The sequence below is a fragment of the Mesorhizobium sp. M0904 genome, assembly GCF_040319475.1.
In the GTDB taxonomy this organism is placed as follows: domain Bacteria; phylum Pseudomonadota; class Alphaproteobacteria; order Rhizobiales; family Rhizobiaceae; genus Mesorhizobium.
Genome location: NZ_JAMYOC010000019.1, coordinates 1 through 54,899, shown reverse-complemented (window position 1 = coordinate 54,899; position 54,899 = coordinate 1). Strand labels below are relative to the sequence as shown.

Annotated in this window: 56 protein-coding genes and 1 pseudogene (1 of these 57 running past the window's edge); 29 read left to right on the top strand and 28 right to left on the bottom strand. The window is 63.4% G+C overall.

Annotated features, from left to right (window positions below; all coding sequences use genetic code 11):
• The 3 genes from NKH80_RS20380 to NKH80_RS20370 form a co-directional block, all read left to right on the top strand.
• Nucleotides 1-848 carry the 3' portion of a Gfo/Idh/MocA family protein gene (locus NKH80_RS20380; protein ID WP_352506632.1) on the top strand. 301 nt of this gene lie to the left of the window's left edge, so only the last 848 of its 1,149 coding nucleotides appear in the window; the start codon falls outside the window, past its left edge; its stop codon occupies nucleotides 846-848.
• 130 nt (nucleotides 849-978) lie between these two features.
• On the top strand, nucleotides 979-2,025 hold the full coding sequence (gene mgrA, locus NKH80_RS20375) for an L-glyceraldehyde 3-phosphate reductase (RefSeq protein ID WP_352506631.1): 1,047 nt from the start codon (nucleotides 979-981) through the stop codon (nucleotides 2,023-2,025).
• 117 nt (nucleotides 2,026-2,142) lie between these two features.
• On the top strand, nucleotides 2,143-2,835 hold the full coding sequence (locus tag NKH80_RS20370) for a substrate-binding domain-containing protein (RefSeq protein ID WP_352506630.1): 693 nt from the start codon (nucleotides 2,143-2,145) through the stop codon (nucleotides 2,833-2,835).
• A 55-nt stretch (nucleotides 2,836-2,890) separates the two neighbouring features.
• Here the strand turns inward: NKH80_RS20370 and NKH80_RS20365 are convergent, their stop codons facing one another.
• Nucleotides 2,891-3,220, bottom strand: coding sequence for a DUF2934 domain-containing protein (locus NKH80_RS20365; protein ID WP_352506629.1), 330 nt, complete (start codon nucleotides 3,218-3,220; stop codon nucleotides 2,891-2,893).
• 189 nt (nucleotides 3,221-3,409) lie between these two features.
• Between NKH80_RS20365 and NKH80_RS20360 the strand changes: the two genes are divergently transcribed.
• Complete coding sequence (locus NKH80_RS20360) at nucleotides 3,410-3,760, top strand: hypothetical protein (RefSeq protein ID WP_352687935.1); 351 nt, start codon at nucleotides 3,410-3,412, stop codon at nucleotides 3,758-3,760.
• A gap of 67 nt (nucleotides 3,761-3,827) precedes the next feature.
• Here the strand turns inward: NKH80_RS20360 and NKH80_RS20355 are convergent, their stop codons facing one another.
• Together NKH80_RS20355 and NKH80_RS20350 are read right to left on the bottom strand one after the other, a co-directional pair.
• A complete protein-coding gene (locus tag NKH80_RS20355) occupies nucleotides 3,828-4,319 on the bottom strand; it encodes a trypsin-like serine protease (RefSeq protein ID WP_352506627.1) in 492 nt (163 codons plus the stop codon).
• Nucleotides 4,289-4,915 carry a S1 family peptidase gene (locus tag NKH80_RS20350; RefSeq protein WP_352506626.1) on the bottom strand — a complete coding sequence of 209 codons (627 nt, stop codon included), beginning with the start codon at nucleotides 4,913-4,915 and terminating at the stop codon, nucleotides 4,289-4,291. The genes NKH80_RS20355 and NKH80_RS20350 overlap by 31 nt, the downstream gene beginning before the upstream one ends.
• A 391-nt stretch (nucleotides 4,916-5,306) precedes the next feature.
• On the opposite strand from NKH80_RS20350, the gene NKH80_RS20345 reads away from it, so the two are divergent.
• Nucleotides 5,307-6,389 carry a trypsin-like serine peptidase gene (locus NKH80_RS20345; protein ID WP_352506625.1) on the top strand — a complete coding sequence of 361 codons (1,083 nt, stop codon included), beginning with the start codon at nucleotides 5,307-5,309 and terminating at the stop codon, nucleotides 6,387-6,389.
• Between the two features lie 83 nt (nucleotides 6,390-6,472).
• On the opposite strand, the gene NKH80_RS20340 is transcribed toward NKH80_RS20345, so the two are convergent.
• The 3 genes from NKH80_RS20340 to NKH80_RS20330 form a co-directional block, all read right to left on the bottom strand.
• Nucleotides 6,473-7,177, bottom strand: coding sequence for a DUF4760 domain-containing protein (locus tag NKH80_RS20340; RefSeq protein ID WP_352993146.1), 705 nt, complete (start codon nucleotides 7,175-7,177; stop codon nucleotides 6,473-6,475).
• Nucleotides 7,174-7,554: a hypothetical protein gene (locus NKH80_RS20335; protein ID WP_352506623.1), complete on the bottom strand. Its 381-nt coding sequence runs from the start codon at nucleotides 7,552-7,554 to the stop codon at nucleotides 7,174-7,176. The genes NKH80_RS20340 and NKH80_RS20335 overlap by 4 nt, the downstream gene beginning before the upstream one ends.
• Nucleotides 7,555-7,656: 102 nt before the next feature.
• Nucleotides 7,657-9,858, bottom strand: a complete 2,202-nt coding sequence (locus NKH80_RS20330; RefSeq protein ID WP_352506622.1) for a caspase family protein — start codon at nucleotides 9,856-9,858, stop codon at nucleotides 7,657-7,659.
• Nucleotides 9,859-10,068: 210 nt separating this feature from the next.
• Between NKH80_RS20330 and NKH80_RS20325 the strand changes: the two genes are divergently transcribed.
• Nucleotides 10,069-10,473 (top strand): Fur family transcriptional regulator, encoded by a 405-nt coding sequence (locus NKH80_RS20325; RefSeq protein ID WP_023675234.1) that lies wholly within the window; start codon nucleotides 10,069-10,071, stop codon nucleotides 10,471-10,473.
• A gap of 109 nt (nucleotides 10,474-10,582) precedes the next feature.
• On the opposite strand, the gene polA is transcribed toward NKH80_RS20325, so the two are convergent.
• Nucleotides 10,583-13,531, bottom strand: a complete 2,949-nt coding sequence (gene polA, locus NKH80_RS20320) for a DNA polymerase I (RefSeq protein ID WP_352993210.1) — start codon at nucleotides 13,529-13,531, stop codon at nucleotides 10,583-10,585.
• A gap of 443 nt (nucleotides 13,532-13,974) precedes the next feature.
• Between polA and NKH80_RS20315 the strand changes: the two genes are divergently transcribed.
• The 5 genes from NKH80_RS20315 to NKH80_RS20295 all read left to right on the top strand — a co-directional run bounded on the left by NKH80_RS20315 (nucleotide 13,975) and on the right by NKH80_RS20295 (nucleotide 20,034).
• Entirely contained in the window at nucleotides 13,975-15,360 is a 1,386-nt protein-coding gene (locus tag NKH80_RS20315; protein WP_352993144.1) for a M20/M25/M40 family metallo-hydrolase, read from the top strand.
• A 104-nt stretch (nucleotides 15,361-15,464) separates the two neighbouring features.
• A complete protein-coding gene (locus NKH80_RS20310; protein ID WP_023675237.1) occupies nucleotides 15,465-16,085 on the top strand; it encodes a ribonuclease D in 621 nt (206 codons plus the stop codon).
• 204 nt (nucleotides 16,086-16,289) lie between these two features.
• Entirely contained in the window at nucleotides 16,290-16,541 is a 252-nt protein-coding gene (locus NKH80_RS20305) for a hypothetical protein (protein ID WP_352993142.1), read from the top strand.
• Between the two features lie 426 nt (nucleotides 16,542-16,967).
• A complete protein-coding gene (locus NKH80_RS20300) occupies nucleotides 16,968-19,220 on the top strand; it encodes a transglycosylase domain-containing protein (protein ID WP_352476390.1) in 2,253 nt (750 codons plus the stop codon).
• Between the two features lie 61 nt (nucleotides 19,221-19,281).
• On the top strand, nucleotides 19,282-20,034 hold the full coding sequence (locus NKH80_RS20295; protein ID WP_254816795.1) for an SDR family NAD(P)-dependent oxidoreductase: 753 nt from the start codon (nucleotides 19,282-19,284) through the stop codon (nucleotides 20,032-20,034).
• 179 nt (nucleotides 20,035-20,213) lie between these two features.
• On the opposite strand, the gene NKH80_RS20290 is transcribed toward NKH80_RS20295, so the two are convergent.
• Nucleotides 20,214-20,663, bottom strand: a complete 450-nt coding sequence (locus NKH80_RS20290; RefSeq protein ID WP_352649543.1) for a baeRF12 domain-containing protein — start codon at nucleotides 20,661-20,663, stop codon at nucleotides 20,214-20,216.
• A gap of 437 nt (nucleotides 20,664-21,100) precedes the next feature.
• Between NKH80_RS20290 and cysG the strand changes: the two genes are divergently transcribed.
• The 6 genes from cysG (at nucleotide 21,101) to NKH80_RS20260 (ending at nucleotide 26,840) form a co-directional block, all read left to right on the top strand.
• Nucleotides 21,101-22,552, top strand: coding sequence for a siroheme synthase CysG (gene cysG / locus NKH80_RS20285; protein WP_352993140.1), 1,452 nt, complete (start codon nucleotides 21,101-21,103; stop codon nucleotides 22,550-22,552).
• Nucleotides 22,549-22,854, top strand: coding sequence for a DUF2849 domain-containing protein (locus NKH80_RS20280; protein WP_352649545.1), 306 nt, complete (start codon nucleotides 22,549-22,551; stop codon nucleotides 22,852-22,854). Before cysG ends, NKH80_RS20280 begins: the two co-directional genes overlap by 4 nt.
• 73 nt (nucleotides 22,855-22,927) lie before the next feature.
• Nucleotides 22,928-24,598, top strand: a complete 1,671-nt coding sequence (locus NKH80_RS20275) for a nitrite/sulfite reductase (protein WP_352993138.1) — start codon at nucleotides 22,928-22,930, stop codon at nucleotides 24,596-24,598.
• Nucleotides 24,573-25,337 carry a phosphoadenylyl-sulfate reductase gene (locus NKH80_RS20270; protein ID WP_352993136.1) on the top strand — a complete coding sequence of 255 codons (765 nt, stop codon included), beginning with the start codon at nucleotides 24,573-24,575 and terminating at the stop codon, nucleotides 25,335-25,337. Before NKH80_RS20275 ends, NKH80_RS20270 begins: the two co-directional genes overlap by 26 nt.
• Before the next feature lie 209 nt (nucleotides 25,338-25,546).
• Nucleotides 25,547-26,083, top strand: a complete 537-nt coding sequence (locus NKH80_RS20265; RefSeq protein WP_352993134.1) for a DUF934 domain-containing protein — start codon at nucleotides 25,547-25,549, stop codon at nucleotides 26,081-26,083.
• Between the two features lie 136 nt (nucleotides 26,084-26,219).
• Nucleotides 26,220-26,840 (top strand): DJ-1/PfpI family protein, encoded by a 621-nt coding sequence (locus NKH80_RS20260; RefSeq protein ID WP_352993132.1) that lies wholly within the window; start codon nucleotides 26,220-26,222, stop codon nucleotides 26,838-26,840.
• Between the two features lie 149 nt (nucleotides 26,841-26,989).
• Here NKH80_RS20260 and NKH80_RS20255 read toward each other — a convergent pair whose 3' ends face one another.
• Together NKH80_RS20255 and NKH80_RS20250 are read right to left on the bottom strand one after the other, a co-directional pair.
• Nucleotides 26,990-28,012, bottom strand: a complete 1,023-nt coding sequence (locus NKH80_RS20255; protein ID WP_352993208.1) for a fatty acid desaturase — start codon at nucleotides 28,010-28,012, stop codon at nucleotides 26,990-26,992.
• A gap of 125 nt (nucleotides 28,013-28,137) precedes the next feature.
• Entirely contained in the window at nucleotides 28,138-28,338 is a 201-nt protein-coding gene (locus tag NKH80_RS20250) for a hypothetical protein (protein WP_352993130.1), read from the bottom strand.
• A 240-nt stretch (nucleotides 28,339-28,578) separates the two neighbouring features.
• Between NKH80_RS20250 and grpE the strand changes: the two genes are divergently transcribed.
• On the top strand, nucleotides 28,579-29,214 hold the full coding sequence (gene grpE, locus NKH80_RS20245) for a nucleotide exchange factor GrpE (protein ID WP_352506612.1): 636 nt from the start codon (nucleotides 28,579-28,581) through the stop codon (nucleotides 29,212-29,214).
• Between the two features lie 100 nt (nucleotides 29,215-29,314).
• Here grpE and olsB read toward each other — a convergent pair whose 3' ends face one another.
• The 7 genes from olsB to NKH80_RS20210 all read right to left on the bottom strand — a co-directional run bounded on the left by olsB (nucleotide 29,315) and on the right by NKH80_RS20210 (nucleotide 36,758).
• A complete protein-coding gene (olsB, locus tag NKH80_RS20240; RefSeq protein WP_023675251.1) occupies nucleotides 29,315-30,190 on the bottom strand; it encodes a l-ornithine N(alpha)-acyltransferase in 876 nt (291 codons plus the stop codon).
• Nucleotides 30,191-30,339: 149 nt separating this feature from the next.
• Nucleotides 30,340-32,628 (bottom strand): hybrid sensor histidine kinase/response regulator, encoded by a 2,289-nt coding sequence (locus NKH80_RS20235; protein ID WP_352506611.1) that lies wholly within the window; start codon nucleotides 32,626-32,628, stop codon nucleotides 30,340-30,342.
• An 85-nt stretch (nucleotides 32,629-32,713) separates the two neighbouring features.
• Nucleotides 32,714-33,703, bottom strand: coding sequence for an acrylyl-CoA reductase (NADPH) (gene acuI, locus NKH80_RS20230; protein WP_352993128.1), 990 nt, complete (start codon nucleotides 33,701-33,703; stop codon nucleotides 32,714-32,716).
• 51 nt (nucleotides 33,704-33,754) lie between these two features.
• Nucleotides 33,755-34,231, bottom strand: a complete 477-nt coding sequence (gene lspA, locus NKH80_RS20225) for a signal peptidase II (RefSeq protein WP_352506692.1) — start codon at nucleotides 34,229-34,231, stop codon at nucleotides 33,755-33,757.
• 26 nt (nucleotides 34,232-34,257) lie between these two features.
• Entirely contained in the window at nucleotides 34,258-35,121 is an 864-nt protein-coding gene (locus tag NKH80_RS20220; RefSeq protein WP_352993126.1) for a TrmH family RNA methyltransferase, read from the bottom strand.
• A complete protein-coding gene (locus NKH80_RS20215) occupies nucleotides 35,122-36,183 on the bottom strand; it encodes an RsmD family RNA methyltransferase (RefSeq protein WP_352506609.1) in 1,062 nt (353 codons plus the stop codon).
• An 89-nt stretch (nucleotides 36,184-36,272) separates the two neighbouring features.
• On the bottom strand, nucleotides 36,273-36,758 hold the full coding sequence (locus NKH80_RS20210) for an anthrone oxygenase family protein (protein WP_352993124.1): 486 nt from the start codon (nucleotides 36,756-36,758) through the stop codon (nucleotides 36,273-36,275).
• A gap of 123 nt (nucleotides 36,759-36,881) precedes the next feature.
• On the opposite strand from NKH80_RS20210, the pseudogene NKH80_RS20205 reads away from it, so the two are divergent.
• Nucleotides 36,882-37,566: pseudogene (locus NKH80_RS20205) on the top strand (helix-turn-helix transcriptional regulator).
• 86 nt (nucleotides 37,567-37,652) lie between these two features.
• Complete coding sequence (locus tag NKH80_RS20200; protein WP_352506606.1) at nucleotides 37,653-38,021, top strand: VOC family protein; 369 nt, start codon at nucleotides 37,653-37,655, stop codon at nucleotides 38,019-38,021.
• A 64-nt stretch (nucleotides 38,022-38,085) separates the two neighbouring features.
• On the opposite strand, the gene lhpI is transcribed toward NKH80_RS20200, so the two are convergent.
• The 4 genes from lhpI to sppA all read right to left on the bottom strand — a co-directional run bounded on the left by lhpI (nucleotide 38,086) and on the right by sppA (nucleotide 40,818).
• Entirely contained in the window at nucleotides 38,086-39,063 is a 978-nt protein-coding gene (lhpI, locus tag NKH80_RS20195) for a bifunctional Delta(1)-pyrroline-2-carboxylate/Delta(1)-piperideine-2-carboxylate reductase (protein WP_352993122.1), read from the bottom strand.
• A 52-nt stretch (nucleotides 39,064-39,115) separates the two neighbouring features.
• Nucleotides 39,116-39,448 (bottom strand): LapA family protein, encoded by a 333-nt coding sequence (locus NKH80_RS20190; RefSeq protein WP_352649557.1) that lies wholly within the window; start codon nucleotides 39,446-39,448, stop codon nucleotides 39,116-39,118.
• 47 nt (nucleotides 39,449-39,495) lie between these two features.
• Nucleotides 39,496-39,780, bottom strand: a complete 285-nt coding sequence (locus tag NKH80_RS20185) for an integration host factor subunit beta (RefSeq protein ID WP_023675261.1) — start codon at nucleotides 39,778-39,780, stop codon at nucleotides 39,496-39,498.
• Between the two features lie 81 nt (nucleotides 39,781-39,861).
• The gene (gene sppA / locus NKH80_RS20180; RefSeq protein ID WP_352993120.1) at nucleotides 39,862-40,818 is read right to left on the bottom strand and encodes a signal peptide peptidase SppA; all 957 of its coding nucleotides are present in this window, start codon (nucleotides 40,816-40,818) and stop codon (nucleotides 39,862-39,864) included.
• Between the two features lie 305 nt (nucleotides 40,819-41,123).
• On the opposite strand from sppA, the gene lptC reads away from it, so the two are divergent.
• The 6 genes from lptC to ptsN all read left to right on the top strand — a co-directional run bounded on the left by lptC (nucleotide 41,124) and on the right by ptsN (nucleotide 46,374).
• Entirely contained in the window at nucleotides 41,124-41,837 is a 714-nt protein-coding gene (gene lptC / locus NKH80_RS20175) for an LPS export ABC transporter periplasmic protein LptC (RefSeq protein ID WP_352476407.1), read from the top strand.
• Complete coding sequence (locus NKH80_RS20170) at nucleotides 41,824-42,432, top strand: LptA/OstA family protein (RefSeq protein WP_254816816.1); 609 nt, start codon at nucleotides 41,824-41,826, stop codon at nucleotides 42,430-42,432. The genes lptC and NKH80_RS20170 overlap by 14 nt, the downstream gene beginning before the upstream one ends.
• On the top strand, nucleotides 42,432-43,250 hold the full coding sequence (lptB, locus tag NKH80_RS20165; RefSeq protein ID WP_023718959.1) for an LPS export ABC transporter ATP-binding protein: 819 nt from the start codon (nucleotides 42,432-42,434) through the stop codon (nucleotides 43,248-43,250). Before NKH80_RS20170 ends, lptB begins: the two co-directional genes overlap by 1 nt.
• 197 nt (nucleotides 43,251-43,447) lie before the next feature.
• Nucleotides 43,448-44,974, top strand: a complete 1,527-nt coding sequence (gene rpoN, locus NKH80_RS20160) for an RNA polymerase factor sigma-54 (RefSeq protein ID WP_352799817.1) — start codon at nucleotides 43,448-43,450, stop codon at nucleotides 44,972-44,974.
• 291 nt (nucleotides 44,975-45,265) lie between these two features.
• Nucleotides 45,266-45,850, top strand: a complete 585-nt coding sequence (hpf, locus tag NKH80_RS20155; RefSeq protein ID WP_352877902.1) for a ribosome hibernation-promoting factor, HPF/YfiA family — start codon at nucleotides 45,266-45,268, stop codon at nucleotides 45,848-45,850.
• 59 nt (nucleotides 45,851-45,909) lie between these two features.
• Complete coding sequence (ptsN, locus tag NKH80_RS20150; protein WP_023675268.1) at nucleotides 45,910-46,374, top strand: PTS IIA-like nitrogen regulatory protein PtsN; 465 nt, start codon at nucleotides 45,910-45,912, stop codon at nucleotides 46,372-46,374.
• A 111-nt stretch (nucleotides 46,375-46,485) separates the two neighbouring features.
• Here the strand turns inward: ptsN and NKH80_RS20145 are convergent, their stop codons facing one another.
• Nucleotides 46,486-46,743, bottom strand: a complete 258-nt coding sequence (locus NKH80_RS20145) for a BQ00720 family protein (RefSeq protein ID WP_023675269.1) — start codon at nucleotides 46,741-46,743, stop codon at nucleotides 46,486-46,488.
• A 63-nt stretch (nucleotides 46,744-46,806) separates the two neighbouring features.
• Nucleotides 46,807-47,232 carry an Hsp20 family protein gene (locus NKH80_RS20140; protein ID WP_023675270.1) on the bottom strand — a complete coding sequence of 142 codons (426 nt, stop codon included), beginning with the start codon at nucleotides 47,230-47,232 and terminating at the stop codon, nucleotides 46,807-46,809.
• 144 nt (nucleotides 47,233-47,376) lie between these two features.
• Between NKH80_RS20140 and NKH80_RS20135 the strand changes: the two genes are divergently transcribed.
• On the top strand, nucleotides 47,377-48,318 hold the full coding sequence (locus NKH80_RS20135) for a nucleoside hydrolase (protein WP_352993117.1): 942 nt from the start codon (nucleotides 47,377-47,379) through the stop codon (nucleotides 48,316-48,318).
• A 124-nt stretch (nucleotides 48,319-48,442) separates the two neighbouring features.
• Here the strand turns inward: NKH80_RS20135 and NKH80_RS20130 are convergent, their stop codons facing one another.
• From NKH80_RS20130 to NKH80_RS20115, 4 genes are all read right to left on the bottom strand, one after another.
• Complete coding sequence (locus tag NKH80_RS20130) at nucleotides 48,443-49,057, bottom strand: LysE family translocator (RefSeq protein ID WP_352476410.1); 615 nt, start codon at nucleotides 49,055-49,057, stop codon at nucleotides 48,443-48,445.
• 103 nt (nucleotides 49,058-49,160) lie between these two features.
• A complete protein-coding gene (locus NKH80_RS20125) occupies nucleotides 49,161-50,621 on the bottom strand; it encodes an amidase (RefSeq protein ID WP_352993115.1) in 1,461 nt (486 codons plus the stop codon).
• 6 nt (nucleotides 50,622-50,627) lie between these two features.
• On the bottom strand, nucleotides 50,628-51,536 hold the full coding sequence (locus tag NKH80_RS20120; protein ID WP_352993113.1) for a ribokinase: 909 nt from the start codon (nucleotides 51,534-51,536) through the stop codon (nucleotides 50,628-50,630).
• Between the two features lie 102 nt (nucleotides 51,537-51,638).
• Nucleotides 51,639-52,532 carry a methylated-DNA--[protein]-cysteine S-methyltransferase gene (locus NKH80_RS20115; RefSeq protein WP_352687961.1) on the bottom strand — a complete coding sequence of 298 codons (894 nt, stop codon included), beginning with the start codon at nucleotides 52,530-52,532 and terminating at the stop codon, nucleotides 51,639-51,641.
• A 114-nt stretch (nucleotides 52,533-52,646) separates the two neighbouring features.
• Here NKH80_RS20115 and NKH80_RS20110 point away from each other — a divergent pair, with 114 nt between their 5' ends.
• Nucleotides 52,647-53,462 (top strand): class I SAM-dependent methyltransferase, encoded by an 816-nt coding sequence (locus NKH80_RS20110; protein ID WP_352993111.1) that lies wholly within the window; start codon nucleotides 52,647-52,649, stop codon nucleotides 53,460-53,462.
• A gap of 9 nt (nucleotides 53,463-53,471) precedes the next feature.
• On the opposite strand, the gene NKH80_RS20105 is transcribed toward NKH80_RS20110, so the two are convergent.
• Nucleotides 53,472-53,966, bottom strand: a complete 495-nt coding sequence (locus NKH80_RS20105; RefSeq protein ID WP_352506595.1) for a DUF2244 domain-containing protein — start codon at nucleotides 53,964-53,966, stop codon at nucleotides 53,472-53,474.
• A 22-nt stretch (nucleotides 53,967-53,988) separates the two neighbouring features.
• On the opposite strand from NKH80_RS20105, the gene nth reads away from it, so the two are divergent.
• A complete protein-coding gene (nth, locus tag NKH80_RS20100; protein ID WP_352506594.1) occupies nucleotides 53,989-54,819 on the top strand; it encodes an endonuclease III in 831 nt (276 codons plus the stop codon).
• Nucleotides 54,820-54,899: the final 80 nt, after the last annotated feature.

Here is a 54,899-nt window from a genome sequence, read left to right as displayed (position 1 = left end):
TCAAGGAAGGGCTCGACCTGAAGAAACGGGCGGAAAACAAGGGGCTGCGCATCGGCTCTGCCCCCGACACCTTCCTTGGCGGCGCGCACCAGCTTGTCCGCGACCTGATCGACACCGGCAGGCTCGGCAAGGTCACCAGCGGCACCTGTCATGTGATGAGCCATGGCATGGAGCATTGGCACCCCAATCCGGACTTCTTCTTCCAGCCGGGCGCCGGGCCGGTGCTCGATATCGGACCCTATTACATCACCAACCTGATCCAGCTGATCGGGCCGGTGAAGCGGGTCGCTGCCTTCGCTTCGATCCCGATGACGGAACGCATCATCAGCTCGAAGCCGCGCGCCGGCGAAAAGATACCGGTCTCCACGCCAACGACGATCCATGGCGTGCTGGAATTCGAGAACGGCGCCGTTGTGACGCTCAACACCAGCTGGGATGTCTGGAGCCACGGCCACGCTCCGATGGAGCTCTATGGCGAGGCGGGCACGGTGTTCGTGCCGGATCCGAACTTCTTCGGCGGCGAGGTGCGCTACACCGAAGCCGCCAAGCCGGTGAAGAAGCTGCCGAAATGGCCGCATCCGTTCGGCGTGCCCAACGAGATGCATTCGCAAGGCATGATGGCCAACTACCGCACCGCCGGTTTGGCCGACATGGCGATCGCGATCAGAGAAGGCCGGCCGCACCGCTGCTCGATGGAACTGGCGCTGCATGCCGTCGACGTCATGACCGGCCTGTTGCGTTCGGGCGAAACCGGAAAGTTCGTCGCCATGCAGACCAGCTGCGAGCGGCCCGCGGCACTCGGCGTCAAGGCGGCGAAGGAGCTGCTGGCGAAGAAGAAAACCAAGTAGGCGGCGCACCTCCCAAGCACCGCAAAAAGCCTCTCCCCGTTTGCGCGGGGAGAGGCTAAGGGTGGGCCGGCCTCGACTTGCCCGTCATCGCGGCGGCAGCTGTCGGCTCGTTTCGATATGAGGATTTCCCATGCCCTATGTTCCCGCCGAAAACCGCTACGAAAAGATGGTCTACAATCGCTGCGGGCGGTCCGGCCTGAAGCTGCCGGCGATCTCGCTTGGGCTGTGGCACAATTTCGGCGACGACACGCCGCATAGAACCAAGCAGGCGATCACGCGCAGGGCCTTCGATCTGGGCATCACGCATTTCGATCTCGCCAACAATTACGGCCCGCCGCCCGGCTCGGCGGAGCGGGCGTTCGGCGAGATCCTGCGGACGGACTTTGCCGGTTATCGCGACGAGCTGATCATCTCGACCAAGGCCGGCTACGAAATGTGGGCAGGACCTTATGGCGAATGGGGCGGCCGCAAGTATGTGCTGGCCAGCCTCGATCAGAGCCTGAAGCGGATGGGACTCGACTATGTCGACATCTTCTATTCGCACCGCTTCGACCCCGACACGCCGCTGGAAGAGACGATGGGCGCACTCGATCACGCGGTGCGCTCGGGCAAAGCGCTCTATGCCGGCATTTCCTCCTATAATTCGCAGCGCACCCGCGAGGCCGCCGACATTTTGAAGCAGCTCGGCACGCCTTGCGTGATCCATCAGCCGAGCTATTCGATGCTCAACCGCTGGGTCGAGGATGATGGCCTGCTCGATACGCTGGAGGGGCTTGGCGTCGGCTCGATCGTGTTCTCGCCGCTGGCGCAAGGCATGCTGACCGACAAATATCTCGGCGGCATCCCCGATGGCAGCCGCGCCAGCCAGGGCAAGTCGCTGCGCCCGGCATTCATCAACGACAAATCGATCGCCAATATCGAGGCGCTGAACGTCATCGCCCGCCGCCGCGGCCAGACGCTGGCGCAGATGGCGCTGGCCTGGGTGCTGCGCAGGGGCAGGGTCACATCGGCGCTGATCGGCGCCAGCCGGCCGGAACAGGTCGAGGATTGCGTCGGGGCGCTGAAGGCGCTCGACTTCAGCGATGCCGAGCTCGCCGAGATCGACACCTTTGCCCGCGAGTCCGACATCAACCTCTGGGCGGCATCGGCCGAGCGCAAGGGGCCGCCGAGGAAGTAGGCGACGACGGTATCCGGTGGCCGAAGGGCGACGGCTTCCGGGACGCTGAGCATGGAATGGCCGGGCAGCTGGATGGGTATTGCAAGAAGGTCGTTTCGCCCGATTCGGGGTTAGGCGATGAATCAGGAAACCCGGCTTTTTGGCGCTATTGCGGTCCGCCCCGCCATCCTATCCCTCATACCCCAGTTCGAAACGGCCACAGGATTCACGGTTGCGGTCAGGTGGGAGCTCAATCCGACAGTAAAGAAGCAGATTGAAGCTGGGGAAGCTTTTGACCTCGTCATCACCAATCCGGACCTGGTTCAGGATCTGACTGCCTCGGGAAAGGTCAAGGCGGGGAGCCAGGTGGCGTTTGGCCGGATAGCAATGGGGGTGGCAGCCAAGGCAGGCAGTCGACCGCTCGATATCGGGTCCGTGGAAGCATTCGAACAGGCGTTGAAGAGCGCCAGATCGATCGCCTACGCCAGTGAAGGAACCAGCGGTGGCTACTTCTCCGGTTTGCTGGAACGTTTGGGGATAGCGGATGAGGTGAAGCCCAAGCTGGTAGCCATACCAGGAGGACAGACAGCGCAAGCCGTGGGCCGTGGGGAAGCCGAGTTGGGGGTCGTTCCCGTGACTTCGATTTTCGCGGCCGCTCCCGAGGTCGTGCTTGTCGGTCGGTTTCCGGCAGAACTCCAAAGTTACGTCGACTTCGCCATTGGCATCAGTGCCGGTTCAACGAACGCAGAAGCTGCCGAGCGGCTGTCGGAATTTCTGATGTCGGCAGCCGTTGACGACATGCTGGCGGCAAAGGGTGTCGAGCGCCGCTAAGAGCGTGCGATGAATCACGCCAGAGGCACGTTGGGGATTTCTCCTCAAACAGGCTCTAATTTTCGGCTGCCTTGATGTTCCGCGCGGCTTGCTCGAGCGTCGCCCTGTCGTTGCCAAGCCTGTCGATCAGCTCTTGCGCCTGATCACCGGTTATCCCGGTGCGCATCGCCAGTGCCTCGACCGTCAGAACGTCGGAACTGGCGATCGTTCCAGTGGGACCGTGCTCGGCCGCGTCATCATCAGCCTGGCCGGTCGTCGTCTCATCGTAGCCAAGCTCTTGCTTCGCCTGCTGCCAATGACGCTCATGCGCGCCATCCGGGCGGCCCTCGCGCATCCAGATTTCATAGGCTCGCTGCCGAATCTTTTCATGCCGATCGTTGTCCATGACGGTTCCTCCCTTGTGGCGTTTTCACCAACGCGGGGAGCGCCGGAACGATCCTATGTTCAGGCCGATTTCGCACACTGCCGGACAAAACCCGGTCTCTCATCGAACAAACACCGGACAGATGCGTTTTGCGGAGGAACCTAGATAGCGGGCCGGCCGTTGAGCCGAACCTGAGCAAAGGAGATTACCATGGCCGACGAACCGAACGAATCCGCAACACCGAAGATGACTCAACGTGAAGCTCAGGAAGCCCTGGAAAAGCAGGTCGCGCAGCTGAAGCGCGAGATAAGCAAGATCAATCGGACCTTGGCCGAACGCGCGGAAGAGGCGATCGAAGACGCCGGCGACTGGTATGACAGCGCTGCCGAGCGCGCCTCGCGGACGGCACAAGCCCTGCGCAACAGGGCGCAGACGGTTTCCGGGGTCGTCCAGGAGAATCCCGGCACGGTATCGTCCGCATTCATACTCGGAGCGGCCGTAGGGGCGCTACTGGGCCTCGCCTTGGCCGCCACAGACCAGCGCCGCGATCGCTGGTTCTAGTCCCAACCTAAGGTTCCGGGCAGAAACGGCGGGATTGCTCCCGCCGTCATTCAGCAAATGACACCGGTCAGGGCGTGGCGGGCTTCTGCGCCGTGCCGAGGGCTTTGGGCGCTGCAGGCGCTGCCGTCTTCATCTTCTCCTCGATCCAGCCGGTGTAATTCGCCAGCCGCGTGTAGATGCCGTAGGCGTTCTTGTGGCCGCAGGCGGTGCTGCCGTCGGCCGGACCTTCGCCCCAGCTGACGACGCCAACCTGCACCGGACCATCGGCGCCGGTCATGAACAGCGGTCCGCCGCTGTCGCCATTGCAGGCGTCGCGCTCGCCGCTGACGGTGCCGGCGCAGATCATGTTGCCGGTCAGCGGATCGGCCATATCAGCAGCAATTGCATTGGCGGCCGCCTCGATGCCCCTTTCCGAGTAACGCATGCGGCGGGCGAGCTCGCCGAGCGCAGCCTTCAAATCACGCGCATAAATCGCCCTGATGCCGTTGTTGCAGGTTGCGTTCGGCTGGAGGTCCAAGTCGGCAACCATCAGCGCGGTGGGAAATGTTCCGTCCTGCATCTTGCCCCGCCGGTGACCGTGGTCTTGCCGGCGTCGGGGGTCGGCTCACGGGCAATCTTGATGGTCGGGGCATCGGCCGGCTCGGCCAGCCGGATCAGGCCGAGATCGTTGTCCAGCGTCTGCTCGCTGTAGCCCTCGTTGACGATGATCTCTACCGCCTTGTAGCGCTTGCCCTCGCTGAGATCGGTGGCGCCGGTGAGCACGGTGACCACATCAGGCGAAATCGGCTCGCCGTCGTCGTTGAGGCAGTGCGCCGCCGTCAGCACCCATTGCGGCGCGATCAGGCTGCCGCCGCAGAACTGCGCATTCGCCTGCGAGGCCGGACTTTCGTCCAGTTTGCCGGTGGTCAGCAACGCCACCTGGAACGGATAGGCGCCCTTCTCGGCCTCTTTGCCGCCGTAGACGCGATCGGTGCCGTCGGGGTTCTCCGCCTTGGCTTTTGCCCTGGCCTCGGCCACGCGTTTCATCGGCGAGATCGCCGCCTCCGGCCGGGCGGCCGCGTCCGTGGCATGAACGGAATTGACGACCGGCAAGGCCGCCGCGATGGCAAGCAGCGAGGCTGCAGCAATCGGTCTGAACCTATGGATGATCTTCACCTCGAACCCCCTGAGACGATGTTCCGACAGATCAGCCTCGACGCGTGATCCACTGAAAGGGGAACCGGCCGGTGAGCCGATCATGCGCCGATGTGGAGCGTGATCCGTCAAAAAACCGAGTACCACTTTTGCTAAATCGTGGTGTCGAGCCAAACCCGCCCAAATCTATAATCCCCCACGGGCTATGTGGAAGCAATTTGTCGTTGCCAATGTTGGATTATTTTAGGCAGTATACCGTTGCGGGCATTTTTGGCGGGACCTAAACTGGCTGCACTGAATAATGGCCCGGTAAAGGCGCCGGCAACCAAATTCATTTTTCGGCGCCACCACGATCTCGACAATATTTCTATATCTTGATCCAGTCCTTGCTGACTTTTGGGAGAGTCTCACCATGACAAAACTGACACAGTGCATTATTGCGTCCGCGTTGCTTTCCACCGCAATGTGGGCGGTTCCTGCCTTGGCTGCCGAGCCAGGTTCCGCCAACGCCGGCAACGGCGAAAGCATGCGTGACGTGACATCGGGCGATTACAAGCCTGGCCGGGCGAAACCGATCGCCCCGCCGAAACTGACCGAGGACGAGGCCAACCGCGCCGCGCCGCTCACCGACGAAGCAACGGCCGTCAAATCCTATGGCATCGTCGGCCGCTCCGCCGATGGCAAGGACATCAAGATCGATCCGAACGAGACGCTGAAGGACCTTGTCATCAAGGAAATGAACGCGCCCGCCGAGGGACAGAAGTCCCAGAATTCCGGGCTGAGCGGAGGCGAAGAGGCCGGCCGCCAGGTGTTCGGGACGGACGACCGGGAGCAGATCAAGAATACCAAAACCTACCCGTTCACCGCGATCGGCTACCTCGAAGGCAAATCGAAGAGCGGCAGCTATGGCAGCTGCTCGGCGACGCTGATCGGCCCGCGCACGGTGCTCACCGCGGCGCACTGCCTCTACAGCCACGAAGACAAGGCCTGGCTGGACGATATCCTGTTCGTGCCGGCTCTCAACGGCAAGACTGCCGACGACGCACCGTTCGGCGCCTTCACCTATGAAAGCGCCTATATCGTCCAGGGCTTCATCGACAATTATCAGGGCTTTTACGGCTCGGTCGTGCCATGGGATCTCGGCATCGTCACCTTGAAGCAGGATGTCGGCACCAACCTCGGCTGGCTGGGCTATGCCGATTATGTGGATCTCGGCGACTTCACCGCCAACATCGTCGGCTATCCCGGCGACAAGCCGATGGGCACGATGTGGAAGGCGACCTGCGAAGTGCTCGCCGAACACATCGCCACCGAGTATTTCCAGTACGACTGCGACACTTATCCGGGATCGAGCGGCAGCTCGGTCTACGCTTATGACAATGGCTCAAAGCAGCGCGTCATCACCGGCGTGAACGTGGCCGAGAGCCCGGATGCCAACACCGCCGTGCGTCTGAACGCCATCAACGTCCAGTGGATCAACAGCCTGTACAAATAGGCCTGCAGAGTTCCCGCCGCGATCATCGCGGAGAACTAGCCGGCGGCGGAGCATTTCCGTCGCCGGCTTCGCATTTTTCGGGATTATCTGGACTGGGCCGAGGGTGGCGCCTGGCGGACATAGTTCTCGATCGGCTGGGCGAAAGTCGGTGAACCGGCCTTGCGCTCCTTGTCGATATAGCCGGCAAAATAGCTCCAGAAGGAAGCGGCATAGTCGCGGAAATAGGACTCGGCGACCTCACGCGAGCACAGCCCGCCTTCGACGCAGGAGGAAAGGCGGTTGAGGAAATAGACGATGCGGTCGAAATTGTCGCTGAACTCGGCAAGCGGCATGTCGCCGCCGGTTGCGCTCATCGCTTCGATGCCGATGCGTTGTCTGAACACCTGTTCCTCGGTCGGCGTCGGATTGGCACTGAGCAGATTGCCGTATTTGGCGTTGAGCGCCGCCAGGCGTTGCTTGAGGGCCCGTTGCGCCTGCTGGTAATCCTTGCTTTCCCAGAGCTCGACCAGCGACATCGTTTGCTCGACGCGCTTCTGCTCCTGGTTCGCCAGGAACTGGTAGACCGAAAAGATCAGGGTGAAGATGATCGCCAGGCGCACCAGCAATCCGGACCAGGCATAGACGAGCATGCGCCAGTCGCGATCGGTGAATGGGTTCGCCTCCTTCTTGACCTCGTGATTGCTCACCCACGGCAGGCCTTCGACGGTTTCCGGCAGCGACACCGGCTTCTTTTGCGGCACCGGCGCCGTCACTGCCTGCTGCGTTGCGTTGCCCCCCGCTTTCGTCATCCGCAGCTGTCCAGGTCTATGGTGGCGGACGGGTCGAGCACGATGCCCGGCGTCTCCAGCTTCTTCTTCAGGCAATCCAGCTGCGCCCGCGAAACGATGAACTGCACGTCAGGCGCCACCTGCGCCTTGCCCGGCGACGGCAATGGTTCGACCACGCCGCGTGAGGTGCAGCTGCTGAGATCGACGATGACGGCGGCGTTGCCGGTTTTGGCGATCTGGTCGTACTGGTCGAGAAAGCAGCTCGCCAGTTCGGAATTGATGACGACCTCCTTAGCGCAAAGGCCGCAAGCCTCGTCCGCCGAAGCATTGGCGGCCAGCAGCAGCCCGGCGACAAGACCGGCGGTTGTTGCGCGCCACGAAAATACGATCCTGTTCACGAACGCCCTCATCCGTTCCGTTCGGCCGCCGACAGCAGCGGTCGAAGAATGTTCATTATCAGCCGATTAGGCAAGAGGCCCGGCCGGGCACCTGACCCCGCCTCAGGCGCGCGGCACCGTCTCCATCGGGAAGATCATCACGGCGCCCTTCGACCCCTTGTCGTCGGTGAGCCGCATGGCCGAACGCGTCGCCGGCGCCCTGCCGATATCGGCCAGCATATCGGAGAAGTTTGGTTGTCCAAGTCCGCGCGTTACAGAGACAACGCCCTCTTGCGCCAGGAAACTCAGATCCTGCTTCTCGCTCTGCGGCGGTGCTTCGGTCAAGACGGCGATCATCCGCTCCATGCCGAAGCTGGTGTCGGTGAATTTGAACAGGCCTTCCTCGAGCACGGCGCCTTCGGTCAGGCGCTCGGCAAGAAAATGCTGGATGGAATAGTCGGAGCCGACATAGAGCACGTTGATGTCGACCAGATCGGTCGAACCGTTCCTGGCCAGCACGTGGACCTGATCGTCGGGCGAAACACGCGGCACCGTCGACGGTTCGATCGGCTGCAGCGTGTCGCTATCAAAACGCTTGATCCGGAACTCGACGCTGACCTCTTCCGGCCGATAATCGGAAGCGGCGGCCAGCCTCGACAGGCCGATGGCGCGGAAGATTTTCGTCAGGTTCTTGGCCGCTGCATCGACCAACTTTTCGCGGTCGTCCGGATGAATGACGATCATCGGCGGCTTGCTGCCCTCCTTGAGCGTCATGTCGCCCGAAGCCGGCAGGAACCACAGCGCCGGCGCGTCGGTGGCATCTTCGGCGGCGCCGGCAATGGCGTTCTCGCGCAGCACGGCGAGACGCAGATCTGCGCTCTTGCCCGGCTCGACCAGCGCGATGTGGAACCCTGAGTTCTCCCTGGCCGCCAGATCGTCGAGAACCGAGTTCGCCAGCGCGGCCTCTTTCTCGAGGCCTTTGGTCGCCGCCGGCCGCGCAATCACGAGCTTGTAGTCGACGGCGAGCTCGGCGAGCCGGGCATAGGCATTGGCGGGGATGTCGGCCAGCTTGATCGCCGGCTTGCCGCCGAACTCGACCGGCTTGACCCGGCTTTCCAGGTTTTTCGCCGACTGCACCTGGAGATAGCCAAGCGCGTTCGACAGCGGCGACAGCGCCGAGGGCAATATTGCGAGCCTGCTGCCTGGGGTGAGGCGATGCAGCAGTCCGGCGCCGATCGTGGCTTTGTCGTTCTCGATGACGATCGGCCATTGCATGACCGCGTCTGTCTTGTCGGTGCCGAAGACGCGGGCGTCGAGTTCCCCTTCGAACAGCGGCGTCGGCCGGGTGCGGCCGTCCGCCGAATATTGCTGCAGCACGGCCTGGCCGAGCTGGCGGTAGGTGATGTTGGGATTCTCGGCCAGTTTCGACAGGATGGTGAAGGTGAACAGCCCGAATCGAGGCGCATCGGCCGTGCCCTTGGGCAGCGGCATCTCGGGCGTCGTCTCCACCGTCTGCGCCGCGTAGAAGGCGACCAATTTGCCTTTGGTGGTCGGCTCGGCGCCGGTCGGCGTCAGCTTGAAGGCCGGCTTGCGCTGCCCGTCCTCGTCAAAGCCGCGCGGCGCGGCCGACGCAATCTCGTCATAGGCTTTCACCGCAGCCGCCCTGGCAGCGTCGTCGCCGCCGACCAGATCGGCGAACTCGACCTTGCGTTCCAGCTCGTCGTCGACCTCGGCGGCGCGCGTCGCAGTGCCGGAATGGCAGCAGTCGAATACGGCCCAGATAAAGGCGCCCTTGTCGCGGATAGCGTCGAGCGCGGTGCCGATCTCGTTGTCGACCAGCGCATTGGGCACGCCCGTTTCGCGGTTGACCCATTTGTCGATGTCGGACGGCAAGAAAATCTCGTCGAGGCCGTCCGTCTCGTCGCCCTTGTTCGCCGCCGGCTGCTGCGCGCCGTGACCGGACAAATGCAGGTAGACGAAATCGTCACGCTGGACCCTGGCGGCAAGGTCGGCGAGTGCTGCCTTGATCGCCGCATGTGTCGGCGGTCCGTTGGCGCCTTCGACATCCTTGGCGAGCAGCGCGACGTTTTCGGCTGAAAACTTCACCGGCGCGGGCGTGTACTTCAGGAGGTAATCGCGCACCAGGCCGGCATCGTTCTTCGGTCCGATCAGCCAGTTCTTCTTCGGCAGGTTCGGATAATCGGTGCAGGCAACAAGCAGCGCATGGTAGGTGCGCGCCGCTGCGAATGCCCGAAACGGCACCAGGCCGGCAGCGGCCAGCGCGGACGTGCCGGCAAGCAGCGTCCGCCGCGTCACCTTGATCATGATTGCTTCCCCAAGCCCGATCGAATCTTCAAGCACGGCCAGCCTGGCCGAGGATGTCAGTATTTTGAATATGGGCGTCGCCGGCCAGCCGACCATCGGCTGCGAATACAAACAGTAGCAAAAAAGGCAGTTCGTCGCTATCTCAGTGGAAGAGGCCGGATTGCATGCCTAATGGCAGCGATCGGCACGGAAGCGGCTTGGAACGGGATCATGGCGGCAAGGGATGTACTGACGAAGAACCAGCTTTGCGTTCTCGAGAAACTCGAGGCCGCCAGCGGGCCGCTCAGCGCCTATACGTTGCTCGACCAATTGCGCGAGCGCGGTTTTCGCGCGCCGCTGCAGGTCTATCGGGCGCTCGACACGCTGGTGAAGTCCGGCTTCGTGCACAGGCTCGAAAGCCTCAATTCTTTCGTCGCCTGTGCCGAGCCGCACGACCACAGCCATTCGATGACGGCGTTTGCCATCTGCGACACCTGCGGCCAGGTGACCGAGTTCTCCGACCATGATGTCGGCCACCGGCTCGACGAATGGGTGCGCTCGACCGGCTTCGCCGCCAAGAAGGCGGTGATCGAGTTTCGTGGGACATGTGCGAAGTGCTTGGCCGAGGCGGCTTGAGGCCGGTTAGGCCGCAACATAGCGGTGGCGACCTTTTGATGTCGGCAGGACAGAGGGGGCGCGAAAGATCGCTACAGATTACAATTGGTCGGCCGCGGACGTCCGCACGCTAATGCGCCTCTTCCCAGTTGTCGGCGGCGCGGGCGTCGACGTGCAGCGGCACCGACATCGACACCGCCGGCATGGCGGCGTTCTCCATGACGTGGCAGACGACCGGGATCGTCGCCTCGACCTCGGCTTCGACGGTCTCGAAAACCAGTTCGTCATGCACCTGCAGCAGCATGCGGGCAGAAAGCCTGGCCTTTTCCAGCGCCTCGTCCATGCGGATCATGGCGCGGCGGATGATGTCGGCGGCGGTTCCCTGCAGGCGGGCGTTGATCGAGGCGCGCTCGTTGAAGGCGCGGATCGAAGGATTTGACGATCTGATTTCCGGATAGTGGATGCGGCGGCCGAAAATGGTTTCGACATAGCCGTGCTCGCGGGCATAGGCCTTGGTCGCATCGATATAGTCGCGGATGCCGGGGAAACGCTCGAAATATTTCTTGATGTAGTCGCCGGCTTCCTCGCGCGCGATCGACAGCTGGTTGGCGAGGCCAAAAGCGGAAATGCCGTAGATGATGCCGAAATTGATCGCCTTGGCACGGCGGCGCACTTCCGAAGGCATGCCCTCGACCGGCACGTTGAACATTTCAGACGCGGTGATCGCGTGGATGTCGGCGCCGTCGGCGAAGGCCTGCTTGAGCTGCGGGATTTCGGCGACGTGGGCGAGCACGCGCAGCTCGATCTGGCTGTAGTCGGCGGAAACCAGCTTGTTGCCCTTTTCGGCAATGAAGGCCGTCCTGATCTTTCGGCCCTCGACGGTGCGCACCGGAATGTTCTGCAGATTGGGATCCGAGGACGAAAGCCGCCCGGTCGTCGTCGCGGCAAGCGCGTAGGAGGTGTGGACGCGCTTGGTGTCGGGATGGATGAAGCCGGGCAGCGCATCGGTATAGGTCGATTTCAGCTTGGTCAGCTGGCGCCAGTCGACGATCTTGCGCGGCAATTCATGGCCTTCGGCGGCGAGGTCTTCGAGAAGCTGCGCCGAGGTCGACCACTGGCCGGTCTTGGTTTTAGAACCGCCGGGCAGGCCCATCCTGCCGAACAGGATGTCGCCGAGCTGTTTTGGCGAGCCGATGTTGATGCGTTCGCCGACCAGCTGGTAGATTTCGTCCTCGAGCCGTGCGGCACCCTGTGCCAGTTCGCCGGAGAGCCGCGACAGAATCTGCCGGTCGACGGAGATGCCGCGCTGTTCCATCCGCGCCAAGACCGGCACCAGCGGCCGTTCCAGCCGTTCATAGACCGAGACCAGGCCCTTGGCGGCAAGCCGTGGCTTCAGCACCTGCCAGAGCCTGAGCGCGACGTCGGCGTGCTCGGCGCCGTAAGCCGTCGCCTTGCCGAGGTCGGCCTGATCGAGGCCGACGAAGCTTCTTCCCGAACCGGCCAGTTCCTTCAGCGGAATGGTCGCGTGGCCGAGCCATTTATCGGCCAGCGCCTCCAGGCCGTGGCCGCCGTGGGTGCCGGCCTCGAGCACGTAGGAGATCAGCATGGTGTCGTCATAGGGGCCTATCTCGATGCCGTGACGGCTCATCACGACTAGGCGGTATTTCATGTCGTGCACGATCTTGAGGACGGATTTGTCCTCGAGCAGCGGCTTGAGCAACGCCAGCGCATCGCGGACCGGGATCTGGTTTTCGACCGCGCCGCCGCCGAGCAGGTCGCCATTGCCGTTTTTATGGGCAAGCGGCACATAGGCGGCATGGCCAGGCGCGACGGCCATGGCAAGGCCGATCAGTTCGGCCCGCATCGGATCGGGCGAGGAGGCCTTAACGTCGAAGGCGACGATGCCTCTCTCCATCGCCTCGGCGATCCAGACCTTCAGCGTCGCGGCGTCGCGGATGCAGGCGTAGGCGCTGGTGTCGATCTTGCGGGTGATGGCAGCCTCCAGGCGAAGCGCCGAAAGCAGGGATGGGGTGTCGCCTTGCTTGGCTGCAGCCGGGGCTTCGAGCGCCGCTTCGTCCGGCGGCGGTGGGCTTTCGGCGGCCGCGGGCAGGCCAAAACCCATATCGGGGCCATGCGCGGTATCGGCACGCTCTATGGTGACGGGGGTGGCTGGAACATCGCCCGCGTCGGTTCCGGTCGCTTCGGCCACGCGGCGGGTCAGCGTCGAGAATTCCATGGTCTTGAGAAAGCCGATCAGCCTGGGGCCGTCCGGCGCATGCAACACGAACTCGTCAAGCCCTTCGGTCACCGGCACGTCGTTCTTCAGCCTCACCAGGTCACGCGAAATGCGCGCCTTGTCGGCATTGGCGATGATCGATTCGCGCCGCTTGTCCTGCTTGATCTCGCCGGCGCGGGCGAGCAGCGTGTCGAGGTCGCCGAACTGTTCGAGCAATTGCGCCGCCGTCTTTGGCCCGATGCCGGGTACGCCCGGCACATTGTCGACCGAATCGCCGGTCAGCGCCTGCAGGTCGATCATCTTCTCCGGCGGCACGCCCCATTTCTCGATCACCTCGGAAACGCCTATCTGGCGGTCCTTCATCGGGTCGTACATGGCAACCGTCGGGCCGACCAGCTGCATCAGGTCCTTGTCGGAGGAGATGATGGTGGTGTCGGCGCCGGCTTCGCAGGCAAGCCGGCAATAGGTGGCGATCAAATCGTCGGCCTCGTAGCCTTCCGTCTCAAGGCATGGCAGGTTGAATGCCCTGGTCGCCTGGCGGATCAGGCCGAATTGCGGGATCAAATCTTCCGGCGGCGCCGAGCGGTTGGCCTTGTATTCGGGGTAGAGGTCGTTGCGGAAGGTCTTCGACGAATAGTCGAAAATCACGGCGAAATGCGTCGGCACGATGCCGACATCGGTGTTGCGGGCGTCCTGCGTCAGCTTCCAGACCATGTTGCAGAAGCCGAGCACGGCACTGGTCGGCAGCCCGTCGGACTTGCGGGACAGCGGCGGCAGCGCGTGATAGGCACGGAAGATGTAGCCGGAGCCGTCGACAAGGAAGAGATGATCGCCTTTTTTCATGCCACGAGGGATAGCGCGGCGCAGCGCCGCGGTCCATGCCAAAGGCGGCTTCCGCCAAGGGTTCCGGCAACACCCTGACAAATGGCGTGCGAGCTTGGCCGGCCCTGCCGGCCTGGCCGCAGCTTTGTTCGCTCACGCCTATGTTACAAAAGTGTAATTTTTGTGCCCTTGAATCGCCACGTTCGCAGACACAGATAAACGGCATCGGCAATTTTCGCCGAAGTCCGGAGCAAGGCCCGTCCCCCGCCTATCCCGGACACTTGCGGCAGCCTATCCCCCCTCTCCGGGCTGCCGCATCGTTTCGAGTAAAGGCCGCCGTGGTTCCCCTCCACCACGGCGGCATTTTTTTGCCGTTGGACGGGAAGCTGTGGCCCAACGGTCGCGGGCTTTCCGTTTCGCCGCATGGGCTCTAGATTTGCCGCCAGAATCGAAAGGCCCGCCAGATGTCCGCAGTTTCCCCTGTTCTCGACCGCCTAGACAAGAACTTCGACCAGAGCCTGGAACGCCTGTTCGGCCTGCTCGCCATCAAGTCGATCTCCACCGATCCGGACTACGCCGCCGACTGCCGCAAGGCCGCCGAATGGCTGGTCGCCGAGCTCAAGCTGATCGGCTTCGACGCCAGCTTGCGCGACACGCCGGGGCATCCGATGGTGGTCGCGCATCACGATGGGCCGGCGGGCGCGCCGCATCTGCTGTTTTATGGCCATTACGACGTCCAGCCGGTCGATCCGATCGAGCTGTGGGAAAGCGACCCGTTCGCGCCGGCGGTCAAGGAGATCGAGCCCGGCCACAAGGTGATCACCGGCCGCGGCGCGGCCGACGACAAGGGCCAGCTGATGACCTTCGTCGAGGCCTGCCGCGCGTGGAAGCAGGTGCATGGCGGATTGCCGTGCCGAATCACAATCCTGTTCGAGGGCGAGGAGGAGTCCGGATCGCCGTCGCTGAAGCCGTTTCTCGAGGCGAATGCGGACGAGCTCAAGGCCGATTTCGCGCTCGTCTGCGACACCGGCATGTGGGACCGCGATACGCCGTCGATCTGCGTCTCGCTGCGCGGGCTGGTCGGCGAGGAGATCACGGTGACTGCCGCCGACCGCGACCTGCATTCGGGGCTCTATGGCGGTGCGGCCGCCAATCCGATCCGCATCCTGGCAAAGATCCTGGCCGACATCCACGATGCCGATGGTCACGTCACCATTCCAGGTTTTTATGACGGCGTCGAGGAAACGCCGTCGCAGATATTGCAGTCGTGGCTGTCGCTCGGCGAGACGGCCGAGACCTTCCTCGGCCCGATTGGCCTGTCGATCCCGTCCGGCGAAAAGGGCCGCTCGGTGCTCGAGCTCACCTGGGCGCGACCGACGGCCGAGTTCAACGGCATTATCGGCGGCTATACCGGCAAGGGCTTCAAGACGGTGATCGCCGCGCAAGCCTCGGCAAAAGTCTCCTTCCGGCTGGTTCACAAACAGGATCCGGAAAAAATCCGCGCGGCCTTCCAGGCATTTGCCAGGCAGCGCGTGCCAGCGGACTGCTCGGTCGAATTTCATCCGCATGGCGGCTCGCCGGCAATCCAGCTTTCCTACGACTCGCCCTTTCTGGCCAAGGCCAAGCAGGCGCTGTCCGACGAATGGCCGAAGCCGGCGGTGGTGACCGGCGGCGGCGGGTCGATCCCGGTGGTCGGCGATTTCCAGACCTATCTCGGTATGGAATCGCTGCTGGTCGGGTTCGGCCTCGACGACGACCGCATCCACTCGCCGAACGAGAAGTACGAGATGAGCTCCTTCCACAAGGGCCAGCGCTCCTGGGCGCGCATTCTCGAGGCGCTGACACGCTGAAATTGCGCCAGACTCAAGTTTTTGTTGATTTTTCGCCGGATCGCGGCAAGGACGGGCACGGTCCGTCGCGCATCGCTGCACGGGGCCGCGACCGGAGAAAGACGATGAGCGACATACGTTTCCACAAAAACGATCTGCCCGGCCTGCTGCATTACGATGTCGGGGCGGTCGCCATCGACACCGAGACGCTAGGGCTGAACCCGCATCGCGACCGGCTCTGCGTCGTGCAGATCTCGCCGGGCGACGGCTCGGCCGACGTCATCCAAATTGCGCCCGGCCAGAAGAAGGCGCCGAACCTCGTCAGCCTGCTCAAGAACCGCAGCATTACCAAGCTTTTTCATTACGGCCGCTTCGACCTTGCCGTGCTCTACAACGCCTTCGGCGTCATGCCGGAGCCGGTGTTCTGCACCAAGATCGCGTCGCGGCTGACGCGCACCTACACCGACCGGCACGGGTTGAAGGACATCTGCTTCGAGCTTCTCGGGGTCGGCCTGTCGAAGGCGCAGCAATCATCCGACTGGGCAGCCGAGACGCTGTCGCCTGAGCAGCTCGAATATGCCGCCTCCGACGTGCTCTACCTGCACCGGCTGCGCGACGTACTGAGCGCGCGTCTGGCGCGCGACAACCGGACCAGGGAGGCCGATGCCTGCTTCCGCTTCCTGCCGACGCGTGCGAAACTCGACCTGATGGGCTGGGATGAAGAGGACATCTTCGCCCACAGCTAATGGCCTTCATGATAATTCTACTCCGGCGGCCATCTGGCGCAGTTTTCTCCGCTTCCGGTGCTCACGGACCCAAATGTCCGCTGCGCTCCGGTTCTCGAAAACCACGCCATATGTCTCGCCGGAGCGAATTCTCATAAAGGCCATCGGCCAGCAACCGAGGGCGCTTGTCCCGGCCCTCCGTTCGCTTCACCGGGAGGAATTGACATGGCTGCGCGAAAACCGATCGAAACGGCACCAAAGGACGGTTCCAAGGTCACCGTCTACTGGCAGGACAGCGACGGCGTGATGAACGAGAGCATCGCCCAGTACCGTTCGCTCGACCGGCTGAAGGCGGCCGGCGGCGACTGGGACGAAAGCGATGCCGGCTGGTGGGCCTATACGGACGGCCATACGCAAAGGAAGATCGAGCCAATCAGCTGGCGGCCGGCCTCCGACGACCCGGACACGGACGACTGAGGGTTGTCGCAATGGTCGAACTCGGCGCTGCCCCTCAACCCCTGCCAAGCCCCTTCTCCGCGTGAGAACGGCGAGAAGGGGCTTGGCCGCGACGCCGGCGATTTCCCATCGCACTGTCCTTCACGAGGAGAGGGTAAGGGTGAGGGGCAGCGCCAACCGAGCGATTATTGTGCGGCAACGCGTGTTTTGTTCTTGCTTTGTGCCGGCAGCTATGCTACTAATCTCGCTATGGTGCTCATTGGCTCCAACAACCCGCCCGCCGAGGCGGGTTTTTTCATTTCCGGCTTTGGCGCTGTCGCGGGCCGCGCCTGCTCCGCAAACGGTTGAATACACTTGACTTCGATTTTTCCCGACTTAACCCGCCCTTAAATCGCCGCATCTAGTCTTCAACCCCAAGCCATAAGCATCGGGAAGACAGCACACCGCATGGCGAACCGGAAAGACAGCCGCATCGAGCCCAGCTTCGAGGCATCGCCAGGGGCGAGATCCTCGGCCGGTTTTTCGGTGAGCGAGGAGGACCGCGTCGTGCCGAGCAACCGTAAAGCCGCTGCAAAGCGCAAATCGACCAAGGCCAAGCCGTCTCGTGGCGGGCGCGGCAAGAGCCGGCGCGGTGTGTTCGGCGTGCTTGGCCGGCTGTTCTACTGGTGCTTCGTGCTGGCCATCTGGGGCGGCATCGCCACTGCCGGCATCGTCGTCTATTACGGCGCGAAAATGCCGGCGGCCACCACCTGGGCCATTCCCGATCGCGCCCCCAACATCAAGATCGTCTCGGTCGACGGCCAGCTGCTTGGCAATCGCGGCATGAGCGGCGGCGAGGCCGTCGGCCTGCACGAAATGTCGCCCTATATTCCCGAGGCCGTCATCGCCATCGAAGACCGCCGCTTCTATTCGCATTTCGGCATCGACCCGATCGGCCTTTCCCGGGCCATGGTGACCAATGTGCTGGGCGGGCATTTTTCGCAGGGCGGCTCGACGCTGACCCAGCAGCTGGCCAAGAACCTGTTCCTGACGCCGGACCGCACGCTGGAACGCAAGGTGCAGGAAGTGCTCTTGGCGCTGTGGCTGGAGCACAAGCATACGAAGGACCAGATCCTCGAAATGTACCTCAACCGGGTCTATTTCGGCTCTGGCGCCTATGGTGTCGAAGCAGCCTCGCGCCGCTATTTCGGCAAGAGCGCGCGTGACGTCACGCTGTCGGAGGCGGCACTTCTCGCCGGCCTGCTCAAGGCGCCGTCGCGGCTGTCGCCGGCGCGCGACCCGAAGGCGGCCGAGCAGCGCGCGCAGCTGGTGCTCGCTGCGATGCGCGACGAGGGCAAGATCAGCGCCAAGGAGCAGACCACGGCGATGAGCGCGCCGGCGACACGCGCGCCGTCGTACTGGACCGGCTCGGAAAACTACGTCGCCGATACGATCATGGAAGAACTGCCCGACCTGATCGGCGACGTGCGCCGCGACATCGTCGTCGACACGACCGTCGATCTGACGCTGCAGAAGCTCGCCGAGCAATCGATCCGCCGGCTGATCGACCAGAGCGGCAAAAAACTCAATGTCAGCCAGGGCGCGCTGGTGTCGATCGACAATTCCGGCGCGGTGCGCGCGATGGTCGGCGGTTACGACTATTCGACCAGCCAGTTCGACCGTGCTTCGGAAGCGCGCCGGCAGCCGGGCTCGGCGTTCAAGCCGTTCGTCTATATGGCGGCGCTCGAATCCGGCCGCACGCCCGACAGCGTGCGCAACGACGCGCCGATCAAGATCGGCAACTGGACGCCCGACAATTACGGCGGCAAATATTTCGGCAAGGTGACGCTGGCGACGGCGCTGGCAAAATCGCTGAACTCGGTTGCCGCGCAGCTGACCATGGAAGTCGGGCCGAATGCGGTGGTCGAGGCGGCGCACCGCATGGGCATCCAGTCCGAGCTGACGGCCAACACCTCGATCGCGCTGGGCACCTCGGAAGTGACGCCGCTGGAACTGACCTCGGCCTATGTTCCCTTCGCCAATGGCGGGTATAAGCCGGACATCCATTTCATCCGCCGGGTCACGACGAGTGACGGCAAGGTGCTCTACGAAAACAATGGCGGCGGTGCGCCGCGCGTCGTCAAGCCCGATGTCGTCGGTATGATGAACTCGATGATGACCGGCACGGTCGAGATCGGCACTGCCAGGAAGGCGGCGTTCGCCTGGCCGGCGGCCGGCAAGACCGGCACCAGCCAGAATTCGCGCGACGCCTGGTTCATCGGCTATACAGCCAATTTGACCACCGGCGTCTGGTTCGGCAACGATGACGGCAGCGCGATGAAGAAGGTCACCGGCGGCGCGCTGCCGGCGCAGGCCTGGCACGAGTTCATGGTCGCCGCGCATGAGGGCGTGCCGGTGCGGCCGCTGCCTGGAACCTGGAAGTCGACGCCGCCCGACACCATCGTCCCGGACGAGATACCGTCCGACACGGCGCCGCCGGCGCCGGTCGCTTCCGTGGGCCAGTCGGCACCGCCAACAGCAGCTACCCAGCCGGCCTCGCGTCCCGTGCGTCCTGCCGAGACGGTCGATGCCGGCGGCCTGGCCATGCCGGGCGTCGACAGCGCCACCGCATCGATCAAGCACCCGGTGCCGCCCGGCGAAGTCGGCGGCCCGGTCAAGAAGCGGCAGACCTCGATATTGGATATTCTGACGGGCGGCTGAGGCTGATCCCCCTCGCAACCGCGACCGTGTTCCGCTACATGTCCGCCTGGAGACAAGCGACATGGCTGAACTCGACACCAGAAAGACGATCGTGCTGACCGGCGCCAGCCGCGGCATCGGCCATGCCACGGTCAAGCGCTTTTCACGCGAAGGCTGGCGCGTCATCACCTGCTCGCGCCAGGCCTTTGCCGAGGACTGCCCGTGGCCGGCCGGCCCGGAAGACCATATCAAGGTCGATCTCGCCGACCAGGAGGATGTCGGCATCGCGATCTCCGAGATTCGCCACCGCCTGGAAGCACATGGCGGCCAGCTGCATGCGCTGGTCAACAATGCCGGCATCTCGCCGAAGCTCAAGGACGGCAACAGCCGCATGAACTCGATCGACACGCCGATGCATGTCTGGCGCGACGTCTTCCAGGTGAATTTCTTCGCCCCGATCATGCTGGCGCGGGGATTGTTCAAGGAACTGGCATCGGCCAAGGGCTCGATCGTCAACGTCACCTCGATCGCCGGCACCCGCGTGCATCCTTTCGCCGGCACCGCCTATGCGACATCGAAGGCGGCGCTCGGCTCGCTGACCCGCGAAATGGCGCATGATTTCGGCCCGCACGGCATCCGCGTCAATGCGATTGCGCCGGGCGAGATCGATACGGCGATCCTGTCGCCGGGCACAGAAAAAATCGTCGAGACGATCCCGCTGAGGCGGCTGGGCACCACGGCGGAAGTTGCCGACATCATTTTCTTCCTGTGCTCGCAGCAGGCGTCCTACGTGACCGGCTCGGAAATTCACATCAACGGCGGCCAGCACGTTTGAGCGGCTGAGTTTTGTCAATTGTCGGCGCTGCCCCTCATCCCGCCGGCCGGGCACCTTCCCCCGTGAAGAACGGGGAGAAGGGGGAACCCCAGCGCTTGCGACCCCCTCTCCCCATCCTTCACGGGAGGACCTGCTCCAGCCTGGGATTAGTAAGGAAATTGCACGCCGCCGATGCCCGATCAGCTCGCCTGCAGCAGGCTCTCGATATCGGGTATGCTGTGGTTGGTCAGCGTCTTTGGAATTTCGGCCGTTAACTTGTCGGTGACCTCCTTGTGCAGTTTCCTGCGCATGTCGCCCAGCACCGGCGGCGGCGCGATCAGCACGATCTCCTTGAATGTGCCGCGATGCGCGAGCTTGTAGAGCCTGTCGGCAATCTCTTCGGCAAAACGCTCCTTGCCGAGACGGTGCCAGTCGGTGTCCTCGACCGCACTGCGGTGGACGGAAGGGCCGTCGCTGTAGCGGCCGGGGCGGTCCGTGCCTTGTTCTCGGGTTGCCGGATTTTCCTGCTCCATCTCGTGCACGACTTGAAGGTCGGGATATTGGACGTCTCCACGGTTCTCGAGGAACAGCGCCTTTTCGCCATCTGCCACCACGATCCACAGTCCGCGTTTCAGTCTGACGTTGCTCATGGGGCGCTCCTTTTTGATTTTCGAACCCATCGCCGGGCCTTTGCTGCAGGGGTGTGACCGGCCCGGGTCCATAGGGCAAACGCGTACCGAGGCGGGAATGTTCCGGCACTCGGACCCGGTGCTCCGACAGGGGTCGGCGAGAGTGCGGGGCTGCCGTCGATCGCTCGGTCAGCATCCGGAGGCTTAATCTACTAAATTGATAGAATTTAGAAAAATCTGGTTTGTGGTTAGCTCCTCCGGCCGCTAAAAAGGCAGCGGACCAAGGGCTGCAACAGCAGCTTCAATCTGCTCCGCATTTGAATGTGGAATTTTTTTCTCTTGGCCTTCATGCTTGCAGAAAAGAGATTGCCTGCTACGAAGCGATGCGCGAGTGGGTGCCTTCTGGTTTTTCGCGCCCCCGCGTAGAACTGACAAACGGTTCCAGGATTCCGCTCGTCATGCCGCAAGCCACGCCCAAGCTCAATGCCTTTCCCGTCTTCATGCGGGTCGAGGGCGAAGCCATAGCCATCGTCGGCGGCGCAGAGGAAGCGCTGGCCAAGGCGCGGCTGCTCGCGCAGTCGAGCGCTGTGCTGCGCATCGTCAGCGATGAAACAAGCCCGGAGCTGCTGGCCTTTATCGCCGAGACGGGGGCCGCCCACATTGCCGGCGCCTATGATGCAGCACATCTCAACGGTGCGGTGATGGTGTTTGCCGCCAGCGGTGACGAGGCGCTCGACCGGCGCGTTGCCGGGGATGCGCGCCGGCTGGGCATTCCGGTCAATGCCGTCGACCGGCCGGACGTATGCGATTTCTTCACGCCGGCACTGGTCAACCGCGCGCCGGTCGCCATTGCCATCGGCACGGAAGGTGCCGGCCCGGTGCTGGCGCAGATGCTGCGCAGCCGCATCGACCGCATGCTGTCGCCGTCGCTCGGTCCGCTCGCAGCGCTCGCCGCATCGTTTCGCGACACCGCCGAAAGACTGCTGCCGAAGGGCAATGCCCGCCGCCGCTTCTGGAGCGATTTCTTTGGCGGCGCGCCAGCCCGCGCTGTCGACGCCGGCGAGCTTTCGCAGGCGCATGATGCGGCCGTCGGCCTGCTGCTTTCGAAAGAACCGGCATCGGGCCATATCGCGCTTGTAGGCGCCGGTCCAGGCGCCGAGGACCTTTTGACGCTGCGCGCCCATCGCCTGCTGATGGAAGCCGACGTGATCGTCCATGACGCGCTGGTGCCGGAGGCGATCGTCGCGATGGGCCGCCGCGATGCCGAGCGCCTGCCGGTCGGCAAGCGCAAGGGCTGCCATTCCAAGAGCCAGGCCGAGATCAATGCGCTGCTGGTCGAGCTTGGCCACGCCGGCAAGCGTGTCGTGCGGCTGAAGTCCGGCGACCCGCTGGTGTTCGGCCGGGCCGGCGAGGAGATGGCGGCGCTTCGCGATGCCGGCGTCGCCTACGAAGTGGTTCCGGGCGTCACCGCCGCCTTCGCCGCCGCCGCCGATTTCGAGCTGCCGCTGACGCTGCGCGGCGTGTCGTCGTCGATGGTGTTCACCACCGGCCATGACCTCAAGGGCAATTCGCTGCCCGACTGGGCAAAGCTCGCCATTTCCGGCGCGACGGTCGCCGTCTATATGGGCCGCTCGGTCGCCGCCGAGGTCGCCGGCCGGCTGATCGAAGCCGGCCTGTCGCCGGATACGGCCGTCGCCGTGGTCGAGAATGCCAGCCTTGCCAACCGCCGTCGTTTCCACGGCACACTCGCCGACCTGCCGTCGCTGGAGGCGCGCGCCGACCTCAGCGGCCCGGTGATGACCATCATCGGCGACGCGGTGGCGGGCGCCAATTTCGAACGGTCCGAGCCGCTGGCGGCACACAGGCAGGAAAGCGTGCTCCGGTCTGCCGCGCAAGGAGTGAGCCAATGAAAGTCCTGACCGCGAACCGCCTCGCCGACGGCATAGCCGTCTGGTACGCCAATGGCGGCTGGGCCGAGACCATCGACCATGCCGACATCGCCCATGACAAGGCGGCCGAGGACCGGCTGGAGGCGATCGGCGCCAAGGCCTCCGCCGCCAACGAAGTGGTCGACGTCAACCTGATAGACGTGACCGTGGCCAACGGCACGGTCGAAGCGGTCCGGTTGCGCGAAAAGATCCGTGCCGCCGGCCCGACCACCCGCAACGATCTGGGTAAGCAAGCCCGTCTGCAAGCCGCACGCGCGGCATAGATGACACAAGCATGATCGCGATCATGCTCGAACGAAGAAAATAACGGGCGGACGCGCCCGGAAAGACCTGAATATGTACCGTTACGATGAGTTCGACCACGATTTCGTCAAAGCCCGCGTCGCCGAGTTCAGCGACCAGGTCGCGCGGCGCCTTGCCGGCGAGATCACCGAGGACCAGTTCCGGCCGCTGCGGCTGATGAACGGCGTCTATCTGCAACTGCATGCCTATATGCTGCGCATCGCAGTGCCCTATGGCACGCTGAACAGCAAGCAGCTGCGCATGCTCGGCCACATCGCCCGCAAATACGACAAGGGTTATGGGCATTTCACGACGCGCCAGAACATTCAGTTCAACTGGCCGGCGCTGTCGGACATCCCGGCGATCCTGGCCGATCTGGCAAGCGTCGAGATGCACGCCATCCAGACCAGCGGCAACTGCATTCGCAACGTCACTGCCGACCACTTCGCCGGCGCCGCCGCCGACGAGGTTGCCGATCCGCGCCCCTATGCCGAAATCCTGCGTCAATGGTCGTCGGTGCATCCGGAATTCTCGTTCCTGCCGCGAAAATTCAAGATCGCGGTGACCGGCGCCGAGCGCGACCGCGCCGCCATCCAGACGCATGACATCGGCCTGCACCTGAAGAAGAACGCCGCCGGCGAGCTTGGTTTCGCCGTCTATGTCGGCGGCGGCCAGGGCCGCACGCCGATGGTCGCCAAGAAGATCCGCGATTTCCTGCCCGAAGCGGATCTGTTGTCCTACTGCACGGCGATCCTGCGCGTTTACAACCTCTTCGGCCGTCGTGACAACAAGTTCAAGGCGCGCATCAAGATCCTGGTCCATGAGACCGGCGTCGAGGAGATCACCCGCCAGGTCGAGGCCGAATGGCAGGAGCTGAAGGACGCCGAGCTCAGGCTGCCGGAAGAAGACATCCGCGCCATCGATGCCTATTTCGCGCCGCCTCCGCTTGTCGACCGGCCGGAAGGCGACGAGGCGGTCAGGCTTGCCCGCCTCGACTCCAAGAGCTTTTCCGAATGGCTGGACCAGAATGTGGTCACCCATCGCCATCCCGACTACGCCGCGGTGACCATCTCGCTCAAGGGCATCGGCGAGACGCCAGGCGATGCCTCCGACAGCCAGATGGAAGCGGTCGCCGACATTGCCGAAAAATATTCATTCGACGAGCTGCGCGTCAGCCACGAGCAGAACCTGATCCTGCCGCATGTCGCGCGGGCCGACCTCAAAGCGGTCTATGACGCGCTTGTCGATATCGGGCTGGCGACGGCCAATTCGAACCTGATCAGCGACATCATCTCCTGCCCCGGCCTCGATTATTGCGCGCTGGCGACGGCGCGCTCGATTCCTGTGGCGCAGGAAATCTCGCGGCGCTTCGCCTCACTGGAGCGCCAGCGCGAGATCGGCGAATTGAAGTTGAAGATTTCCGGCTGCATCAATGCATGCGGCCATCACCATGTCGGCCATATCGGCATCCTCGGGGTCGAGAAGAAAGGCGCCGAGCTCTACCAGGTGACGCTCGGCGGCTCGGCCGACGAGAACACCTCGGTCGGCGAGATCATCGGCCGCGGCTTCAGTTCGGAAGAGATCACCGATGCCATCGAGCAGATCGTCGAGACCTATCTCGAGCTTCGGCTGGACAGAAACGAAAGATTCATCGACGCCTACCGCCGTGTCGGTCCTGCGCCGTTCAAGGAGGCGCTCTATGCTGGCGAAGCCAAGGCCGCTTGACCGTATTGTCAACATCAAGGCCGGCATCGCCGCCCAAGCGGCGGGTCTCGACGCGCTCTACGGCCATCTGAAGCCCCTGGAGATCATCGAGCGGTCGACCCGGGAATTCTTTCATGGCGAGATCGCCGCCGTCTCGTCCTTCGGCGCGGATTCGGCGGTGCTGCTGCACATGATCGCCGAGATCGACCGCACGCTGCCGGTGATCTTTCTCGACACCGGCAAGCATTTCGAGGAGACGCTCGGCTATCGTGACGCGCTGGCCGCCGATTTCGGGCTGACCGATATCCGGGTGATCAGGCCCGACGATGCGGCGCTGGCAAGGATCGACCCGACCGGCAATCTGAACGAGACCGATACTGACGCCTGCTGCGACGTGCGCAAGGTCGAGCCGCTGGCGCGCGGCGTCGAGCCGTTCCGCGCCTGGTTCACCGGCCGCAAGCGCTTCCAGGCGGCGACCCGGGCAGCGCTCCCGGTGTTCGAGGCGGTCGGCTCGCGCATCCGCATCAATCCGCTGGCGCACTGGACGACATCGGACCAGGCCGGCTACATGCGCGCGCATGCGCTGCGTGAAAACCCGCTGGTCGCCTATGGCTATCTGTCGATCGGCTGCTTCCCATGCACGCAGCCGGTGCAACCGGGCGACGACGCGCGCAGCGGCCGCTGGGCCGGGCACGCCAAGACCGAATGCGGCATCCACTTGTCGGGGTTGGAAAGGTCGCTGACTGACGCCTCACTTTAGGGCATATTGATATTCAGCCGGCCTGCAAATGGCGGCTTCCTGCGCTTCCGGTGCTCACGTACCCAAGAGTACGCTCTGCTCCGGTTCTTGGAAGCCACGCAGTTTGGTCGCTTCGCGCCCGCCTTCGGCTCCGGCTCGGCCTGACCTGAATCTCAACGCACCCTGGGGTGTTTTGCACTTTAGACTCTTTGGACTTGGGAATTTTCTTGATGAGCGACTTGATAGCCGAAAACGGCACGCGGCTGTGGACACCGGATGGGTTCCGCGAGGACGAGTGGGTTCGTGCCGAAAGCGCCGAGGCGCTGGTCGGCAATGGCCGCTTCATCCTGCCGCTGCAGGCGTTTCTCGGCCTTGATCCGGAGGTGCGGCGGTCGGCGAAGGAACGCATCGGCGTGCTGCTGCAGCCCGGCGACCAGCTCGACAAGATCGCCGGCCTGCTCGACCAGCTGTCGCTGGTGGCGCTGGCCTTTCCGGCGTTCAATGACGGCCGCTCGTTCTCCAAGGGCGAATTGCTGCGCAGCCGTTACCACTTCACCGGCGCCATGCGCGCCACCGGGCAGGTGCTTATCGACCAGCTGCCGCATATGCTGCGCCTCGGCTTCGACGAATTCGAGATCTCGCACCCGGTGCTGCTGAAGCGGCTCGAGCAAGGCCGCACAGGCGGACTGCCGCTGTTCTATCAGCCGGCGGTGAAGCCGGAGCCCAAAGGCCCGAAATATTCCTGGCGGCGGGTGCGCCCCGGCTGATCCGCTCCAGACGGCCAGAAGCCTGTCTGGTCGGACCACATTCCCGATTCAGCCTTTTATTTTGCGCCTCTCCGCCTTAGGATAGGCCCATTATTTCGCGATCCGAATAAATGTGGCCACAAGGGAGGAACCGGGTATGGCTGGCAAGAAGATATTGATGCTCGTTGGCGAGTTCAGCGAGGAGTACGAGATTTTCGTCTTTGAACAGGCCATGCATGCGGTCGGCCACACCGTCCATGTCGTTTGCCCCGACAAGAAGGCCGGCGATATCCTGAAGACGTCGCTGCACGACTTCGAGGGCCACCAGACCTATACGGAAAAGCTCGGCCACGACTACATCCTCAACAAGACGTTTTCCGAGGTCAATCCCGCCGACTACGATGCCGTCTACGCGGCGGGCGGGCGCGGGCCGGAATATATCCGCATCGACAAACGCGTGCAGGCGCTGGTGCGGCATTTCCATGAGACGGGAAAGCCGATCTTCACCATCTGCCACGGCGTGCAGATCCTGATCGCAGTCGACGGCGTCGTGCGCGGCCGCGAAGTCGCGGCACTGCAATATTGCGAGCCGGAAGTCACGCTGGCCGGCGGCATCTATATCGATGTTGCGCCGACCGGCGCCCATGTCGATGGCAATCTGGTGTCGGCCAAGGGCTGGCCGGGCCTTGCCGCGTTCATGCGCGAATGCCTGAAAGTGCTGGGCACCGAGATCCGCCAAGGCGAGATCCTGATGCGCGACCACCGCCAGGCGGCTTAAGCTCGGAACTTGGAGCCCGCCGCACCCCTAACGCATGTCGCGCAAAAGTGTGTTCAGCGGTTTTGCGATAACGGCATGCATAAACAAGAACCTAAAGCGCCTCGCATGAGGCTGGTCGAACGCGACGCGCTTTAGGTGCGGCGGTGCGCCTACACGGCCATCCGCGCTTCGCGGAACGATACCAGCTTGCTGCGGCTCTCGTCCCACAGCGCCAGCTTGACGCAGCGCAGGCTGTCGAGGAGCGTGACGCGGCCGATCTCACGCAATTCCGGATAGTCCCTCAGCACTTCCGGAAGCCGGTAGCATGGCACCTTGGCCGAGAGGTGGTGCACGTGGTGGACGCCGATATTGCCGGTGATCCAGTTCAGCACCGGCGGCAGGTCGTAATAGGACGAACCGTGCAGGGCAGCGTGCTGGAATTCCCACTCGGAGTCCTTTGTCCACTCCGTCTCCTCGAACTGGTGCTGGACATAGAACAGCCAGATGCCGGCCGATCCGGCGAGGATGACGATCGGCAGATGCACGACCAGAAACGCGCCGGGGCCAACGAACCAGATGAGCAGCGCGGCGATGACCGCAATGGCGAGGTTGGTCGACATCGACGACACCCAGGGGGTGAAACCGCCCCGCATCATGCCCAGGGGCAGTCTCTGCTCGAACATGAAAATCCATATCGGGCCAAGGCCGAACATCACCAGCGGATGGCGATAGAGGCGATAGGCGAGCCGGCCCCGCCACGACAGTTGCCGATATTCAGCGACGGTCAGTGTCTTGATGTCGCCGGTGCCGCGCTCGTCGAGATTGCCTGCGCTGGCGTGATGGGTTGCGTGGGCGCGGCGCCAGCAATCGTAGGGCGTCAGCGTTAGCACGCCAAGCACACGGCCGATCCAGTCGTCGGCATAGCGATTGGCAAAAAAGGAACCGTGGCCACAATCGTGCTGGATCATGAAGATCCGCACCAGAAAGCCGGCTGCCGGAAGGATGAGGACCAGACCCCACCAGTGGCCATAGGCATAGGCGGCCGAAGACAGTGCCCACAGCGTGGCGAAGGGAATGAGGGTGATGGCGAGTTCGACGGCGCTGCGACGCCTGTCGGGCTTTTTATAGCGCGACAGGATTTTCAACCAGGCGCGCTTGCTGTTTGCCACAGCTTCGGGGGAAATCATGTTCATCATGAAACATAGGCGGAGCAGGGCGCTGCCGCAAGATGAAGATCACGCAAAGTTACTGCGGGTAAATGTCGCGCGATGCGACGAATCCCGGCCACAGTCGCCGGGCGCGTCGCCGGCAACGGCGCCTACCGACGGCGCACGCCTGCGACCATGTTGGTTTCGATCCCGTCCAGGCGATCGAGCAATTTCTTCAGGCGGTCGGGAATATCCGTCTCCGTGCGGAATGCCGGCAGGGTGCGCAGGAAGCGCTTGGTGGTCTCATTGCCGAGTTGGCGCCGGATATCGACGGCGAGCGCGTCGTGCTTTTCGCCATTGGTGCGGGACATCTTCCAAAATCCTGTGTCGGCTTCGAAACTCTTCCACAGGAGGAATGGTTCCCGCATTGTAGTAGCCTGGCAAGCAAAGCCGTCGGATACGGTAAAGTTTGAATTAAAATCGAAAAGTCTCCGCTGTTCGCCCTCAAGCCGTGGCCAGCGGCTGCAGTATCGCTTGCCCCTTGATTTTTGGCCGCCAAACCTCGATATCGGGCGCAAATCCACACCATTCGAAAATGACGGGAAACGGCGATGAGCGACCAGGCAAAAGACGAACGCGCGCCCGATGAAGCCGAGAAGACCGAGGCTGCCGCGGAGCCAAGGGAAGGCGGCGTCGACAGCGACTATGAAGCGCTTGTGCGGCTTCTGAAGGAAAACGAAGAGCTGAAGGATCGCGCGCTGCGCGTCGCGGCCGACATGGAGAATTTGCGCCGCCGCACCGCCCGCGACGTGCACGATGCGCGCGCCTATGCGGTTGCCAACTTTGCCCGCGACATGCTTTCGGTGTCAGACAATCTGCGCCGTGCTCTGGATGCCATCCCGGAGGAGGCCAAGGCTTCGGACGATGCCGGTTTCAAGGCGCTGATCGACGGCGTCGAGATCACCGAGCGCGCCATGCTGTCGGCGCTGGAACGTCACGGCGTGAAGAAGCTTGAGCCCGAGGGCGAGAAATTCGATCCGAATTTCCACCAGGCGATGTTCGAGGTGCCCAATCCCGACGTACCGGCCAACACAGTCGTGCAGGTCGTGCAGCCCGGCTATTCGATCGGCGAGCGTGTGCTGCGGCCGGCCATGGTCGGCGTCGCCAAGGGCGGCCCCAAGCATGTGGCGAGCGAAGCGCCGGTGGAGCCGGGGCCGGTGAATGAGCAGGCCGAGAAAGATGCGTAAGTTGGGGGAGTAGGGCAGTACGGGAGTAGGGAATACCGCTACGTCGGGTAAAATAGAGCAGAGCACTTGCCTACTCCGGCCGTTGCCTTCTCTCCCCTACTCAGGCAGCAAACCGCTGCGCTTCTCCGCCATAATAATTGACGTAGCGGGCACCGATCTCCTTGACCGGCATCACCACGAACACGTCGACCGTCGAGAATTCACGGTCGATGACGCAGCCGTCGCCGATGCGCGCGCCGACGCGCAGATAGCCCTTGACCAGCGGCGGCATCGCGGCGATCGCCGCCTTGGTGTTGACGGCCTCGATCGGCATCAGGTCCATGGAACAATAGCGCCCGGCGACGGCGCGCACGTCCCAGGATGAATTCGTCCGGCAGTGGTGGGCAAGATAGGTCAACGCCTCGGCATGTGCCGCCGGCACGGTGCCGTGGAACGACGCGCAGCCGGTCATCACGCCGATGCCGTAATGGTTGATATAGGCCCAGATGCCTTGCCACAGCGCCTCGATGGTGCGCTTCGAGCGGTATTCCGGCAGAACGCAGGAGCGGCCGAGCTCGAGGAACCGCTGGCCGGGATGCCGCGCGATCAGCTTGGTCAGCTCGAATTCGCCTTCGGAATAGAAGCCGCCGGCCGCTGCGGCAATCTCCTGCCGCAGCAGGCGGTAGGTGCCGACGATGCGGCGATGCTCGGGGCCGGAAAGCGAAGTATCGAACACAAGCAGATGATCGCAGAGGGGATCGAAGCGATCGGCATCGCGGCGGTCCTGCATCTGGAACAGGTCCTTCCTGGCACCAAGCTCGTCGTAGAACACCCGGTAGCGCACTTCCTGCGCGGCAGCGATCTCGGCCTCGTTGCGGGCGAGCCGCACTTCGAGATTGCCGATGCGGCCGAGCGATGCGCCTTTTATGACGGCATCGGCGTTCCGGCCGACGAGCAAAGGCCCGCTGGCGTTCGGCCGAGCATCACATTCCGGCATGACTGTATGCACGAGTGATTCTCCTTCGAGCCATCCCTCTTGGCACGGGGATACGGTGTAGGTGCAACAGGATTGTGACAGTACCGTGATACGGCTCTGCGGGCAATACTTCGTCGGCTGGGTAATCTATCAACCGTCTATGTTGTGCCTCAGGCGGCCACTTGCCCCTCGACGGCATGAACCAGGGCATCGGGGTCGAGCGGCTTGGTGACGAAGCCGCTGGCACCGTGAGCGAGCACGGCGTGGCGGGTCTTTTCCTGGCTGTCGGCCGACAGCACCATGATCGGCACCGGCGGCACCGCGGTCTCCTCCTCATGGCGGCGGATGGCGGCGATGGCGTCCAGGCCGTCCATGACAGGCATGTGCAAGTCCATCAGCACCACGTCGTAGCGGTGCTTGTGGCCGGTGCTGATGACCGCCTCGACCGCGGCCTTGCCGTTGCCGACCACTTTCACGCGATGCCCGGCCTTCAGCAGCGTGGCGCGGGCCAGCATGGCATTGATGTCGTTGTCCTCGGCGATCAGCACCGACAGGCCCTGCTGGCGGGCGCCAATGGCATGCCCCGCCTGCGCGCCGCGCCTTTGCAGTTGCGGCTCGGCGATGACCGGCGCGTGGCTGGTCAAAAGCACGCGCAGCAGTGTCTCGCCGCGCACCGGCCTCGCCAGGAAGGTGGCGTAACCATTGGCACGGAATTCGCCAAGCATGCCGCGGTCGGTCGGCGCGATCAGCGTCACTGCCTCGCACTCGGCAAATCCGCTCTGGCGCAGGCGCCTGAGCAGCCTGCCGTCGCTTTGCTCCATGGCAGCATCGATCAGCAGCACGTCACAGCCCTCGGCGAAAGCGGTGGCCTGGGCGGCGGCGGTGGCCAGATCGACCGTGCCGCCATTGGCGCGAATGGTGCGGGCGATGGCTTCGGCCTCGACCGGGTTCTTCGACACGATCACCGCATGCCGGCCCGACAGCGGGTTCTCGCGGATCTGCGGCGCCTCGACGGCGGAAATAGCGGGAATCTCGAAGACGAATTCAGATCCCTGGCCAAGGCGGCTCGACACAGAGATGGTGCCGCCCATGGCGGTCACCAGGCGCTTGGAAATGGCAAGACCGAGGCCGGCACCTCCATGCGCACGGGTCGAGGTGCCGTCAGCCTGTTCAAAGTCCTCGAAGATACGCTCCATGTCCTCCTCGCGCAGACCGGGGCCGGTGTCGGTGATGGTGAAGCGGATGCGGTCGGTGATTTCGGTGCGGACGCGGGCGATGCTTGCCAGGACGCCGCCGCTGTCGGTGAACTTGACGGCGTTGCCGATGAGGTTGAGCAGCACCTGCCTGACCCTGCCGGGGTCGGCGGTGATCAGCTGCGGCACGTCGGGTTCGACATGACAGCCGAGGCCGATATCCTTGGCAAAAGCCCGCGCCGCCAAAAGCTCGACGACATTGTCGGCGATCTCACGCACCGACATCGGCTGCGGTTCGGGATCGAAGCGGCCGGCCTCGATCTTGGAGTAGTCGAGCAGGTCCTCGATTAGCGCCAGCAGCGCGCTGGCCGAGGTCGAGATGGCGCCGACATAGGTCCGCTGCTCGGGCGAAAGGCTGGTGTCGGCGAGAAGCCGGGCCATGCCCATGATGCCGTTCATCGGCGTGCGGATCTCGTGGCTGACGGTAGCGAGGAAACGCGATTTGGCCTGGCTCGCATATTCGGCCCGCTCGCGGGCGGTGATCAGCGAGGATTCGGCGCGCTTGCGGGCGGTGATGTCGCGGGCGATGGCGCGATGCGAAACGGCGCCGCTGTCCTTGTCGCGCACCGACAGCTCGATCCAAGAGAACCAGCGTGGACCGTCCGGCGTGCGAATGGCGACGTCGGTGGAACTCAGGCATTCATGGTCGGAAAACGCGGCGTCGGGGACGATGCCGACATCGATGCCTAGTTCGGCCAGGGCCTTGCCGGCAAGCTCGCGCTGGTCGGTTTCGACAAGGTCGGCGAAAACCTTGTTGGCGTAGACAATGTGGCCGTCGCGGTCGCGGTGGACGACGAGATCGCCGAGTGCATCGATCAGACCGCGAAAGCGCTCCTCGCTCTCCTGCATCTCCCACATGCGGTCGGCCAGCGTCTCGATTTCGGCGCGGCTGCGGGCGGTGGTGGCATCGAGCAGGGCCACTGCGCGGCGCTCGGTGCGCCTGTTGCGCAGATGCATGGCGAGCCCGGCCATGGCTGTCGCCAAAAGGCCGATGGTGATGAAGATCGGCGCTCCGGTCAAATGCGACAGGCCCGCCAGCACGACGATGGCGACCAGCGTCAGGAAGGACAGGCCTTCGCGGTTGGCGTCGGGCAATTCCGGCGCCAGCGGTGGCGCGGCGACAAGCTGCCGTGCTGGCGTATCGGGGGCCGTCCCGTCGGCCCGTTCGGCTGGTTCCGCCGCTCTGATGCCGGGTTCCGCAATCATACGGAACTCCTGCCAGACAGAGCTTATCGAAGGTTGTGATTGATCGTTCGAATTTTAGCGGTCGCGCTCTTTTTCCCCAAGAGGCTCACATGTCCACCACCACACGGCCGCGGATCTTGCCCTCGATGATGTCATGCGCGGCGCCGATGATGCCGTCGAAGCCGATGCTCGTCGACAGACTGGCAAGCTTTGCGTGATCGAGATCGGTGCCGATGCGGCGCCAGGCCTCGAGGCGGACCGCCTTGGGCGCCATCACCGAATCGATGCCGAGCAGCGAGACACCGCGAAGGATGAAGGGGGCGACGCTGGCCGGCAGGTCCATGCCGCCGGCGAGGCCGCAAGCGGCGACGGCGCCGCCATAGGAGGTCATCGACAGAACGTTGGCCAGCGTGTGGCTGCCGACGGCATCGACGCCGCCGGCCCAGCGTTCCTTGGCGAGCGGTTTTGCCGGCTGCGCAAGCTCGTCGCGTGAAATCACTTCCGCGGCGCCGAGGTCGATCAGATAGGGGCTTTCGGCAGCGCGGCCGGTCGAGGCAATGACGTGATAGCCGAGGCTGGACAGGATCGAGATCGCGACCGAGCCGACGCCACCGGCAGCGCCGGTCACCACCACCGGACCACGATCGGGCACGATGCCGTGGCGCTCCAGCGCGATGACGCAAAGCATGGCGGTGTAGCCGGCGGTGCCGATCGCCATCGCATCGTGCGGGCTCATTCCGTCCGGCAGCGGCACCAGCCAGTCGCCTTTGACACGGGCGCGCCCGGCAAAGGCGCCGAAATGCGTCTCGCCGACGCCCCAGCCGTTCAATATGACCTTGTCACCCTTGCGCCAGTCAGGATTGGAGGACGAGATGACTGTGCCGGCGAAATCGATGCCCGGCACCAGCGGCCAGCGGCGGATTACCGGCGCCTTGCCGGTAATTGCAAGGCCGTCCTTGTAGTTCACCGTCGTCGCCTCGACCGCGACGGTGACGTCGCCCTCCATCAGGTCTGCCTCTGTAAGCTCGGTCACCGCGACCGACTGGTTTTTCTCGGCGTCGCGCGAAACGAGGATGGCTTTGAAGGTTTCGGGCATGTTTTCTCCTCGGGCTTGCAGATCAGAATGTGCGGCGCCAGGCGAGTGAGGTCAATCGCTCGACATTCCGCGCCGCCAACCAATGAGCTCATCGAAGACGACCAGCACGGCACCAACGGAAATGAAGGCGTCGGCGAGGTTGAAGACGGCGAAGGACCAGACCGGCGTATGGAACAGGACATAGTCGATGACATGGCCGTAGATTGCGCGATCGATCAGGTTGCCGAGCGCGCCGCCAACGATCAGTGCGAAGCCGATGCGGGCAAGCAGGTGGCCGGGCGGCGTGCGGGCCGCAAGATAGAGCACGAAAGCGACCACCAGAACCGCGACGACCACCAGGCCGGTGTCGCCGAAGGACGAAAACAGCGAGAACGCGATGCCGGTGTTGTAGGTGCGGTACAGCGCCAGGAACGGCAGCAGGTCGAGCCGTTCCTGAAAGGCGAGGCCGGTTTCGACCAGGTATTTCAGCCACTGGTCGAGCGCTATCGCGGCGACGACCAGAAGAGCGTACGGCCTCCAGGACTTCATGGTTTGCAGTTTCACGGTTTGAGATGTCACGATCTGGCGTCCTCCGGGCCGAGCTTCAGCGCGTCGCGCCGGATCTCGAACAGCATGACGCCGGTGGCCACCGCAAGGTTGAGCGAATCGGCGCGGCCGGCCTGCGGTATCCGCAGCAGCTTGTCGCAGCTTGCGGCAAGCTCGTCAGGCAGGCCTTGCTGCTCGTTGCCCATCACCAAAAGCACCGGGCCTTTTGAAAAATCGACCGAGCGGTAGTCGACCGCACCCTTCAGATGAGTGCCGGCGACGAGGCCGGGAAAGCTCGTTCGCCAGGCGAGAAAAGCCTCGGGCGACGCCTTGGCGACGGGCACGGCGAAGATCGAGCCCATTGTGGCGCGCACCGTCTCGACCGAAAAGGGATCGGTGGTCTCGCCGACCAGGATGACGCCCCTGGCGCCGACAGCGTCGACCGTGCGGATGACGGTGCCGAGATTGCCGGGGTCGCGAACGCGGTCGAGTGCTACCCAGACATCGCTGTCCTCGACGCGGATGTCCTTCAGCGACAGCAATTTCTGCGAGAACACGCCGACGACCATTTGCGGATTGTCACGGCGGGTGATGGCGACCAGCACCTTTTCCGAGACTTCAAGTACCGTGCCGCCGGCGGCGACCGTGCGCGCCGCGACCTTTTCGACTGCCGCGTTGCCACGTCCGGCCTTGGCGAAGACCAATGTCCTGATCGACCAGCCGAGATCGAGCGCGTCGATGACCAGCTTCAGGCCTTCGGCCATGAAGGCATTCTGCTGGTCACGGAATTTCTTCAGCGCGAGCGCCTTGATGTCCTTGATCAGCGGGTTGGCGAGGCTGGTGACTTCCTTCACATGCCCTGGCGCGCCTGCGTGCCGTTCGTACGCACTCATTCAGGCCACCCAGCGCGAGAACAGCGAGGTCGAAAGCGCCCGACCGGCAGATTTCTCGCGGATGATCAATTCGCCCGACTCGACCGTGCCGCCCATGCCGGCGAAGGTGTCGCGCATCAGGGCATGGATCGCGAAAAAAGAGGCGCGGATCGAATAGGCGGTCAGTACCACGGCGAGCGGCTTCGGCGTCAGGATCGCGCGGCAGATATCGGTCAGCGCCGGCAGGTCCTCGAACAACTGCCAGACCTCGCCTTTCGGTCCGCGGCCATAGGCGGGCGGGTCGAACAGGATGATGTCGTAGCGGCTGCCGCGGCGCTCCTCGCGTTCGGCGAATTTCACGGCATCGTCGACGATCCAGCGGATCGGCTTTTTCGATAGGCCCGCCATCTCCTGGTTTTCGCGTGCCCAGCCGATCGCCTTCTTGGAAGCATCGACATGGGTGACCTCGGCGCCGGCATGCGCCGCCACCAGGGAGGCAAGGCCGGTGTAACCGAACAGGTTCAGCACCTTCACCGGCCGTTTTGCCGCCGCGATCAGTCCGGCCATGTGGTCCCAGTGCGAGGCCTGCTCGGGAAAGACGCCGACATGGCGAAACGAAGTGAAGCGGCCGAGATAGTCGATGCCGTCATGCTTCATCGGCCAGGTCTCGCCGAGCGGCGTCTTGGGGAAGCGCCAGCGGCCGATGCCTTCCTCGTCGGTATCGCCGGTGAAGATGGCGTCGGCGCGTTCCCAGTCCCTGGCCGCCAATGCCTTTTGCCAGATCGCCTGGCCCTCCGGCCGAACGATGCGGTAGGGGCCGTATTGCTCGAGTTTTTCTCCGGCACCACTGTCTAGCAGCGCGTAGTCCTGATTGGGGCCGACTTCGAGGATCAGCGGCAGATGTTCGGCGGGCAGCGCGCCATCGCGGCGCGAGAGCATGCGCGGCGCGGCTTTTGGCTCGGACCGGTCTTGCGGTTTAGGCTCCGGACCGGCGGTTGGGCTGGCGTCGCGCCGCCGGACATGCTCCGCCCCGCCTTTTGCGGGCGGTCGGCTGTCGCGGCGTCTGTCGCGAAAAGGTTTCAAGAAGGCGCATCTCCGGACGGCGGCTTGGCCGCTTCTGCCACAGCACATTGACCGGCGCAACAAAAGGGCTGCCGACGTGCGCAGCCGGATCAGCCGCAACTGATCGACAGCAGGCCGATTGCGAGCGCTATGAAACCAACGGCCTTGAAGCCGGTGACGACCATATGGCCGGTTTCCCAGCGGCTCCGGATGGTTTCGAAATTGCCTGGGATCGGTCCAGGTACCCAAGTGGCCAGGACATCGTTTGCCGGTTTGACCAGCGCAAACCACGCCCCAAGCGCTAGCAGGTAGAGCACGGTGGCGGCCAAGACCCACCAGAATGCCGGACGATCGCTGCGCAGCATCCAGGCGAGGAGGCCCGGACAGACGATTGCCGCCAGGTCCAGCGGTGCGCCGATAATCGCGAAGAATTGGAACTGAGCGTTAAAGACAGTGGTTTCACGCCAGAGCGAAGGCCGCCATCTGGTCAGCCGCGGCACCGATTCCAGCACATGGGCGAAAGACGGCCCAAGGCTGAGCGCCGCGACGATGGCGGTCAAAACCGACCAGAACAACAGAAAACCGCGTATATCCATAATGGCCAGACAACGGCGTCAGGGCGCAGACGTTCCGGTCGGCGATCGTCTTGCTTGCCGTCGAAAGGGCAGGCGCACTATCGTCCATTCAAATTGGACATCCATCAAACCGGGTTACGATCCATGTCCCGCGCCGAACGCCTGCTCGACCTGATCCAGATCCTGCGCCGGCATCGCCGGCCGGTCAGCGGCCGCAGCCTCGCGGGCGAAATGGGTGTGTCGCTCCGCACGCTCTATCGCGATATCGCCACGCTGCAGGGGCAGGGTGCGCCGATCGAGGGTGAGGCGGGGCTGGGTTACGTGCTCAGGCCAGGTTTCATGCTGCCGCCCTTGATGTTCACCGATGAGGAGATCGAGGCGATCGTTCTCGGTTCGCGCTGGGTGGCCAAGCAGCCGGACTGGCGGCTTGCGAACGCCGCCACCGACGCGCTGGCCAAGATCGCGGCGGTGCTGCCGGACGATTTGCGCGAGGAACTCGATGCCTCGACGCTGCTGGTCGGGTCGCGCACCGAGGTCACAGAAGGCATCGATCTCGGCGTGGTGCGGCAGGCCATCCGCGAGGAGCGCAAGCTGAGCTTTGTCTATCGCGACGCAGGCGGCGCTGCCTCCGAGCGCACCGTCTGGCCCGTTCGCACTCGGCTTCTTCGACAAGGTGCGCGTCGTCGCGGCCTGGTGCGAGATGCGCCAGGATTTCAGGCACTTTCGCGCCGATCGGATGTCCGGCCTCAATGCCCCCGAGATGCGCTATCCGCGCCGCCGTCAGGTGCTGCTCAAAGAATGGCGGGCGACGCTCGACACGCCAAGCTAAGACTGCTGCTCAGTTGAGACTGCTGCCAGAATCTGGCAGTGGCATACGCTATGCTCCTCCAGTCGAAACCATCTGGAGAGCAATTCATGACACCGCCCAATTTCGTCATCCTCTATGTCGACAAGCCTGAGCAAAGCGGCGCCTTCTATAGCGCGCTGCTTGGGCGGCAACCGGTCGAGACCTCGCCGACCTTCGTGCTGTTCGTGCTCGACAACGGCTTCAAGCTCGGCCTCTGGTCGCGTCACACCGTGGAACCGGCCGCCGCGGCAGCGGGCGGCGGCGCCGAGATCGTCTTTGCGCTGGACACGCCGGGTGCCGTCGACGCCACCCATGCCGAGTGGGCCGGCCGCGGGCTGAAAATTCTGCAGACGCCGACCGACATGGATTTCGGCCGCACCTTCGTCGCGCTTGATCCCGACAGCCACCGGCTGCGGGTTTATTGGCAAAGGGAGTAGGGCAGTAGGGGAGTACGTGACAGGAAACATAGCTGGCGCAGCGCCGCACGATCAGTGCGGTTTCCTACTCCCCTACTCCCCTTTCGCTTGCCCGATACACGGCAATGCCGGCGGCGAGGTCCTCGAGGGCTGCGCCGACCGACTTGAACAGCGTGATCTCGTCGTCGTTCTGCCGGCCTTTTTTCTGGCCGCGCGCCAGTTCATAGAGGTCGGCGACGATGGCTTCCGGCTTCAGAACGCCGGAGGCCAGCGGCTGGACGATATCGCCGGCTTCCTTGGTTGCGCCGGCGCGGGTGTCGACATAGACGCGGGCGCGTGCAATCGCGTCGTCGTCGCTTTCGCGCATCGCCGACGTGAAGCCGCCGACGAGATCGACATGGGTGCCGGACTTCAAGAGTGCGCCCTTGATCAGTGGCATGGTGGTGATGGTCGCCGACGATACGATATCGGCCTTTCCGAGTTCGGCGTCGAGATCGCCTGCTGCTTCGGCCGCAAAACCCTCGGCACGCAATTTTGCCGCGACCTTTTCGGCATTCGACGACGTGCGGTTCCAGATGCGGATGTTCTTGATCGGACGCACCGCCGAATGCGCCTTTGCAAGGAATGGCGACAGCGCGCCGGCGCCGACCACCAGCAGCCGTGATGCATCCTCGCGGGCCAGATAGGAGGCAGCCAGCGCCGAGGCACAGGCCGTGCGCCACTGTGTCAGCCTCTGGCCATCGATCAAGGCCTGAGGCTCGCCTGTGGCGCCGTCGAGCAACAGGTAAAGCCCCATCACCGCGGGCTTGCCGACGGCATTGTTGTCAGGCGACACGGTGACGATCTTGACGCCGATATGGCCATCGGCCGAGGTGCCGGCTGCGTTGAAGTCGGTCCAGGCCGGCATCAAAAGCAGCGTCGAGGCGGCACCATCGGGCCGCTCGACAGTGTGATGGTGCCTGACCGGCTGCACGGCGCCATCGCGAAAGGCGGCGCGTAACGTCTCGACCAGCCCGGAAAAGGTCAGCGCGCGGTCGACCTCGGCGGCGGAAATGGTCAGCATGAAAGGCTCCGTGGAGAACTAGGCCGGTTGTGCCTCAGGCCCGAGCGGCGGCTCAGTTCGTCGGCTTCGGCAAGACTGGGCTCTGCGACGCGGTGGGCGCGCGGCTGACCGCCTGGCGCAGGTTCTCGGCCTCGGCGCCGCGCTGGCGCGCCAGCTTGCGGTAGCGGCCCTGCTTGATCCAGGTCGCCAGGCTGCCGACGATCATGCCGATAGCCAGCGCCAGGAACAGGAAAATGAAGAGCGGCACGGTCAGCGTCAGCGCCGGATTGCCGGGATTGAACGGATCGAGTGTGAAGGCTACCGGTTCGCGGTTCGCGACGGCCAGCGCAATCAGGATGACGGCCAGCGGCACGAAAACCACGATGAGAATGAAGCGATTGAACATGTTTTTCCGTTCGGAAGAAAAGGCAGGAGCGGTGGCGCGTGCCGCGCCTATTTGCCTCCGTTCAGCCTTTCACGCAATTCCTTGCCGGTCTTGAAGAACGGTACCCATTTCTCCTCAACCTCCACGGATTCGCCGGTGCGCGGGTTGCGGCCGGTGCGGGCAGGGCGGTTTTTCACCGAAAACGCGCCGAAGCCGCGCAACTCGACCCGGTTGCCCTCGGCAAGCGCGTCAGTGATTTCATCGAAGATAGCGCTGACAATGTTTTCGACGTCGCGCAGGAAAAGATGCGGATTACGCGTGGCGATGATCTGAACAAGTTCGGATTTGATCATGAAAAGGCTCCCCGTGAAAGCAGTGCCGCCGAAATTATCAGAATGATTTTATTTGGTTTTTCACTCGTCCCAAGCGGTTCCTCAAGGGTGCCAGACGGAAACGAGACCGTCAAGAAACAAGCGGTCCACTCCAATTTCGTGAAGGACGTCGCCGCCATGGCCGGGCAGGCCAAGCGCAGCGCCGACGGTCTGCGCCATCGCCTTGGAGAACAGGAAACCGCCGCGTTTTTCCGTATCCTTCCATTCCAGTACCTTGAGCTTGGCATCGACACCCTTGCCTGCAAGCCAGTCGATCGCTTCGGCTTCACCGCCGACCGCGTCGATCAATCTGTTGGCGACCGCCTGCCGGCCGGTGAAGATCGACCCGTCTGCGAGCGCCAGCGCCTCTGGCTTGGTCATATTGCGGCGCTCGGCGACGATGCCGACGAACCAGTCGTAGCTGTCGAGGATGAGCTTGCGGACCATGGCCCGCTCATCGTCATTGGTCGGCTTGAAGGGAGAAGGCGAGGCCTTCAAGGGCGAGGATTTCACCTCCTCCAGCTTGACGCCGAGCTTGTCCATGAGGCCGCTGACGTCCGGGTACTGGATCAGCACGCCGATCGAGCCGACGATCGAGGATTTGCGTGCGACAATATGGTCGGCCGCAGTGGCGATCATGTAGCCCGCCGAAGCCGCGAGCGTGCCGACCTCGGCCACCACCGGCTTGTCGGCGGCGAGCTTGCGCACTGCCTCATAGATCGACTCGCCACCGACGGTGGTGCCGCCGGGTGAATCGATCGACAGGATCACAGCCTTGACGCGCGGCGACTGACGGATGGCCTCCAGCCGCTTGATCAGTTCTTCGTCTTCGGTGATGGTACCTTCGATCTTGACCTTGGCGATGTGGTCGACAGCCGCGCTGGTGAAGTCGTCACCATAGATCCACGCCGAAAAGGCGATCAGCCCGGCTGCGGCGACGATAATCGCCGCGATACGCCAGAATGTCAGCTTGCGGCGCAAGCGGCGGCGGTCGATCAGGTCGTCGGCTCTCAATGCCATGGTCAGCCTCGTAGTCGGTGGGAGCAGATGCTTTTAAAGCAACCATTCGCGCCCGGCTACCGTTTCCTGACGGCCTTGCGCCAAAGGCCTTAGGCATTCGCGGCAAGCCTCAACCTGTTACGTTCCACAGGCTCTAACACTGTGCGCCCATATCTGGTATGAGGTACAGGCTGCGCTGGGGCCATTTTCGTTGTACAGGGGCGGCTGTCACATTTTTGCGGTTTTCCTCGGCTTGTGCTTGCTTGAGGGCGCCGGCATCCCACCTATAGGGCGGCCTGGCGGGCAGGGGTTTAGAAGAAGCAGTCATGTTAGCGGGACCAATCGAACCGACCAACACCGAGACGGAGTTGGCTCCCAAGGCCGCAGGCCGGGCGCGGGTCGACGCGTTTGACATTGCGCAGCGTCATTCGCGCCGGGTCCGGATCCTGAAGCTGGCCGTACCGCTGGTCGCCGCCGTGATCGCGGTCGCGTTTCCGGTCTATTCCTATCTCATGGCACCCGCTGCAATCGAGGTGCAGGCCGACGGCGGCGCCTTTGCCGATGGCAAGCTGGTGATGGCCAATCCCAAGCTCAACGGCTTCACCAAGCAGAACCTGCCCTATTCGATGACAGCGCTCCGCGCCATACAGGATGTCAGCAAACAGGGCATCATCGATCTGGAAGGTATCAAGGCCAAGCTGCCGATTGCAGCCGACAACACCGCCGCCATCGGTGCTGCGCACGGCACCTACGATCGCGACGGCAACACGTTCAGCCTGACCAGCGACGTGACCGTGTCGACCACGGATGGCGTGGTGGCAAAATTTAAATCAGTCTATCTCGACATGGCCGAAGGCACTATGAAGACAAGCGAACCTGTCGATGTCAGCCGCGGCGGGTCGCGGATCAGGGCGGATTCGATGTCGGTCCAGGACAATGGCAAGGTCCTGATTTTCGAGAACAAGGTGCGCGTCGACATCGATCCCGCCAGTTTGAAGGCGGCAGAGGCAAAGAGCGGAGAGACCAATGCGGTTCAGTAGTTCGGCACGGCGCCTCGCCGCGATCTCGGCGTTAACGCTTGGGTTGCCCTTGGGGCTGACCTTCGGGACAGCGCCGTCGCTGGCGCAATCCAGTGCCACCAGCCAAATGTCCGGCCTCAGGCTGTCGGGCGACAAGCCTATCCAGATCGAAAGCGACAAGCTCGAGGTGCGCCAGGCGGAAAGCGTCGCCGTCTTCACCGGCAACGTCAACGTCGTCCAGGGTCCAACCGTGCTCAAGGCCGGCAAAATGACGGTCTATTACGTCAGGGATGCAGGCGCCGCCAAAGGCGCCCAGCCCGCGGGTGCCGCGGCAATGACCGGATCCGCCAACATCGACCATCTCGAGGTCGACGATAAGGTCTACATCAAATCGGACGATCAGGTTGCCACCGGCGACCGCGGCACCTTCGACATGAAGACCGAAGTGCTGGTGCTTTCGGGCAGCAAAGTCGTGCTCTCGCAAGGCGACAACGTGCTTGTCGGCTGCAAGCTTACCGTGCAGATGAAGAGCGGCCTTGCCCAGGTCGACGCTTGTGGCGGCCGCGTCATGATGTCGATCACGCCACCGGCGAAGTCTGGAGCAGCGAAACCCTGATGACCGGCATATCGTCGCTGCTGGCGCGTCTTCCAGGGCGCGCCGCCAGCAAACTTGCGGCACCGGCCAGGGTCACCGTCGAAGCGGCAAAGTTCAAGGGAACCTTGATCGCCAAAGGGCTGACCAAAAGCTACAAGGGCCGCAAAGTCGTCAGCGGCGTGACGCTAGGCGTGCGCGCCGGCGAGGCGGTTGGGCTGCTCGGCCCCAACGGCGCCGGCAAGACGACCTGTTTCTACATGGTGACCGGCCTAGTGCCGGTCGATGAAGGCACCATCGAAATCGACGGTTTCGACGTCACGTCGATGCCGATGTATCGCCGCGCCCGTCTCGGCATCGGCTACCTGCCGCAGGAAGCGTCGATTTTTCGCGGCCTGAATGTCGAGCAAAACATCCGGGCCGTGCTCGAAGTGGTCGAAAAGAGCCGCAAGGAGCGTGAGCGGCTGCTCGACGAATTGCTCGAGGAATTCCACATCAGCCATCTGCGCAAGGCTCCGTCGCTGTCGCTCTCCGGTGGTGAGCGGCGACGCCTCGAAATTGCCCGCGCCTTGGCAACCCGCCCTGCCTACATGCTGCTCGACGAACCGTTCGCCGGCATCGATCCGATCGCCGTCGCCGACATCCAGCAGCTCGTGCGCCACCTGACGGCACGTGGCATCGGCGTGCTGATCACCGACCACAATGTGCGCGAGACACTTGGCCTGATCGACCGCGCCTACATCATCCATGCCGGCCAGGTGCTGACCCATGGCCGGGCCGACGAGATAGTCGCAAATGCCGATGTGCGGCGGCTTTATCTCGGCGAGGGATTTACGCTCTAAATGCAAAATTCCGGTTCGAGCGGGATTTCCGGCGTAGTCCAGCAGCTTTTTCTTCAATTTTCTGCCTGAAAACGTGTCGGCAGGCGAGTTTTACCGCTCCTCGCCTTGACAAGCAAAAGCCGGGCCAGTTTCTATGCTGGCCTGGAAAATTCCTTCCAGCAGTGCGGGTGCGTAGACGGGGCGTTTGAAACCGAACCATGGCGTTGGCGGCAAAACTACAGCTACGACAGTCGCAGTCGCTGGTGATGACGCCGCAGCTGATGCAGTCGATCCGCCTGCTGCAGTTCACCCACCTAGAGCTGGAACGCTTCATCGACGACGAGATCGAACGCAATCCCCTGCTGGAACGTGCCGAACCGCAGGAGGACGCCGCCAGCGACCAGGCGCAGAAGGGCGACGCTGCACCGGAACCGGCTGCCGACGGCGACTGGTTCGAAGCGGAGACGGCGTGGAGCGCCGAGGCGATCTCGGAAAAGCTCGATACATCGCTGGAAAACCTGTTTCCTGATGATCCTGGAACGAGCGAGCGGCTCGGGCCCGACCTGACGGCGCAATGGAAATCGGCGTCCGGCAACGGTTCCACCTCTTCCTCCGACGGCTTCGACGTCGCGGACATGGCGGCGGCTGCCATCACGCTGCGCGACCATGTCGGCGAGCAGGTAGCGCTCGCCTTTGCCGATCCGGCGGCGCGCCTGATCGCCAGCGAGCTTGCCGACGGCCTCGACGAGGCCGGCTACATGCGTGCCGACATGGCCGAGATCGCGGCCCGCCTCGGCACGAACGCCACGGCGGTGGCAAGGGTCCTGGCGGTCTGCCAGACATTCGAGCCCGCCGGCATCTTCGCCCGCGACCTCGCCGAATGCCTGTTGCTGCAGCTTGCCGTGCGCGACCGGCTCGATCCGGCGATGAAGGCGCTGATCGCCAATCTCGAACTCCTGGCACGGCGCGATTTCCAGACGCTGAAGCGGATTTGCGGCGTCGACGAGGAGGATCTGCTCGACATGCTGGCCGAGATCCGGGCGCTCGACCCGCGGCCGGGAATGGCGTTTTCGCGCGGTGCCAGCGACGCAATCGTGGCCGACGTCGAGGTGCGCGCAGCCAATGACGGCAGCTGGACGGTCGAGCTCAATGCCGAGACGCTGCCGCGCGTGCTGGTCGATCACATCTATTTCGCCCAGGTCACGCCCCATGCGAAAAACCAGGCGGAAAAGGATTTCCTCGCCGAATGCCTGCAGAACGCCAACTGGCTCACGCGCAGCCTCGACCAGCGGGCGAAGACCATTCTCAAGGTGGCCTCTGAGATCGTGCGCCAGCAGGACGCTTTTCTCGTCCACGGCGTGCGGCACCTGAAGCCGCTCAACCTGCGTACGGTGGCGGACGCCATCGGCATGCACGAATCAACGGTCAGCCGGGTCACGGCAAACAAATACATGCTGACGCCGCGCGGTGTGTTCGAACTGCGCTATTTCTTCACCGCCTCGATCGCTTCGTCAGGTGGCGGCGATGCGCATTCGTCGGAAGCGGTGCGCGACCGCATAAAGCAGCTGATCGACGAGGAGAAAGCCGTCGATGTGCTTTCCGACGATGCCATCGTCGACATGCTGCGGGAAAGCGGCGTCGACATCGCCAGGCGCACGGTTGCCAAATACCGGGAAGGCATGAACATACCCTCTTCGGTGCAGCGGCGGCGCGAAAAACGCGCTTTGGCCAGCGCCGGCCGTTGAGCTCCGACGGAATTTCCACAGCTTTCGCAGTTCATTGACAAGCGGCAACGAAGTGGCTAGAAGCCCGCCCGCATGAGACGGGCTAGCGAGTGGATTTGAGTTCGCCGATGCCCGCACGAGAGATGGTCCGTCACGACGTAGGCCACGGGACGGCCAAGAAGGCGGCTTGTGATCAACCGGAAAGTTCGGATCTAAAATCGGCGCAAGTGACGCCGCAAAAGCTTGTGCGCGCGGACCACGAGTATAAACTCGGGACAGTTTGAAGCCTGAGCAAGGAAGGTCAGTTTTCAGATGACACTGCGCATATCGGGAAAACACATGGATATCGGCGATGCGTTCCGTACGCGCATCAACGACCGTGTCGGGGAAGTGATCGGGAAATATTTCGATCGGGGCTTTTCAGGGCAAATCGTAGTCGTCAAATCGGGGTCGCGCTACACGGCCGATTGCATGATCCGGCTGGACTCCGGTGCTTCGCTGCAGGCGACCGGCGATGCCCAGGATCCAACGCTTGCCTTCGATACCGCGGCAGACCGTCTGGAAACACGACTCAGGCGCTACAAACGCCGGCTGAAGTCGCACAATTCAGGCAATAGCAACGGCGAGCTCGCCGACGTCGCCTATACGGTGATGGCGCCGCTTGCCGACGACGAGGAGGACATACCGGAGAATTTCGCGCCGGCCATCGTCGCCGAATCGACCATGACGCTGCGGACCATGTCGGTGGCGTCAGCGGTGATCGAACTCGACACCAAGGACAGCCCGGTCCTGGTCTTCCGCAATGCCGGAAACGACCATCTCAATATCGTCTATCGCCGGCCGGACGGGAATATCGGCTGGATCGACCCGTCCACGGCCAAGGTCGCGCAGGGGTAAAAACCAGCTGCACGCGAGCGTGGGGACTGGCGACGGCAGGCGAACAAGGGATTTCAAGCATGGATCTGAGCGATCTCGTCAGCGTTCCGGCAATCATGCCGGCGTTGAAGGCGAACTCCAAAAAGCAGCTGCTGCAATTGCTGTCCGAACGGGCGGCGGCGATTTCCGGCATTCCGGAGCGAGAGGTGTTCGACACCATCCTGCAACGCGAGCGCCTCGGCTCGACCGGCGTCGGCAACGGCATCGCTATTCCGCACGGCAAGCTGGCTGGGGTGAAGCGGATCGCCGGTGTCTTTGCCCGGCTGGAGACACCGGTGGACTTCGAGGCCCTCGATGATCAGCCGGTCGACCTGGTGTTTCTGCTTTTGGCTCCCGAAGGTGCCGGCGCCGACCATCTCAAGGCGCTGTCGCGCATCGCGCGGGTGCTGCGCGATGCCGACACGGTTGCCAAGATCAGAGGCACGCGCGACGCCGTAGCCATCCACGCGCTGCTGTCGGACACGCAGGCCTCGCACGCCGCCTGAGGTTTTGATTAAATCCCTTGAAGGGCCGCCGTGTGCGGCCCTGTCCGTTTCCAACCAGATCGCCGCGCCATATGTGTCAGTTGATGGCGCCGTTGTCAGTGGATAACGACGTTAGTGGATAGCGACCGGGGTCAGATCGTTTTCCAGCGCGCCAGCCAGTGCCCGATCGCGAGCGTCCGAAAGCAGGATCGGCTGGCCATTGGCGGCAAACAGGGCCCACAGTTCCAGCCCGGGCGCGATTTCGCCGAGGCCCGGGAAACGGCCGCGCAGATCGTCGCTCGACACTTTCCTGAGATAGGCGACCGAACCTTCGCCGAGATGGGCGAATTCGCCGCTGGTCATGATGATATTTTCGTTAGTTCTGGTCATTTCAAGCCTCCTTGCCGCGAGACGCCGCTCAAGGCCATCCCGCATGAGAGCTATCGGCAAAAATCAGTCTTTCACCGATATGTTTATTTTTCGTACCAGCCGTTCGGACTCCGGCCGATCGAGATCGATCGACAGAAGGCCGTTCTTCAATTCCGCCGCAATCACCCGCATGCCGTCGGCCAGCACGAAACAGCGCTGGAACTGGCGCGCAGCGATGCCGCGGTGGAGAAATTCGCGCTCGGTGTCGTCGTTCTGACGGCCGCGCACGACCAACTGGTTCTCCTCCGTTGTGACATCGAGATCGCTTTCCGCGAAACCGGCGACGGCGAGCGTGATACGCAGCCTTTCGGTTTTGCCGTCGGCACCGCTGAGGCGCTCGATGTTGTAGGGAGGATAGCTGTCACCGGACTTTGCCAAGCGCTCCAGCGTCTTTTCCATGGAATCGAAACCGAGGAGAAGCGGGCTGGAAAAAGGCGTCATTCGGCTCATGTTACAGTGTCCTCTCAAGAGCGACATAAAGTGGAAAAACCCGGATGGCATTTTTCCCGATGGTCTTGATATGGTCCGCCGCCCGGCAGACTTCAAGCCGTCACACGTCCCGCCCAAAAAGACTTGCCAAAACAAGGAATTGAAATGCCCCAATCCCGCAGGATCATCATCGACACTGACCCCGGCCAGGACGATGCCGTTGCCATATTGCTGGCGCTGGGCAGCGCCGAGCTGGAGATCGTCGGCATCACCGCGGTGGCCGGCAACGTGCCGCTGAAACTTACCGAAAAAAACGCCCGCAAGATCTGCGAACTGGCCGGCCGGACGGACGTCAAGGTCTATGCAGGCGCCATCCGGCCACTGGCGCGCGAACTCGTCACCGCCGAGGAAGTGCATGGCAAGACCGGCCTCAATGGACCGCAACTGCCCGAACCAAAGATGAAGCTGCAGGACGAGTATGCGGTCGATTTCATCGTCGAGACGCTGATGAGGGAGGAGAGCGGCACGATCACGCTGTGCGCGCTCGGACCGCTCACCAATGTTGCGCTGGCGCTGATCCGCGAGCCCAAGATCGGGCCGCGGATCAAGGAGATCGTGCTGATGGGCGGCGGCTTCTTCGAGGGCGGCAATGTCACGCCGACCGCGGAATTCAACATCTATGTCGACCCGCATGCCGCCGATGTCGTGTTCAAATCCGGCATTCCGATCGTCATGATGCCGCTCGACGTCACCCACAAGGCGCTGACCACCGCCAAGCGCACGAAGGCCTTCCGCAAGCTCGGCACCAGGGTCGGCACGGCCACCGCGGACATGCTGGAATTCTTCGAACGCTTTGACGAGGAGAAATACGGCACAGATGGCGGCCCGCTGCACGATCCTTGCGTCATCGCCTACCTGTTGAAGCCGAAGCTGTTCAAGGGCCGCAACTGCAATGTCAGCGTGGAAACCGCCTCGGAACTCACCATGGGCATGACGGTGATCGACTGGTGGGGGGTGACCAAGCGGCCGAAGAACGCCATGGTGATGCGTGACATCGACCACGATGCGTTTTTCGAGCTGTTGCTGGAAAGGCTGGGGCGGCTTTAGGGCCGTCTTTCATTCCCCCTTGATGGGTTGGGCGGAGTGCCGTCATTGCCAGGCTGGAACACCCCTCATCCAACCGAGCTTCGCTCGGCCACCTTCTCCACAAGGGGAGAAGGGAAAGGTGCCGTTACTTCGCCTTTGAAAATGCCAGCCACAGGCCGCCGCCGACCAGGAAGCTGCCGCTGATCCGCGACAGCAGCTTGACGCGGCCGGCCGACAGCAGGCGCCCGGCGCGGCCGGCGGCCAGCGCGTAGGTCGAATCCGACACTGCGGCGAAGATCATGGCGGTGAGACCCATGACGCCGATCTGTAACGCGTAATTGCCTTCAGGCGCGATGAACTGCGGAAAGAAGGCGCCAAAGAACACCAGCGTCTTTGGATTGCTGATTGCTACCAGCAGGCCTTGCAGGAAAAAGCCACCGCGCGGTTTTTTTGCCGATCCATCGGCGTTCAGCTTGCCTTTCGAGCGGAACATCTGCACGCCCATCCAGATCAGGTAGGCAGCGCCAATCAGCCTGACCCACTCGAACCAATGTCCCATGCCGGCGATCAGCGAAGTCAATCCGATGCCGACAATGGCAATCATGATGGCCAGCCCGGCCTGGGTGCCGGCGACATTGGCGAGCCCGGCGCGCGAGCCGTGGCGTATGCTGTTGGCAATGATCAGCGTCACCGTCGGGCCCGGCACCAGGACGATGACGATGCAGGCGACGACATAGGTGGCGTAGAGTTCCAGCGACATTTTTCCCTCCGCAGAATGCCGCTCGTGCGGCGTGCTGTCGCGATCAATGCATGGCGATGAGTTGCGTGCAAGTCGGCGAAGCGCCGACAATGCGGAGCTGATTTCAGCAGGCGCCGGCCTGCCATGGCAGCGTTGCCTCATAGGCGGCAGCCGCCCTCAGCACGGAGGGGTCACCGCGCGGCCCCCCGATCAATTGCATGCCCATTGGCCTGCCCCTGGAGTCGAAGCCCGCCGGCACATTGATCGCCGGGCAGCCGCCCAGCGTGGCGAGCGCTGAGACCTGCATCCAGCGGTGATAGCTGTCCATGGCACGCCCGGCCACTTCCCTTGGCCAGAGGGTGGCGACGTCGAAGGGAAAGACCTGTGCGGCTGGCAGCGCAATCAGGTCGAAACGCTCGAAGAGCGACAGCAGCATTCGATGCCAGGACGAGCGCCTCACAGTTGCCGCATGGATTTGCGGCGCGGTGAGGCGAAGCGCATGTTCCACCTCCCACACGGCCTCCGGCTTCAGCAGACTGCGTTTCAAGGGATCATCGTAGTGCACCTTGAGCGCACAACCGCTGCTCGCCTGCCGAAGCGTTACAAAGGCCTGCCACAGCGCTTCGAAGTCGAATTCCGGCATCAGCGGCTCGGCCTCGAAGGACACATCCGCGAACCGGCCGAGTGCTGCCTCGCAAAGCTGTAGAATGCCTGCTTCAACCGGCAGATGACCGTCGAGATCGCCGAGCCAGGCGATACGCCCGCCGGCCGCCGGCGTTTCCACCCCTTGGAGAAACGAGCCTGGCTTATCATGCGACAGCGGCGCGCGAGGATGATAGCCGGCCTGCACGTCGAGCAGCAGCGCCATGTCGCGCACGTTACGCCCCATCGGCCCTTCGACGCCCATTTGCGCATGAAACACATCAAGGTCAGGGCCAGCCGGCACCAATCCCTGCGACGGGCGGAACCCATAGACATTGTTGTAGGCAGCGGGATTGCGCAACGAGCCGCCAAAATCGCTGCCATCGGCAACGGGAACCATGTCGAGCGCCAGCGCGACCGCCGCGCCGCCGCTCGAGCCGCCGGCGGTCAGCGTCGGGTCGAATGCGTTGAGCGTCTGGCCGAACACGGTGTTGTAGGTGTTGGAGCCGAGCCCGAATTCGGGAACGTTGGTCTTGCCGATGATGATCGCGCCGGCCTTGCGGACGCGCTCGACGAAGAAATCGTCTTCCTCAGGCACGAAATCGACGAAGATCGGCGAGCCGAAGGTGGTTCTCAGGCCTTTTGTCAGCGCAAGATCCTTAATCGCGATCGGCAGGCCGAACAGCGATCCGGTATCTCCTCCTCGCGCCAGATGGGCGTCAGCGTTGTCGGCCTCGCGCAGGATGTCGGCATGTTCGCGCAATGAAACGATAGCGTTGACCAGCGGGTTCACCGCCTCGATCCTGTCGAGGAATGCCGCGACCACTTCGCGCACCGAAAGCTGCCGGTGCCTGATCTTCTCGGTAAGCTCCACGGCAGACAGGCGGCAGATGTCGCCGGCGGGCGGTACCGCATGCTTCGTGGTCGGGCGCACGGCTGTCATACCGCTTTAGCCTGCGGATTTCTGCAGGGCGACATCGACATCCCTGGCCAGCGGGATGGCCGGCTGTGCACCGGCTTTCAGGCAGGCCAGCGAACCGGCGGCGGCAGCGCGGGCAAGCGCCTGGTCGAGCGGCAGGCCGGCTGCCAGCCCGGCTGCAAAATAGCCGCAGAACGTGTCGCCGGCGCCGACCGTGTCGAGCGGGGTGATCTTCAGCGCCGGAACCATCAGAAGATCGTCCGGCGTTGCCGCCAGAACGCCGTCCGGGCCAAGCGTGACGACGATGGTGCGGCCGGTTCTCGAGGCATAGTCGCGCATCCGCGCCGGGCGGTCGCGGCCACTCAATGACAGCGCCTCGCCATAGAGGTCGAACTCGGTTTCGTTGGCGACGAGATAGTCGGCCTTGCCGAGGAAGCCGGCAGCGTCGCTGTGGAAAGGTGCGGTGTTGAGCACTGTGATCGCGCCGGCCGTCCTTGCCGCGTCGAGTGCTGCCTCGACGGTCTGCAGCGGGATCTCCAGTTGCAGCAGCACGACGTCGCCGTTTTTCAGGAAGGCCTTGGAAAGGTCACCCGGCACGACCGAATCATTGGCGCCCGGCACGACAGCGATCACGTTCTCGCCGTCGGCGCCGACCATGATCAGCGCAGTACCGGTAGAGGCAAAGGTCTCGCCGACGCCGGACAGGTCGATCTTGCCGTCGCGCAGCAGCGCCAGAGCCTCGCTGGCGAAGCTGTCCTTGCCGACTGCGCCGACCATGCGCACCTTGGCCCCGGCGCGGGCGGCGGCCAGCGCCTGGTTGGCGCCCTTGCCGCCGGGAGCAGTAGCGAAACCGGAGCCGCGCACCGTCTCGCCGGGACCGGGCAAGCGGTCGACACCGGCGATGAGGTCGAGATTGATGGAGCCGATGACGACGATCAAGAAGTGCCTCCCGCTAGCGCATGCGGGAAGCTACTCCGTAAGATCGCTGCTTGTCACCCTAGCGGTCCTTACATCGCTCCTATCGTTCCATTCTTTGGCTATTCACGAAGAGACCTGTCCCGCCTCCCAGCCGAGGATGGCGCGTTTGCGGGTCAGGCCCCAATGGTAGCCGGTGAGCGCACCGGACTTGCCGAGAGCCCGGTGGCACGGCACGACAAAGGACATCGGATTGGCACCGACCGCGGCACCGACAGCCCGGCTGGCGCTCGGTGCGCCGATGCGCGCGGCGATCGAGGAATAGGTGCAGGCCTGGCCCATCGGAATACGCAGCAAGGCTTCCCAGACGCGGACCTGGAAGTCGGTGCCGATCATGACGACGCGGAGCGGCTGGTCGGCGCGCCACAGCGTCGGATCGAAAATACGCGCGGCATAGGGCGCCGTTGCAGCCATGTCCTCGATATAGCTAGCGTTCGGCCAGCGGCTGGACATGTCGGCAAAGGCCGCACGCTCGCCGCCCGGATCGTTGAAGGCGAGGCCGGCGAGGCCGCGGTCCGTCACCATGATCAGCGCGATGCCGAAAGGTGAGATATGATAGCCGTAGCGGATGGTGAGCCCGGCGCCGCGGGTCTTGTAGTCGCCCGGCGACATCGCTTCGTGGGTGACGAACAGATCATGCAGCCGGCCTGGACCGGACATGCCGAGCTCGAACGAGGTTTCAAGCAGCGGCATGCCGGCATCGAGCAGCTTGCGCGCATGATCGAGGGTAACGGCCTGCAGAAAAGCCTTGGGCGACAGGCCGGCCCAGCGGGTGAACAGCTTCTGCAGCCCGGTCGGCGTTTCGCCGACCTCCTCGGCCAGCACTTCCAGCGAAGGCTGGTCGCGATAGTCGAGGCTGATCTTTTCGATGGCACGACGGACGATTTCGTAGTCACCGCCTTCAGGCGTGATGTCTTTCTGAAGGATTGCTGTCGTTTTGAGAGGCATTTGGGCGTTCATGGCAGTATCTCCTTGCGTGCGAATATCGTCCTTCGCGGCGGCGATCACCACCCGAAACTTGCTTTCCCGCAGCATGTACCCAGATAGAGCTGACTTTGAATGGGGAGGACGGTCGTGGCTGGCGAAAAGGTAAACCTGACCGGGGCAAAGGAGACTTTGCTTTTGACACTTTACGGCAAGGCGCTGGAGAGCCGGCTGCCCAATTCGCTGCTCAGGGACTACTTTGCCGACGAGGCGGTGCGCAACATCGATTATGATTTCTCACGGCTCAAGGTCGACAACAATCTCGGCATCGGTCTAGCAATCAGGGCAAAGACGCTGGACGTCTGCGTTCAGGACTTTCTCGCCCGAAATCCTGACGCCATCGTGCTGCATCTGGGGTGTGGGCTCGACACGCGCATATTCCGTATCGACCCGCCAGCCGGCGTGGACTGGTTCGACGTCGACTATCCCGAAGTCATCGACCTCAGGCGCAGGCTCTATCCCGTGCGGGATCGCTACCACCTGATCGCTTCGTCGCTCACCGAACCTGGATGGCTGAACGAAGTACCTCGGGATCGCCCGGCCATAGTCGTGGCGGAAGGCCTGACTCCCTACCTGGCCGCCGAGGACGGGCAGCAACTGTTTTCTCGTTTGGTGGGACATCTTTCGAGCGGCGAACTGGTTTTCGATGCCTATAGTCGCCTGGGCCTGAAGATCATTCGCCTCAATTCCTCCTTCCGCGCCACCGGCGCCGAGGTCCATTGGAGCATTGAGAACCCGCATGAATTGGAGCGAGCCGTTCCGAAGCTGCGGTTCATCGAGGACATCCCTGCCTATAAGCCGGAACATGCCGCTCGCATGCGCTGGCTCGCGAAACTGTTTGTTCGCTTTTGGAAATACATTCCAGCATTGCGCAAGATCGGCAGGCTGTTGCGCTATCGGTTCTGAAACGCTGGCTCAGCGCGCCTTGGCGGTCGCCAGAGCGCGCGAAAATGCGGTGGCAAAACTCTCGCGGTCGTCGGGGTTGAGAAAGGCGCCGATCGAGACGGTTTTTCCTTGCGCCTCGACCGCCATTCTGGTGATGCCGATCTCGGCGTGGCGGGCGATCGAAAAGCGTGCCCAGAACGGATTGAAGCGGTGTGATTCCGATTTGCCTGACGGGGCAGTCTTGCGGATATCGAGGCTGGTGCGCGACACCGACACCTCCTCGCGAGCCCGGGCGGCGCGATAATTCGCACGGAAGGCGATATAGACGCCGATCACGTCGAGGCCGAAGAAGCCGAACACCGGCCAGGCGCCGCGCGACAGAAAAAACGCTCCGGTCACCAGCCACCCGAACAGCAGTGCGCCCATCAGGATGGCAAAGCCGGTCTTGCCCAGCGACCGGTGCGGTGTCAGCAGCGCCTGGAAGAATGGCTCGTCGGCCTGAAATGAGGCGTTTGTGTCGCTCATTGGGGAATATTATAGGAAGGCAATGACAAGCCCCAAGCCCAAAAACTCTTCCGCGCTCAAAAAAGACCTGCTGCCCGGCCGCCGCGATGACTCGAACGCCAAGCCGCGTCCGCGGCCGGCGAGATCGCGGGCGCTTTACAGCCCGGCCGAGGTGCATGAGATTTTTCGCCGTTTTTCCGTTCAGCGGCCGGAGCCGAGAGGCGAACTCGAACATATCAACCCCTTCACGCTGCTGGTGGCAGTGGTGCTTTCGGCTCAGGCAACGGACGCCGGCGTCAATAAGGCGACGCGGGCGCTGTTCAAAATTGCCGACACGCCGCAAAAGATGCTGGCGCTGGGCGAGGCCAAGCTCGGCGACCATATCCGCACCATCGGGCTATGGCGCAACAAGGCCAAGAACGTCATCGCGCTGTCCGAGGCGCTGATCCGTGACCATAGCGGCGAGGTGCCTGAGGATCGCGATCAACTGGTCGAGCTGCCGGGTGTCGGCCGCAAGACCGCCAATGTCGTGCTCAACGTCGCCTTCGGCCAGCACACGATGGCAGTCGACACGCACATCTTCCGCATCGGTAACAGGCTCGGCCTGGCGCCGGGCAAGACGCCGGAACAGGTAGAGCAAGGTTTCCTGAAGATCATTCCGGATGAATATATCCGGCATGCGCATCATTGGCTGATCCTGCACGGCCGCTATGTCTGCAAGGCACGCAAGCCGGATTGCCCGGCCTGCGTCATCGCCGATATCTGCAAGGCCAAGGAAAAGACGACCAGCGTGCCTGCACCACTGGTCGAGATCGGGCCGCTCGGGCCAGTGGAAGCAGCTCAGGACCGAGCAGCGGCAACCACTGCCCGCTAGGGTCAGGACCCATTAATTTGTTGAGTTGATCTCTGTTGGGTGATTCAAGGTGGCAGGAGGTGCCGCCTTGAGTGATTTGC

Excerpts from the sequence above, each read along its gene's own strand:
- NKH80_RS20220 (WP_352993126.1), bottom strand. The coding sequence starts at position 35,121 with ATGAGTGCGTACGAACGGCACGCAGGCGCGCCAGGGCATGTGAAGGAA.
- NKH80_RS20305 (WP_352993142.1), top strand. The coding sequence starts at position 16,290 with ATGGCTGCGCGAAAACCGATCGAAACGGCACCAAAGGACGGTTCCAAG.
- polA (WP_352993210.1), bottom strand. The coding sequence starts at position 13,531 with ATGAAAAAAGGCGATCATCTCTTCCTTGTCGACGGCTCCGGCTACATC.
- nth (WP_352506594.1), top strand. The coding sequence starts at position 53,989 with ATGACAAGCCCCAAGCCCAAAAACTCTTCCGCGCTCAAAAAAGACCTG.
- lhpI (WP_352993122.1), bottom strand. The coding sequence starts at position 39,063 with ATGCTGACCATTTCCGCCGCCGAGGTCGACCGCGCGCTGACCTTTTCC.
- NKH80_RS20340 (WP_352993146.1), bottom strand. The coding sequence starts at position 7,177 with ATGACGAAAGCGGGGGGCAACGCAACGCAGCAGGCAGTGACGGCGCCG.
- NKH80_RS20265 (WP_352993134.1), top strand. The coding sequence starts at position 25,547 with ATGAGCGACTTGATAGCCGAAAACGGCACGCGGCTGTGGACACCGGAT.
- NKH80_RS20280 (WP_352649545.1), top strand. The coding sequence starts at position 22,549 with ATGAAAGTCCTGACCGCGAACCGCCTCGCCGACGGCATAGCCGTCTGG.
- NKH80_RS20275 (WP_352993138.1), top strand. The coding sequence starts at position 22,928 with ATGTACCGTTACGATGAGTTCGACCACGATTTCGTCAAAGCCCGCGTC.
- NKH80_RS20325 (WP_023675234.1), top strand. The coding sequence starts at position 10,069 with ATGGCGGCAAGGGATGTACTGACGAAGAACCAGCTTTGCGTTCTCGAG.
- cysG (WP_352993140.1), top strand. The coding sequence starts at position 21,101 with ATGCCGCAAGCCACGCCCAAGCTCAATGCCTTTCCCGTCTTCATGCGG.
- NKH80_RS20135 (WP_352993117.1), top strand. The coding sequence starts at position 47,377 with ATGCCCCAATCCCGCAGGATCATCATCGACACTGACCCCGGCCAGGAC.
- hpf (WP_352877902.1), top strand. The coding sequence starts at position 45,266 with ATGACACTGCGCATATCGGGAAAACACATGGATATCGGCGATGCGTTC.
- NKH80_RS20250 (WP_352993130.1), bottom strand. The coding sequence starts at position 28,338 with ATGTCCCGCACCAATGGCGAAAAGCACGACGCGCTCGCCGTCGATATC.
- NKH80_RS20130 (WP_352476410.1), bottom strand. The coding sequence starts at position 49,057 with ATGTCGCTGGAACTCTACGCCACCTATGTCGTCGCCTGCATCGTCATC.
- NKH80_RS20145 (WP_023675269.1), bottom strand. The coding sequence starts at position 46,743 with ATGACCAGAACTAACGAAAATATCATCATGACCAGCGGCGAATTCGCC.
- NKH80_RS20140 (WP_023675270.1), bottom strand. The coding sequence starts at position 47,232 with ATGAGCCGAATGACGCCTTTTTCCAGCCCGCTTCTCCTCGGTTTCGAT.
- mgrA (WP_352506631.1), top strand. The coding sequence starts at position 979 with ATGCCCTATGTTCCCGCCGAAAACCGCTACGAAAAGATGGTCTACAAT.
- NKH80_RS20355 (WP_352506627.1), bottom strand. The coding sequence starts at position 4,319 with ATGCAGGACGGAACATTTCCCACCGCGCTGATGGTTGCCGACTTGGAC.
- NKH80_RS20365 (WP_352506629.1), bottom strand. The coding sequence starts at position 3,220 with ATGGACAACGATCGGCATGAAAAGATTCGGCAGCGAGCCTATGAAATC.
- NKH80_RS20170 (WP_254816816.1), top strand. The coding sequence starts at position 41,824 with ATGCGGTTCAGTAGTTCGGCACGGCGCCTCGCCGCGATCTCGGCGTTA.
- NKH80_RS20105 (WP_352506595.1), bottom strand. The coding sequence starts at position 53,966 with ATGAGCGACACAAACGCCTCATTTCAGGCCGACGAGCCATTCTTCCAG.
- NKH80_RS20115 (WP_352687961.1), bottom strand. The coding sequence starts at position 52,532 with ATGAACGCCCAAATGCCTCTCAAAACGACAGCAATCCTTCAGAAAGAC.
- NKH80_RS20185 (WP_023675261.1), bottom strand. The coding sequence starts at position 39,780 with ATGATCAAATCCGAACTTGTTCAGATCATCGCCACGCGTAATCCGCAT.
- NKH80_RS20270 (WP_352993136.1), top strand. The coding sequence starts at position 24,573 with ATGCTGGCGAAGCCAAGGCCGCTTGACCGTATTGTCAACATCAAGGCC.
- NKH80_RS20330 (WP_352506622.1), bottom strand. The coding sequence starts at position 9,858 with ATGATCAAGGTGACGCGGCGGACGCTGCTTGCCGGCACGTCCGCGCTG.
- olsB (WP_023675251.1), bottom strand. The coding sequence starts at position 30,190 with ATGCCGGAATGTGATGCTCGGCCGAACGCCAGCGGGCCTTTGCTCGTC.
- NKH80_RS20260 (WP_352993132.1), top strand. The coding sequence starts at position 26,220 with ATGGCTGGCAAGAAGATATTGATGCTCGTTGGCGAGTTCAGCGAGGAG.
- NKH80_RS20295 (WP_254816795.1), top strand. The coding sequence starts at position 19,282 with ATGGCTGAACTCGACACCAGAAAGACGATCGTGCTGACCGGCGCCAGC.
- NKH80_RS20360 (WP_352687935.1), top strand. The coding sequence starts at position 3,410 with ATGGCCGACGAACCGAACGAATCCGCAACACCGAAGATGACTCAACGT.
- NKH80_RS20315 (WP_352993144.1), top strand. The coding sequence starts at position 13,975 with ATGTCCGCAGTTTCCCCTGTTCTCGACCGCCTAGACAAGAACTTCGAC.
- NKH80_RS20210 (WP_352993124.1), bottom strand. The coding sequence starts at position 36,758 with ATGGATATACGCGGTTTTCTGTTGTTCTGGTCGGTTTTGACCGCCATC.
- grpE (WP_352506612.1), top strand. The coding sequence starts at position 28,579 with ATGAGCGACCAGGCAAAAGACGAACGCGCGCCCGATGAAGCCGAGAAG.
- lspA (WP_352506692.1), bottom strand. The coding sequence starts at position 34,231 with ATGAAGTCCTGGAGGCCGTACGCTCTTCTGGTCGTCGCCGCGATAGCG.
- NKH80_RS20370 (WP_352506630.1), top strand. The coding sequence starts at position 2,143 with ATGAATCAGGAAACCCGGCTTTTTGGCGCTATTGCGGTCCGCCCCGCC.
- NKH80_RS20310 (WP_023675237.1), top strand. The coding sequence starts at position 15,465 with ATGAGCGACATACGTTTCCACAAAAACGATCTGCCCGGCCTGCTGCAT.
- sppA (WP_352993120.1), bottom strand. The coding sequence starts at position 40,818 with ATGGCATTGAGAGCCGACGACCTGATCGACCGCCGCCGCTTGCGCCGC.
- lptB (WP_023718959.1), top strand. The coding sequence starts at position 42,432 with ATGACCGGCATATCGTCGCTGCTGGCGCGTCTTCCAGGGCGCGCCGCC.
- NKH80_RS20345 (WP_352506625.1), top strand. The coding sequence starts at position 5,307 with ATGACAAAACTGACACAGTGCATTATTGCGTCCGCGTTGCTTTCCACC.
- NKH80_RS20200 (WP_352506606.1), top strand. The coding sequence starts at position 37,653 with ATGACACCGCCCAATTTCGTCATCCTCTATGTCGACAAGCCTGAGCAA.
- lptC (WP_352476407.1), top strand. The coding sequence starts at position 41,124 with ATGTTAGCGGGACCAATCGAACCGACCAACACCGAGACGGAGTTGGCT.
- rpoN (WP_352799817.1), top strand. The coding sequence starts at position 43,448 with ATGGCGTTGGCGGCAAAACTACAGCTACGACAGTCGCAGTCGCTGGTG.
- NKH80_RS20290 (WP_352649543.1), bottom strand. The coding sequence starts at position 20,663 with ATGAGCAACGTCAGACTGAAACGCGGACTGTGGATCGTGGTGGCAGAT.
- NKH80_RS20190 (WP_352649557.1), bottom strand. The coding sequence starts at position 39,448 with ATGTTCAATCGCTTCATTCTCATCGTGGTTTTCGTGCCGCTGGCCGTC.
- NKH80_RS20255 (WP_352993208.1), bottom strand. The coding sequence starts at position 28,012 with ATGAACATGATTTCCCCCGAAGCTGTGGCAAACAGCAAGCGCGCCTGG.
- acuI (WP_352993128.1), bottom strand. The coding sequence starts at position 33,703 with ATGCCCGAAACCTTCAAAGCCATCCTCGTTTCGCGCGACGCCGAGAAA.
- NKH80_RS20300 (WP_352476390.1), top strand. The coding sequence starts at position 16,968 with ATGGCGAACCGGAAAGACAGCCGCATCGAGCCCAGCTTCGAGGCATCG.
- ptsN (WP_023675268.1), top strand. The coding sequence starts at position 45,910 with ATGGATCTGAGCGATCTCGTCAGCGTTCCGGCAATCATGCCGGCGTTG.
- NKH80_RS20125 (WP_352993115.1), bottom strand. The coding sequence starts at position 50,621 with ATGACAGCCGTGCGCCCGACCACGAAGCATGCGGTACCGCCCGCCGGC.
- NKH80_RS20235 (WP_352506611.1), bottom strand. The coding sequence starts at position 32,628 with ATGATTGCGGAACCCGGCATCAGAGCGGCGGAACCAGCCGAACGGGCC.